The organism is Rhizobium sp. LC145 (assembly GCF_001005825.1).
Classification (GTDB): Bacteria; Pseudomonadota; Alphaproteobacteria; order Rhizobiales; family Rhizobiaceae; genus Neorhizobium.
In genome coordinates, this window is record NZ_LBHV01000004.1 from 110,291 (window position 1) to 165,390 (window position 55,100).

A 55,100-nucleotide genomic window follows, 5' to 3' on the forward strand; every position below is an offset into this window, starting at 1 on the left:
CATGGATCGCATCAAGGCGGCTGCCTATGCCTGGAGCCATACGGCAGCGCCCATGCTGTCCGGCACGCTCGTGACGATCATCGGCCTGATGCCGGTGGGCTTCGCCCGATCGACCGCCGGTGAATACGCCGGCAACATCTTCTGGGTCGTGGGTTTTGCCCTGATCGTATCCTGGATTGTTGCGGTGATCTTTACGCCCTATCTCGGCGTCAAGATGTTACCCGACGTCAAGCCGGTCGAGGGCGGACATCACGCCATCTATGACACCCCGAACTACCGCCGCCTGCGCTCGCTTATCGAGTTTGCCGTGCGCCACAAGTTCGTCACATGCGCGGTGGTCGGCATCGTCATGGCCGTTTCCGTCGTTGGGATGGGAAGCGTAAAACAGCAGTTCTTCCCGACCTCCGATCGTCCCGAAGTGCTGGTCGAAGTCCGTATGCCTGAAGGCACGAGTATCGAGACGACGACGGCCACGGTTGAGAAGCTCGAAGGATGGCTGCAGAAGCAGCCGGAGGCAAAGACCGTCACCAGCTATGTCGGCCAGGGCGCTCCGCGCTTCTTCTTCGCCATGGCCCCGGAACTGCCGGACCCATCCTTTGCAAAGATCGTCGTGTTGACACCGGACGCCGAGGCCCGCGAGGCGTTGAAGCACCGGCTCCGGACGGCTATCTCGGACGGACTCGCTCCTGAAGCCTATGTCCGTGTTACGCAGCTCGTGTTCGGACCGTACACGCCGTTTCCGGTCGAGTTTCGGATCATGGGGCCTGATCCTGAGCAACTGTACCAGATCTCCGAGAAGGCCCTGGACATCATGAAGGGCGTGCCGGATGTGCGCCAGGCAAACCGCGATTGGGGCAACCGTACGCCCGTGCTGCGCTTTGTTCCCGATCAGGATCGGCTCAGCCTGATCGGTCTTTCGCCGGCGGAGGCAGCCCAGCAGATGCAGTTGCTGCTAAGCGGCATCCCCGTTACGCAGGTTCGCGAAAACATCCGCAACGTGCCTGTCATCGCACGCAGCGCCGGCGAAAACCGGCTCGATCCATCGAAACTAGCAGATTTCTCGCTGATGAGCCGAGATGGGCGGCAGGTTCCGCTCGATCAGATCGGTCATTCCGAGATCCGATTTGAGGAACCGATCCTGAAGCGTCGCGATCGAACGCCGGTCATCACGGTTCGATCCGATATCAACGAGGCCACGCAGCCTCCGGAGGTTTCACAGCAGGTGATGAAGGCTCTTCAGCCGCTGATCGCCTCGCTCCCCGTCGGATACCGTATCGAGATGGGCGGAAACATAGAGGAATCCCTCAAGGCCAACACAGCGCTCGTCCAGATATTCCCGGCCATGATTGCCGCCATGCTGATCGTCATCATCCTTCAGGTCCGTAGCCTGTCGACGATGACCATGGTCATGCTGACCGCGCCCCTCGGGCTTGCCGGGGTGGTTCCGGCGTTGCTGCTTTTCAATCAGCCCTTCGGCTTCAATGCCATTCTCGGGTTGATAGGACTGGCTGGAATCCTGATGCGCAATACATTGATCCTGACCGAACAGATCAAGGAGAACCAGGCAGCCGGTCTCGACGATTATCACGCCGTCATAGAGGCGACGGTGCAGCGGACGCGCCCGGTTATATTGACTGCACTTGCAGCCGTCCTTGCCTTCATTCCCCTCACTCATTCGGTGTTCTGGGGATCGATGGCCTATACGCTGATCGGCGGCACGGCGGTCGGCACCGTGATGATCCTGCTCTTCCTGCCCGCGCTCTATGCCGCATGGTTCCGCATCAAGCCGACAGAAAACGAGAGCCACGGGGATTTCCCAAAGGAACTGGAGTTACCAACTGCAATGGCTGCTGAGTAGGGCTCGGTTGTCGGACCCACATTCGAGAAAGGACATTCCATGAAGATCGGAATCATCGGAGCCGGGAACATCGGCGCGACTTTGGCGAGAAAACTTGCCGCCAGCGGCCATGAGGTCAAACTCGCCAATTCGAAGGGGCCGGACAGCATTCGCGATCTTGCCCGCGACGTAGGAGCCACCGCTGTTTCTAAGGAGGACGCCGTGCGGAGCGTGGAGGCGATCATTCTTTCGATCCCGTTCGCGAACTATCCCGATCTTGCCGGGCTCTTCAAGGACGTGCCGACCGACGTCGTCGTGATCGACACCTCCAACTATTACCCGTTCCGCGACGGTGCGATCGCCGAGGTCGACGGAGGCAGGCCTGAAAGCACCTGGGTGAGCGAGCAGATTGGGCGACCCGTCGTCAAAGCATGGAATGCTGTGCTGGCGGAGACGCTGGCCGAGAGAGGACAACCGAATGGGACATCCGGACGGATCGCCATTCCGGTCGCGGGCGACGATCCGAAGGCAAAGGCTACCGCCATGGAACTGGTGGAAGCCACGGGCTTTGACGCACACGACTCTGGAAGTCTCGGTGATTCCTGGCGTCAGCAGCCCGGCACCCCTGCCTATTGCACGGAACTGACGAGGAGCGAGCTGAGATCGGCGCTGCAATCAGCGGATCAATCCCGCGCGGCCGGCAATCGCGAAGCTCTCATCAGGGAATTCGCAGCGGCCGGTGGCAAGCTGACCCACGACGAAATCGTTGCCCGCAACCGGGCCGTGACTGCGTGATTATGGAGCCTTAAGGATAGACGAAAACCACGCCTCCGATAGCCGTCATGCAGTCCGTAGCCGATCCGGCTGCATACGCTTAGCTCTATGACGGCAAGGAAACGGCCTTCCGCCGCTGTTGCAGCATCTCCCCTTAGAGAGGCGGTGTCGGTCCTTGCCAGAAGGGCTTGGAGATCTCGTCTTCGAACTGCCGTCTCGTGAGCCCGATATCGTCCATCAAGTGGGGATCGTCCTTCAGTTTCTGCTCGAGCTCAAAGCGGAAGCGCATCCGCGCGCCCCAGGTGGCGATGATGTTTCGCAGACCCGCAAGGCTATGGCGCCGGCTCGGCGCTTCAGCCTGCTCAGCGTGGGGAATATCGTTCATGGCAACCTCCATAGGGTGTGAGGGTCCGGTGACCCTCGAAAGAGGTTGAATTCTGCGGGATGCGGAGAGCGCCGTAATTAAGCCCTCCCGAATAGTTCCAAAAACTTCCAAACGGGCTATCTTGCAGGCTTGCAAGGCTTGGCGCAGGGTTTGCCCTATCGCAAACCAACTATCCTCTGCCTAGGCACAGAGATTTCATTATCAAGGCTATCAAGAAATGACCGCCGCCTCAGCTCCCTTTCTCGGCCTTCCCGATCACCTCGCCGACAGCCGCATCCCCCATGCTGTGATCTTCGGAGCCGGTCACGGCAGCACCTATCGAGGCAAGGACAGCAGCGGACATGCCCTGGCCGCCGATGCAATCCGCGCTGCGAGCCAGGAGGATGCCGCACTCGTCGAGCACTGGGATTTCGATCTCGGTGGCCCGCTGTTTGACGGCAAGCCGGTCTCCTGCATAGATGCCGGCGATATCCCGACCACCATGCATGACAATGCCGGCAACCGTGCCCGGATCGAGGCGAAGACGCGCAAGATCTTAGCGTTGCCGGCAGCGCCGATCCTGCTCGGCGGCGACTGTTCCGTGACGATTCCCTTCCTCGCCGGCTTTGCGGATCATGGTCCGATTTGGATACTGCAGATCGACGCCCATATCGACTGGCGCGACGAGGTGAATGACGAACGCTACGGCTATTCGAGCCCGATGCGCCGGGCGAGCGAGATGCCGCATATCGCCGGCATCGTGCAGGCCGGCCTCCGCAGCGTCGGTAGTGCCCGCTTCACCGACATCGAAGCAGCGCGGGATTATGGCAGCAGCTTCGTGACCGCCCGCGAGGTTCACTCTAAAGGCATCGAAGCCGCGCTCCGGTATATCCCGGAAGGAGCGCGCGTTGTTGTCACTCTTGATTGCGACAGTATCGATCCTGGTATCATGCCGGGCGTGGCGGCACGCGCCCCTGGCGGCCTCACTTATACGCAGGTGATCGACTTGATCGCAGGCCTCGGCAAGCGGGCCAAGATCGCAGGATTCGACCTTGTTGAACTTTATCCTCCCGCCGACATTGACGGCCTATCGGCCCTGACGGCCGCGCGCCTTCTCGTCAATGTCATCGGCACCATCGTCCGGCAGGCTTGAAGACCCGGCGTCCTCTCGCGCAGGATGCGCCAGACAAGGTTCCATCCGAGCCTTAAAGGTTCTAAAGATGCGCCCATGCAGGGATCGCGCTTCGCCTTTGGTCCGTTCGTACTTGATCCGGATGCGGGAACACTGCTCTGGAACGATGATCCCGTGGCCCTCGGCTATCGCGGGGTGAAGCTGCTCGCGGCGCTGGTCGGCCGGCCCGGCGAGATCCTGAGCAAGGCGGAATTGATGGATGCGGCGTGGCCCGGCATGGCCGTGGAGGAAGGCAACCTCACCGTCCAGATCGCACAGATCAGGAAGCTGCTCGGCCCAGCCGGCGACGCCGCCAATGGGGGCGGTGAATGGATTTCCACGGTGCCGCGCGTCGGCTACCGCTTTCTCGGCACCGTCGAACGGCTCGGCGGAGGCAAGCGAAATCCCCTGCCCCTGCCCGACAAGCCATCGATCGCCGTGCTGCCTTTTGTGAATATCAGCAACGATCCCGAACAGGAAGCCTTTGCGGACGGGCTGACCGAAGACCTGATAACCGATCTCTCCAGGAATTCCGGCCTGTTCGTCATCGCGCGCAATTCCTCCTTTGCCTACAGGGGAAAGGCGATGGACGTGCGCGCTATCGCCGAGGAGCTTGGCGTGCGCTACCTGCTCACGGGAAGCGCAAGACGCGCCGTGGGCCGTGTGCGCATCAATGCGCAACTGGTCGACGCGGCAAGCGGCGATCACCTATGGGCGGAACGCTTCGATCACGGCCTGGACGATATCTTTGCGGTGCAGGACGAGGTGACGGCCAGGATCGTGGAGGCGCTCACCGGCAGGCTCAGCGCTCCGCCGCCGCGCAATCGGCCCAAGAACCTCGAGGCTTACGATCTCTGCGTGCGGGCGCGCAGGCTGATGGACGACACGCCGCAGATGGCGCGGGAAGCGCATCTGATGCTGACGCGCGCGGTTTCGCTCGATCCGGACTATGCCGAGGCCTATCGCTGGCTTGCCATGAACCACTGGATGGGCTGGGTGCATTCCGGCGGCCCGACGGAAGCCGATCGGGACATAGCGCTGGAACTGGCCCGCAAGGCCGTGACGCTCGATCCCGACAGCGCCGGCTCGCGCTGGATCCTCGCCTATCTGCTCGCCTATGAGCGCAGCTTTGCCGAGGCGGATGCGGAGTTCGAAAAGGCGCTCGCGCTCGATCCCAACGAGGCCGACACGTTTGCGGCCCTATCCGACATCGCGATCCTGGCCGGGCGGATAGAGGAGGGACAGGAGCATATCGCCAAAGCGTTCCGGCTGAACCCGTTTCCGGCAAGCTGGTACTATCTGGCGCTCGGCCAGGCGCAATATGCGGCTGGCCGATACGAAGAGGCTGTCGAGACGCTGCGCCGGGACGAAACCTATCGGACAAGCTCCCGCCGCTTCCTGGCGGCGAGCCTCGCCCAGCTTGGCCGGCTCGACGAGGCGCGCGTGGAGGCGGAACTCTTCCTCGTCGGCAACCCGGATTTCACGATCCGCCATTGGGCGGCGACGGAGCCGTTCCGCGACGCCGCGACGCTTCAGCATTTCATCGACGGCTTCCGCAAGGCGGGTCTGCCGGAGTGAGGCGCCCTATTCCTCAAGTCGCTCCGTATTGTCCCGATCGTGCTCGTATCGCCGCTTGAGCGGAAACGGTGGCAGCCAGGTTTCGCGACGGACGGTCCAGAGTTCGTAGGTCGGCGTAAATTGGTTCGGAGCATCGAGCGACCCGAGGTTCATCTCGATTTCGTCTCCTCCGCTGCGGGCGAAAACGGTCGAGCCGCAGCGAGGACAGAAATGCCGCCCGGCATAGTCGCGCGTTTCGCCCTCGATTGTCACCGCGTCCTCAGGGAATATCGCGGAGGCGTGGAAAAGGGCCCCGTGATGCTTGCGGCAGTCGAGACAATGACAAATGCCGACCCGGTATGGGCGGCCCTCCGCCGCAAATCGGACATTGCCGCACAGGCAGCCGCCGGTGAAACGATCCATGCTGTGTCTCCTCCTCCAATATCCAAGCTATGGATATGGCTACAACGTGCAGCGCCGTCATTGCAATTGACCGGAGGACGGAAGGGAAACTCGGGATGGCTGCAGCGCCGGCGCGGCTTACCAAAATTTAACGGAATGGACATGCAACCGTAGTCTCGGGAAGCGCATTGTTTGCCCGTATTCAGGCAAGGCCACCCAAGCCGCGCCTGAAGAGCAAAAGGAACAGGACCATGTGGACCAATACGCGCAAGCTCGTCACCACCGGTCTGGTCGCCTTGACAATTGCGGGCACCACAATTGCCACCGCCTCCCAGGCTGAAGCTCACAACAATTTCGGACGCGGCCTTGCCGCCGGTATCGCGGGCACCATCGTCGGCGGCGCGCTTATCGCCGGAGCTGCCCGCCCCGCCTATGCCGGCCCGGTTTATGAGGCACCTATCTACGAACCGGTCTACCGGGCTTATCCCGCCTGCCGCGTCATCTGGCGTCAGAATGCCTGGGGTGACATGTATCGCGCACGCGTCTGCGACTGATGTTCTATGCCTTGGAAAGCCGGGCGTCGAACCCGGCTTTTCCAATCGAAATGCCTGACCGGTGTATCAGTCGTTGATGGCAATGATCTTCACCGCCATATGCTTTTCGTCCTTTCCGACCTCGGAGAACCACACCTCGCCATCACCGATCATCACGCCCTGCCAGTTGGCAAACAGCGTCGGATAGGTCTGCTTGGCGATGGAAGCCTTCACCTTCGCGGTGACCACCTTGTCGTAGTCGGCAACGAAATGCCTGGCATCCTTGATCTTGACGGCTTTGCCGGCGATGCGCGCCTGGAAGGGATAATCCACCATGTTCGCCACGGTCTCCTTATCGTCGGAGGCGACCGCCTTCTGCAGCTTGGCGAGGAAATCCGCATAGGGCTTGTGATCGCCAAACAGGCTGTCGAGCGATTTGTCCGTATCGGCCGCGGTCTGCGCCATCGCCGGTGCCGACAGCGCCAGGACGCCGGCAAACGCCAGGATCAATGTCTTGTTCATATCGCTACTCCTCGGGTCGAACTCGAAATCGCGTGATTCGGAATGGTAGTGCTGCGGCCGATTTTCCAACCGGCAACATGCCGCTTTGGTTAACGATTTAGACGAAAGCGGTCGCGCTACGGTGACGGGATTGGGTCACTGGCTGTTGCCGAAATATTTCCGTCGCAGGTTTTCCAGCGCGCCCGCCTCCTGCAACGCGAGGATCTGCAGCGTGACCTCGTGGCTGAGCGTGTCACCGTGCCTGAAGCCGAAACCGTATTTGTCGGGGTGGAAGATCGGCCCGACGACGGAGAGCGGTGACGCGGAATGGGTGTGCGCATAATATTCCAGCACCGGCGCATCCCCGATGAGAGCGGAGGAACGGCCGGAGACAAGGCCCGCCACCGCCCCGTCGATATCGGAATATGCGTCCGTCGCAAGCCGCAGCTCGTTCGAATAGCTCTCCGCTACGCTGCCGCCGAGCACGCCCACGGTCTTTCCCGGCAGGTCGGCAAGGGAATTGACCTGATGCGTCAGCGTCAGCGCCGTCATGACGCTGGTGACGGATGAGGTGAGATAGGCGATGACGGCCACGCCGCAGACCATCCAGATCCCGCCCGAAACCCTTCCCAACCAGCCGAGCGCATTGGGGCGCGTGACCTTGCCGGAGGTGGCGACCGACATGACCTCGTAGAAGCTCTCGGCAAGGCCCTCATGCCAGGTTTGCGGGAAGGTCTTGTCGATGCGCCGGTAAAACAGGGCGAGAACGAGCGTGGCGACCACGACGATGAAGGCGAGCCAGGCCATGGCGCGCAGATGGCCGGCGCGCTCCAGCCCGCCGATGACCTGCCAGAACCCCGCATCTTCGCTATCCGCCACCATGATGCGCAAACCGGCATCATACCAGGGCTGGGAAAACGTGATGCGCTCGACCCGCCCCCTGGTGATCGTCAGGTTGGAAACGGCGACATCGGCCTCGCCGCGCTCCGTCGCGGCGATAAGCGCCTCGAAACTCGGATAGTCGCGATAGCTGTAGACGAGGTTCAGCGGCCTTGCCGTCGCCTCCCAAAGCTCGATCGCCATTCCGGAATAGTGTTCCCCATCTTTCATCACGAAAGGCGGGCTCACATAAACCCCGACCGCCAGGGGCCGCGGCGGTGCTGACTGGCTCTGAGCCTGCGCGGGGCGGAAATAGAAGGATGCGGCAATGAATAGGAGAATCAAAATCGATATGCGGCAATATTTCATCGGCCCGTTCCCAATCCCTCTTTTCTCCGGCTTGGCGTTCCTTGCGAGCGCCGACCGCAAGCGGTCTCCCATCCCGATTTAAGACGGCTGCCGATATTGTCGATACGCGCTGAGCATGAACATTGCTGCAGGTAGTGGGCGGCTTCTCCAGGGAACGACCTTCCCCAAGGCGCGTTGGCCTTCGAAAACCCATCGGAGGATGCCATGAACGAGGACAAGAAGGCCCGCGAAGCCGTCGAAAGCGGCAAACCGCTGAAGCCGGCCAAGGAGCCGGCCGGTCCGCATGCCAAGGAACACCTGATTGACCGCGACAAGACGCCCGGTTCCGGCTCGCTGCCGGAGCCCGGCGGCCGGGAGGCGGATGTCGGGCCGGATTGATATAAGGTCTGTCCGGAAGCCCTCCCCCGCTGCGACGCCATGGCGCTTGCCCGGATCGCTCCGGCGGACTACACCCGCAGGGACGATCCGGAAGGCGGCCAGAAGCTCTCATGGCAGGCGAAACCATCACACTCTACGAAGCGATCGGCGGCGATCAGACCGTCCGCGCATTGGTGAAGCGTTTCTACGAACTCATGGACACGCTTCCGGAAGCCGCCCGCTGCCGCGCCATCCACCCGCCGAGCCTCGAAGGCAGCGAAGCGAAACTCTACGATTATCTCACCGGCTATCTCGGCGGGCCTCCGGTCTATGTCGAAAAATACGGACATCCACGTTTGCGATCGCGCCACTTCATGGCCGAGATCGGCCCCGCCGAACGGGACGAATGGATGCTCTGCTTCCGCCGCGCCATGGAAGAGACGATCGAAAACCCAAAGCTGCGCGACATCATCTGGCCGCCGATCGAGCGCCTCGCCTTCCACATGCAGAACCGGGAATAGGCCAATGGAAAGACTCGACAATCTCAGGCCGTTGATTCTGTTTGTGAGCGGGCTCATGGGCGCTGCGGGCGTGGCTCTGGCGGCTGCGGCGAGCCACGGCGGCGACAGGACATTTCTCGGTTCGGCCTCGACCATGTGCCTCGCCCACGCGCCGGTCCTGCTGGGGCTCTATCTCGGCCACAAGGCATTCCGGACCGCGACGCCGGCCGCACTGGTGCTCGGGCTCGGAACGATCATCTTCGCCGGCGACCTGGTGGCGCGGCATTTCCTCGGCGAACGGCTATTCCCCTTGGCCGCGCCGATCGGCGGGTTGGGCATGATGCTCGGCTGGCTGCTCGTGGCGGCGGGGGCAGTTTTCGGGCGCAGAGAGATTTAAGCCCCCTCTGGCCTGCCGGCCATCTCCCCCACAAGGGGGGGAGAAGACTTGTGGCAAGGCATTGCCTCATCCGTGGCCCCTTTCCCTGTGCGATCGCATATGGGACGTGACGCAGTCCGGCATCCCTGACCCTCCCCCTTGTGGGGAGGGTGGCCGGCAGGCGGGAGGGGTTTCCAAGACCGATGCAGACGGGACTTTGCCTACCGCCTGAACGCCAGCACCCGCCCCGCTTGGTCGGGCGGCACATCGGAGTAATGCGATTTCACACCGGCGGGAAAGGCAACGACATTGGTCATGTCGGCCTGCGTCTCGGCGCGTCGCATCAGCAGTTCGTAAAGTTCGGGCACCAGCCCGTCGCCGTTCTGCTGGGCCAGCTTGTGCAGCCCGATGAACAGGCCGGCGTCAGGACGTTCTTCGTTCATCATTGCGTTCCTTCATGGTCTGAAGCGCCCGCTCCAGACTGGATTTCGAGCCGTTGCGCAGCGGAATGAAGGTCTTGCCGAACTTCTTGCAGCCCGTCTTGACCCTCAGACACGCATCGTGGCTGATACAGTCGATGGGGCAGAAGACGCAGTCGACCGAAGGCAGGACGGTATCGATGCGCGAGACCGCTTCCCGCAAGCCGCCGTCGTGGTGGATGAGTTCCGCGCCGTAGGTGCTGGCGATTTCCCGGAGATGCGCCACCTGGCAGTCGCGCCCGCCGACATAGAGAAAACTGCGAATATCCACCGCGTTGCCGGCAGGGCTTTTTTGGCTTTCCGCCGGGCCGCCATTGCCGTTCTTCCGCTTCTGCTTCTTCGCCATGAGGTCCCCATCTGGCAGTCGATTCCGTTTGGATGAGCGGCACCATAGTAAAGTTGATTTTCAGAGTAAAGATTAAAGTGGACTCTTTTTATCATGAATTTTCCGGCGCTCGCTGTGCCCGTTTCGTGCCAAAAATTTACCGTTTGATAAATTTTTAGCCTGTGTTACGCTCTGCCCAATAGTTGTCCATGAATCCACAATAAGGGAACAGAAGATGGAACGACTGGGAAGCGGCTCCGCGCCGGGCATCGAGGCTGGGCGCCTTACGCCGGCGGAGTATGAGACGAATTTCGCCGATCTTCATCCGCGCCTCGACAGGCACGAAGCGCTGGTCGCGGCCGACCGCTGTTATTTCTGTTACGACGCGCCGTGCATGACGGCCTGTCCCACCACGATCGATATCCCGATGTTCATCCGGCAGATATCGACGGGAAATCCGCTTGGCTCGGCGAAAACCATCTTCGATCAGAACATACTGGGCGGCATGTGCGCCCGCGTCTGTCCCACCGAAACGCTCTGCGAAGAGGCCTGTGTGCGCAACACGGCCGAGGACCGGCCGGTCGAGATCGGCAGGCTGCAGCGCTATGCGACGGACATCGCCATGGAGGCCGGCAGGCAGTTCTACACCCGCCCTGCCCCGACCGGTAAGACGGTGGCGGTGGTCGGCGCTGGCCCCGCAGGCCTTGCCGCAGCCCACAGGCTCGCCATGCACGGCCATTCCGTGGTGATCCTGGATGCCCGCGAGAAGGCAGGCGGCCTCAACGAATACGGCATCGCCACCTACAAGGCGGTGGACGAGTTCGCGAGCCGCGAGGTGGAATACGTCACCGCCATCGGCGGCATCGAGATCCGAAACGGCCAAGCGCTCGGCCGCGATTTCTCGCTCTCCGATCTAACTGCGCAATATGATGCGGTCTTCCTTGCCATGGGACTTGCCGGCGTCAACGGCCTCGGCATCGAGGGCGAGGATCTTGCCGGCGTGGACGATGCGGTGGATTTCATCGCGGCACTCCGCCAGGCCAAGGACAAGGCGACCGTACCGATCGGCCGTCGCATCGTCGTGCTCGGCGGCGGCATGACCGCCATCGACGCGGCAATCCAGGCAAAACTGCTCGGCGCCGAGGAAGTGACCATCTGCTATCGCCGCGGCAAGGAGCACATGAACGCCTCGGGCTACGAGCAGGATCTGGCCACCGCCAACGGCGTCATCATCCGCCACTGGCTGGCGCCGAAGCGCATTCTCGGCAAGGACGGCAGCGTCGCCGGCATCGAGGTCGAATATACCGCGATGCGTGACGGCAAGCTCGTCCCCACCGACGAGACGGGGGTGATCGCCGCCGATCAGATCATGAAGGCGATCGGTCAGAGCTTCCTCGCCTCCGGGCTCGGAGCACTTGCCATGGAACGTGGCAGAATAGCGGTGGATGCGGAAAGCCGCACCTCGGTCGAGCGCGTCTGGGCCGGCGGAGATTGCGTCGGCGTCGGCGAAGACCTCACCGTCTCGGCAGTCGCACAAGGCCGCGACGCTGCCGAAAGCATCAACCGCGTGCTCGCAGCCGGCATCCAGCCGGCTACGGCCGTAGCCTGAGCGGGAGGACGAACCATGGCTGATATCCGCAACAATTTCGTCGGCATAAAGTCTCCGAACCCCTTCTGGCTCGCCTCCGCGCCGCCGACCGACAAGGCCTATAACGTGGAGCGCGCCTTCAAGGCAGGCTGGGGCGGCGTCGTCTGGAAGACGCTCGGTGAGGAAGGCCCGCCGGTCGTCAACGTCAACGGCCCGCGCTACGGCGCGATCTGGGGCGCAGACCGCCGGCTTCTCGGCCTCAACAATATCGAACTCATCACCGACCGCGACCTCTACACCAATCTTCGCGAAATGAAGCAGGTGAAGAAGAACTGGCCGGACCGGGCGATCATCGCTTCGATCATGGTGCCCTGCACCGAGGAGGCCTGGAAGGCGATCCTGCCGCTGGTGGAAGAGACCGAGGTGGACGGCATCGAGCTGAATTTCGGCTGTCCGCACGGCATGTCCGAGCGCGGCATGGGCGCCGCCGTCGGCCAGGTGCCGGAATATATCGAGATGGTGGTGCGCTGGTGCAAGCAATATACCCGCATGCCAGTGATCACCAAGCTGACGCCGAACGTCACCGACATCCGCAAGCCGGCCCGCGCCGCGAAAGCCGGCGGCACTGACGCCGTCAGCCTGATCAACACGATCAACTCGATCGTCTCCGTCGATCTCGACAATTTCGCGCCGAATCCTACCGTCGGCGGCAAGGGTTCGCATGGCGGCTATTGCGGCCCGGCGGTGAAGCCGATCGCGCTCAACATGGTGGCCGAGATCGCCCGCGATCCCGAGACATACGGCCTGCCCATCTCCGGCATCGGCGGCATCACCACCTGGCGGGATGCGGCTGAATTCCTGGCACTCGGCGCCGGCAACGTGCAGGTCTGCACCGCGGCCATGACCTACGGCTTCAAGATCGTGCAGGAGATGATTACCGGCCTATCCGACTGGATGGACGCCAAGGGGCACCAATCGCTGGACGATATTATCGGTCGCGCCGTGCCTAACGTCACCGACTGGCAGTATCTCAACCTCAACTACATCGCCAAGGCGCATATCGATCAGGATGCCTGCATCAAATGCGGCCGCTGTCACATCGCCTGCGAGGACACTTCGCACCAGGCGATCACGCAATTCGTCGACGGTGTCCGCCATTTCGAGGTGATGGAAGAGGAATGCGTCGGCTGCAATCTCTGCGTCAACGTCTGTCCCGTCGAGAACTGCATCACCATGGAAGCGCTTCCGGCGGGCGAACTCGACAAGCGCACCGGCAAGGTGGTCGATCCCGTCTATGCCAACTGGACGACCCATCCGAACAATCCGATGGCCCGGCAGGCCGCGGAGTAGCTTGCCCTGGTTCCTGATGGGTGTAATATGTTTTGTATTACCTCGGAGATGAACCATGGCAAGTTTGATGAGTTTCCGAATTGACGAGCACTTGAAGGATCAGTTCGCGGAAGCGGCCCAGACCAGGCATCTCACTCAGAGCGAAGCGATCCGCGAGGCGTTGACGCTATACGTTCGCCGGGTTCGGAACGAACAGCTGCGGGATGCGGCAACCCGAATTAGACGGCATGAGGAAGAAGAGGCCGACGTGATGCGCTGGCTCTCATCGATGAGCGAGCCGATCGATGAAGATTGAGCGCGGTCGAATTTATCTGATGGCCGAGCGTGGTGACTATACGGGCAAGCCGAGACCGGTCGTGGTAATGCAAAACCCGAACGTTCAGTTGGAAAGCGTGATTGTCGTTCCCCTCACCTCTTACGATGCCGATGGTTCACCGATCCGCGTGGAGATCGAGCCGACCTTGGAGAACGGCTTGCAGAAGCGATCTTTCGCCATGTGCGACAAGATTACGACGCTTCCGAAAGCAAAACTCGGCATTTCCATCGGGACTATGGATATCGGGAGGCTGTCGGAGATAAAGCAGGTTATCGTTGACTTGGTGGATGAAGGCGAGGCGCTGGACGAAACCGCTTGATAAGGCTTCTCCAACACTTCACGCACCGAACGATCGCCGATACGCGCTCGGGCTGGTCCCCAACTGTTTGCGGAAGTGATGCCGCATCGTCGCCGGCGTGCCGAAGCCGCTGGCAACGGCAATATCCTCAAGCGAGGTCTCGTCATTCTCCAGCAATCCGCGCGCATGCCGAAGGCGCTCCTTCAGGAGCCACGCGCCGACGCTTACGCCCGTCGTCTGCTCGAACCGCCGCTGGAACGTGCGCATGCTCATGCCCGCCTTCTTGGCGAGCACGCTGATGGGCTGCTCGGCATCGAGGTTCTGGCGCATCCATTCGAGCAGCGGCCCCAGCCGCACGCCCTCGCGCTCGACGGGAACGGGCGCATGGATGAATTGCGCCTGCCCGCCTTCCCGGTGCGGCGGCAGCACGAGACGCCGGGCGACGCTGTTGGCGGCCTCCGCGCCGAAATCGCCGCGAACCACATGCAGGCAGAGATCGATGCCCGCGGCACTTCCCGCAGCGGTCAGGATGCTGCCCTCGTCCATGTAGAGAACGCTCACATCGAAGGCGATGTCCGAATAGCGCTCCGCGAGCGAGGCGACATAGCGCCAATGCGTCGTCGCCCTGCGATTGCGAAGAAGGCCGGAAGCGGCAAGCACCGCGGCGCCCGAACACAGCGACATGATGCGCGCTCCGCGCTCATGGGCGGACCGCAAGGCTGCGATCAGGGTCTCGGGAACCTCCGCGTCGATCGCCCGCCAGCCCGGAACGATGATCAGATCCGCTTCGGCCATCGCTTCAAGCCCATGATCGACCAGAACGCTGAGCCCGCCCGCGGCCCTCAACGGGCCCGGTTCGATGCCGCAGACGGAATAGCGATACCAGCCCCCTCCCATTTCCGGACGCGGCAGGCCGAAGACTTCGTAGGCGATGCCGAACTCGAAGGTGCAGAGCCCGTCATAGGCGAGCACCGCTACACGGGGGCCGGAAAGAATTGAAGCTTTTGGCATGATCTTTACGATAATCGTCATTACGGCCAATTTCGCTTCGAACTAACATGAGGCACGGTCACGGGCAACATCAAACCGGAAAGGAAACACCGATGCCGAGCCCCGTCGCCGAGATATTCGCCTCCCCCGAAGCCGTTGCCGAACATTACGCAAGAAAGCTCGCCTTCGAGACGGATTGTTGGGACGTTCACGCATCCCTGCAGGCCGGCCATTCGGATTTCGTGCTCCTCGACGTCCGTTCGCCGGCGCTGTTTGCAGCCTCTCACATTCCGGGGGCCCTCAACCTGCCGCACGGGAAGATGACTGCGCACCGCATGTCGGAATGGCCGGCCGATACGCTCTTCATCGTTTATTGCGCAGGCCCTCATTGCAACGGCACCGACAAGGCGGCCCTGCGGCTCGCACGTCTCGGCCTGTCGGTGAAGGTCATGATCGGCGGCATGACCGGCTGGGCCGACGAAGGCTTCGCCTTCGAAAGCGCAGCCGTTGCCGCCGAATGACGATCTCCGCTCCCGCCGGCCAAACGGCGGGAGCGGTTGTCTACCCTCAGAACTCGATCACGATCTTGCCGAAGGCGCCGCGATCGAGATGCGCGAAGGCCTCACGCGCCTCCTCGAAGCGATAGCGCCTGTCGATCACCGGCTTGAGCCCGATCGCATCGACGGCACGAACAAAATCTTCCAGTGCCCGACGATGCCCGACGGAGATTCCCTGAACCGTGGGAGACTTGAGAATGAGCGGCACCGTCGGAGCGGAGATTTCGAGCCCTTCCAGCACGCCGATCACCGATATCCGCCCGCCGACGGCAACAGCGTCCAGCGAATGCGCAAACGCCGGACCGCCGGCGATTTCGAGAATATGGTCGGCGCCGTGATCGCCCGTCAGGTCGAGGACGCGCTCCACCCAGCCCTCGCGGGGAAGAAGATGATCCGCATCCAGCTTGCGGGCGCGCTCCAGCTTCTCGGCGCTCGACGAGGTGATGAAGACTTCAGCACCATGCGCCTTGGCGATCTGCAGGCCGAACAGCGCGACGCCTCCAGTGCCCTGGACCACGACCCTGTCGCCAGCCTTCAGCTTGCCTTGTTCGATCAGGGCAAACCATGCCGTCAGGCCGGCGCAGGGCAACGTGCTCGCCTCGGCCGCGTCAAGCGAGCTGGGCGCGGCGACGAACCAATCCTGCGGAAACGTGACATATTCCGAAAGCACGCCGGGATAATAGCCGCCCAGTGATTTATAGGGTGGATTGCGGGCGTCGCCTATCTCTTTGCCCGCGATACGTCCCGGCGAAAAGGTGGAAATGACCCGATCCCCCGGCTTGAAACGGGTGACGCCCGGCCCCACGGCCTCCCCCACACCCGCCAGGTCCGAGGCCGGCACGAACGGAAATGTCAGCGGCAGGCCCATGCCTGTTTCCAGCATGAGCTTGTCACGGTAGTTCAGCGATACGGCTTGCGCCCGCACCAGGATTTCGCCGCTCGAAGGTTCGGCAATTTCCGCCTCCCGGATGCGGAAATCTTCCGGCCCGACCGCTGCGATACTCCATTGTCTTGCTGTTCTCATCTTGTCGCTCCTTGAGAGAAAATCGATGAGGGCAGCATATCGTTGAACATCAGTCCGCAGTTGCGATATGATTTCTCCAGTTTGGTTCCTCATTGGATACAACATGGAACAGTTGAAGGGCATTTCTGTCTTCGTGGAAACGGTCGAGGCAGGTGGCTTCTCCGCCGCCGCCAAGAAGCTGAACCTGACGCGTTCGGCGGTCGGCAAGACGATCGCCCGGCTGGAGGAACGGCTTGGGGTGCGGCTCTTCCACCGCACCACGCGCAGCCAGAGCCTGACGGAGGAGGGCCGCTTCTTCTATGAGCGCTGCCTGCGCGCGGTGGAGGAGATCCGGCTTGGCGAGGCCCTGCTGGAATCCGGCCGGCGCGAGGTACGCGGCAGACTGCGCATCACCATGCCGGTGCTCTTCGGTCGCCATTGCGCTGCCCCCGCCCTCACGCCGCTCCTCGACGAGCATCCCGGTCTCGAACTCGATCTCTCCTTCAACGACCGCATTGTCGATCTCCTCGAGGATGGTTTCGATCTCGCCATTCGCAACGGACCATTGAAGGACAATCCGGACCTGACGGCACGCGTGATCGCCCGTCAACGCATGACCGTCTGCGCCTCACCCGCCTACTTGGAAAAGCACGGCATTCCGCAAACCCTGAAAGATCTGGCCAGTCACGAAGCGATCGTCTACCGGCGCGGCAACCAGGACAGGCCATGGATTTTTCCAACCGAAGACGGTTCGCCGCGCGAGATATTTCCAAGTACCCGGCTGCGCCTCGATGATCTCGCATCGATTGCCGATGCTGCTGTCGAGGGTCGCGGGCTCGCCTGGCTGACATGCTGGCTAGCTCGGGATCGGGTTGCTTCCGGCGAATTGGTGCGCGTGCTCACGGACATTCCCGCGACAGTTTTCGAAGCTTACGCCGTATGGCCGAAATCCCCGGTCATCTTGCCGAAGGTGCGGCTGGCGATCGATACGCTCGCAAGGGAATTGCCGCCCCTCATGGAGTGAGGCGGACTAACTTGCTTTCTCTTCCGGCTCGCTCAGGAGCTCCAGCATGGCCTGCAAGGCGCGCGTGACGTGCCGCTCCGCGTGATAAAGCGCCGAGAACTCGCGGGACGGCATGGGGAAATCCGCCACATGCAACTTGCCGGCCAGCGAATGGAACTGGGTCGCGCGGCTGGAAAGAACCGTGGCGCTGAGGCCCGCCTCCACCGCGGCGATCGCCGCCTCGTTGGAAGGCATTTCCAGAACCACCGAAAGCTCGGAGGGATCGATGCCCAGCATCGAAAGCTCCGCCTCGAAGGCGGCGCGCGTGCCGGAGCCCTTTTCGCGCATGATCCAGCTCGTTTCGGCGAGGTCGCCGGAGGCAATCCGGCGGCCGTCCGCCCAGGGGTGACGATCGCCGACCACCAGCACCAGCCGATCCTCCGCCACCTTGCGGCGCTTGAGCCCCGCCAGAAACACCTCGCCCTCCACCACGGCAAGTTCGGCCTCGCCCGACAGAACGGCCTGCGCCGCGCTCTGGGTATTACCGACGGTAAGCCGCACGTCCACGCGCGGAAACCGCTCGTGATAGGTGACGAGGCGTGAGGGCAGCCAATAGCTCGCGACCGTCTGGCTGGCATAGACCCTCAAAAGCCCGGAGGCCGAGCCGCCGAGATCGGCCAGCAGGCCCTCGGCCGCACGCGCACGCTCCAGGATGGCTTTGGCTTCTGGTACGAAGAGCTTGCCCGTTTCCGTCAGCTCGATCCTCCGCCCGATCCGGTCGAAGAGGGTCACCGCATGGCGCACCTCCAGCGCCGAAATCGCCGCGCTGACCGCCGATTGCGTGAGATTGAGGGCCTGCGCCGCCTTGGTGACATGTTGGCGATCCGCGACTTCCAAGAAAATGCGCAATTGCTCCAGCGTCATGCAACACCTCAATCGTTCGTTAGAATCGAACAATATCAGAAAACATATGAATTGGATTTATCGTTCTGAAAAATGGAGGATGATTTTCGACAGATCAAGCATTTCAAAGAACGATCATGACGCATATCGCCCCGCCGGCAGAAAAAGCCCAAGCTAGACCGTCTTCGCTATTCAGTGAACTTCTCCCCGGCCTAGCACTCACGGCCTTCATCGCGGTGACGGCTGTCGCTGCCCGCGGCCTGACGGGCTGGGCAGCACTTAGCCCGCTCATCCTCTCGATCATCCTTGGGATGGCCGCCCGCAATCTCTTCACCGTATCCGCTGTTCTGGAGCCGGGGATCGCGTTTTCGCTGCGCCGCCTGCTGCGGCTCGGCATCGTTCTTCTCGGCCTTCAGGTGACGGTCGGCCAGGTGCTTTCGCTCGGGGGCGCGGGTCTCGCAATGGTGGCCATCACGCTCGCCGTCACCTTCGTCGCGATTCGCGCGGCCGGGCGCCTGCTGGGCGTGGAGCAGGAGCTTGCCGATCTGATCGCTGCCGGCACCTCGGTCTGCGGCGCTTCCGCGGTGATCGCCACCAATACCGTCGTGCGCGGGCGCCAGGAACATGTCGCCTATGCGATTGCCTGCGTCACGCTGTTCGGCTGTCTTTCGATGTTCATCTATCCGCTGCTCGCAGCGCCGCTGGCGCTCGATGCGCGCAGCTTCGGGCTCTGGAGCGGCGCGACCATCCACGAGGTGGCGCAGGTGGTGGCGGCTTCCTTCCAGGCCGGAGACACGGCCGGTACGTTCGGCACGATATCAAAGCTCGCGCGGGTCGCCATGCTGGCGCCGCTCGTCATGCTTCTCGCCGTCGCCGTGCGGGCGCGTCAAGGCGGCGCGTCCAAGGCGTCTGCTCCCATGCCCTGGTTCGTGCTCGGCTTCATCGCCATGATGCTGGTCAACAGCGCAATCGACATTCCGAAAGAACTCAACGCCACGCTCGCGTTCGCGAACACCTTCCTGCTGTCGATGGCGCTCGCCGCCATGGGGCTGCAGACCGATATCCGCAAGCTGAAAGCGGAAGGCTGGCGGCCGTTGGCGCTCGGCGCCTTCGGCTGGCTCTTCATCTCGGTCTTCGGTTTCGCGATGCTGCGGCTGTTCGGCTTTTGAGCGGCCTTACCACCTCTCCATCCGAAGCCCGACCACGCGCTGAAACTCCCTGACATTGTGCGTTACCAGCGTGAGGTCACGGGCTCGTGCCTGACCGGCGATCAGGACATCATAGGGCCCGATCGGCAGCCCCGCCTTGGCAAGCTGCCCGCGGATTTCACCTGCGGAGCGCGCATCCTCGCGGTCGAATTCGATGGTTTCGAAACGCAGTTCTTCGACGCGCTCCAGGTTCGCGGCCACGTGTTGGCTCTTGAACGCCCCATAGAACAATTCATGGAGGACGATTGCCGAGAGGCCGAAATCCTCCGGCAGATGCTCTTTCAGTCGGGCGACGAAGTTTTGGTCGCCCTTGAGAAGGGCGATCACGGCATTCGTGTCGAGCAGGAACTTCACTCGAAAACATCCAGGCCGGAACGCTCCTGCTCTGCCGGCCGCTCGGTCGCAGCCTCGGCGAAATCGCTGTCGACATCGCTCACGACCTTGTCCAGCCAGTTCCAGTCGTTCTCGATCGGCTCGAGGATGACCGTATTGCCGTGGCGGCGAATGCGGACTTCGTCGGTTTCGAACCGGAAATCCTTCGGCAGGCGAACGGCCTGCGATCGTCCGGACCAGAAGATCTTTGCTGTATTCATGCCGGCCTCCTAAGGTATATATCAAAAGTATATACCGATGGCCCACATTCTTCAAGCGGCGGTGTCCGCCTGCCTCGGCCGCAACCCGTTCATGAAAAGCTGCTCCAGAAACCGGGCGGCGTCCTCGAAGCGCCCTTCGCCCGCATGGTTCTGGCCGAGCACGGCGCGTACCTGCACGTCGAAATCGGCATAGTGCTGGGTCGTCGCCCAGATCGAGAAGATCAGGTGGTAGGGATCGCATTTGGCGATCTTGCCAGTGCGTACCCAGGCGCGGATCACCTCTGCCTTCTCGTCCACCAGCTCTTTCAGCGGCCCTTTCAACTCATCCTCGATATGCGGCGCGCCCTGAAGGATTTCATTGGCGAAGAGCCGGCTCTCGCGGGGGAAATCCCGCGCCATTTCCAGCTTGCGGCGGATATAGGAGCGGATCTCCGCTTCCGGGTTACCCTCCGCGTCGAAGGCGCGCAGCGGCTCGAGCCAGGTGAACAGAACCCGGTCGATCAGCGCCCGGTGGATCGCTTCCTTGGTGCGGAAGTAATAGAGAAGGTTCGGCTTCGACATGCCCGCGGCTTCCGCGATCTGGTCGATGGTCGAACCGCGAAAACCGGCGGCGGAAAAAACATCGAGCGCCGCTTCCAGGATGCGCTCTTCCTTTTCCTCCTGGATGCGTGTGCGCCTCAAGGTTTTCGCCGCCCTCGGGATGGTCATTTCCGCTCCCCTGCCCTTCCTGCAACCATTTCACGCCCGTAGCATATGGCCCGCCGATAACCACGGCATATGCCTGAATTTTCAGCGTGCATTTTTCGCGTTTTACGTCTTGAGTGGCGGCACGGAAATTGTAATGTTTTACCAATCGGTCAAATTATCGGCGACAAGCACAACAAAGGCAATGCCGATCTTCAAACGCCGCAGGCGCCTGGGGAACCGACGGGAACAAATATAGCGCCCGAAAACGGGGCGCCTTGAAACGGTGAGGACATTTTCATGGTGGCAGCACCCGGCGAGAACTTGCGCATCAATGGCGACCGCCTTTGGGATACCCTGATGGAAATGGCGAAGATCGGCCCCGGCATTGCCGGCGGCAACAATCGCCAGACGCTGACCGATGCCGACAAGCAAGGCCGCGAACTCTTCAAGAGCTGGTGCGATGCAGCCGGCCTCGAAATGGGCGTCGACAAGATGGGTACCATGTTCGCGACCCGTAAGGGCACCGATCCGGACGCCCTGCCCGTCTATGTCGGCAGCCATCTCGACACCCAGCCGACCGGCGGCAAATATGACGGCGTGCTCGGCGTCTTGAGCGGGCTTGAGGTCGTGCGCACCTTGAACGACCTCGGCATCAAGACGAAGCACCCGATCGTCGTCACCAACTGGACGAATGAGGAAGGCGCGCGCTTCGCACCGGCCATGCTCGCCTCCGGCGTCTTCGCCGGCGTGCATGACCTCGATTATGCCTATGCCCGCAAAGACCCGGAAGGAAAGACCTTCGGCGACGAACTGAAGCGCATCGGCTGGGTGGGCGAGGAGGAAGTCGGCGCCAGGCAGATGCACGCCTATTTCGAATATCATATCGAGCAAGGGCCGATCCTCGAGGCCGAAGACAAGCAGATCGGCGTCGTCACTCACTGTCAGGGCCTGTGGTGGCTGGAATTCACGCTGACGGGCCGCGAGGCCCATACCGGCTCGACGCCGATGAACATGCGCGTCAATGCCGGGCTCGCCATGAGCCGCATCTTCGAAATGGTGCAGGACGTGGCGATGAGCGAGCAGCCGGGCGCCGTCGGCGGCGTCGGCCAGGTGTTTTTCTCGCCGAATTCCCGCAACGTGCTGCCGGGCACCGTGACCTTTACCGTCGATATCCGCACGCCCTCGCAGGAGAAACTCGACCGCATGCGAGCGAAGATCGAAGCCGAAGCGGCGAAGATCTGCGAGGCGCTCGGCGTCGGCTGCTCGGTGGAGGCCGTCGGCCATTTCGATCCGATCACCTTCGATCCGGTGCTCGTCGGACGCGTACGCGAAGCCGCCGAAAAGCTTGGCTACAGCCACATGAACATCATTTCCGGCGCCGGCCATGACGCCTGCTGGGCGGCGAAGGTCGCACCCGCGACGATGGTCATGTGCCCCTGCGTCGGCGGGCTTTCCCACAACGAGGCGGAGGATATTTCCAAGGAATGGGCCGCCGCCGGAGCCGACGTGCTCTTCCATGCCGTGCTGGAGACCGCCGAGATCGTGGAGTAGGCCGATGGCCATATCGGGTGAACAGTCTCTTGAAGACGATCCTTGCAGCATTGAGCGGCGCTATGGTCGAACGCTGCGAGGTCGCTCGCTTTTATCCATCGCTTCTCACCGACATTGACAAGACAGGGGAACAACAATGACCACAGTCATCAAGGGTGGAACCATCGTCACCGCCGACCTGACCTACAAGGCGGACGTCAAGATCGATGGCGGCAGGATCATCGAGATCGGCCCCAACCTCTCGGGCGACGAGGTGCTGGATGCCGAAGGATGCTACGTAATGCCGGGCGGCATCGATCCGCATGTGCATCTCGAAATGCCCTTCATGGGCACCTATTCCTCCGACGATTTCGAAAGCGGCACGCGGGCGGCACTTGCCGGCGGCACGACGATGGTGGTCGATTTCTGCCTGCCCGATCCCGGCCAATCGCTACTCGATGCGTTGAAGCGCTGGGACAACAAATCGACGCGCGCCAATTGCGACTATTCCTTCCACATGTCCGTCACCTGGTGGGGCGAACAGGTCTTCAACGACATGAAGGCGGTCGTGCAGGAAAAGGGCATCAACACCTTCAAGCACTTCATGGCCTACAAGGGCGCGCTGATGGTGAACGATGACGAGATGTTCGCCTCCTTCTCGCGCTGCGCCGAACTCGGCGCGCTGCCGCTCGTCCATGCCGAAAATGGCGACGTCGTCGCCGCCATGCAGCAGAAGCTGATGGATGAGGGCAATAACGGCCCCGAAGCGCACGCCTATTCCCGCCCCGCCTCCGTCGAGGGCGAGGCGACCAACCGCGCCATCATCATCGCCGACATGGCGGGCGTGCCGCTCTACGTGGTGCACACCTCCTGCGAACAGGCGCACGAGGCGATCCGGCGTGCACGCCAGAATGGCATGCGCGTCTACGGCGAGCCGCTGATCCAGCACCTGACGCTCGACGAGAGCGAATATTTCAACAAGGACTGGGATCACGCCGCCCGCCGGGTCATGTCCCCGCCCTTCCGCAACAAGCAGCATCAGGACAGCCTCTGGGCCGGCCTCGCCTCCGGCTCGCTGCAGGTGGTGGCGACAGACCACTGCGCCTTCACCACCGACCAGAAGCGCACCGGTCTCGGCGATTTCCGAAAAATTCCGAACGGCACCGGCGGGCTCGAGGACCGCATGCCGATGCTGTGGACCTATGGCGTGGCGACCGGCCGCATCACCATGAACGAATTCGTGGCGGTGACCTCAACAAACATCGCCAAGATATTGAACGTCTATCCGAAAAAGGGCGCGATCCTGGTCGGCGCCGATGCCGATATCGTCGTATGGGACCCGAAGCGCTCCAAGACGATTTCGGCAAAAAGCCAGCAGTCGGCGATCGACTACAACGTCTTCGAAGGCAAGCGGGTGACCGGCCTGCCCCGCTTCACGCTGACCCGTGGCGTCGTGGCGATCGAGGAGTCGACCGTGAAGACCCGCGAGGGGCATGGCGAATTCGTGAGGCGCGAGCCGTTCCAAGCGGTGAACAAGGCGCTGTCGACCTGGAAGGAACTGACCGCGCCGCGCAAGGTGGAACGCACCGGCATTCCGGCAAGCGGGGTGTGATGGGCGCGCCATACCGTCATCAGGTTTGGGCATTCCCCTCCCCAACCCCTCCCCACAAGGGGGAGGGACTTAACCTGCCGCACCGCCGTCGATATTCATTTCAGTGTGCGCATGGTCGAGGAGGTTCCGCGACTCCTCTCCCCCCTTGTGGTGGGGTCCGAAGGACGGGTCGAGACGAGTGGATCGACCCAAAAAGCCGGCAGGCCAGAGGGGGAATTCAATACCATCCTCCAGTCGGCAGGCCGGTGCGGAAAAACGGCAAAGCCTCACGTCTTCACCAACCCGTCCAGCTCCGGCAGAAGCACGACGCTCTCCTGCTCGTTGGGATCTGTCCGGGCGATGATCGCCGTGCAGGGCGTGTTGGAAAGGTTCGCCGGCAGGTGCGGAACGCCCGCCGGGATGTAGAACAGCTCGCCCGCGTGGACGACCACATGCTCCTGCAGCCGGTCACCATACCAGGTATGTGCCGAACCGGAGAGCATGTAGATCGCCGTCTCGTGGTTCTCGTGCAGATGCGCCTTGGCGCGGGTGCCGGGCTGCATGGTGAGCAGATGCATGCAGATGCCCTTCGAGCCGACCGTCTCGGCGGCGACGCCCTGGAAATAGCTGAGCCCCTGCTTGCCGTCATAGGTGGCGCTGGGCTTCACCAGCCGGCAGGTGGGTTTCGATGACGCATCCATGGTCTTTCTCCTCCGTCGAAGACCCAAGACGCCTGCAACGGCGCCGATTGCCGATATCATACCACGCCCGCCCTGCTTCGTATCCCTCGAACATGCGATGACCCCATGACCGCTTCCTCGTCCTCCGTCGTCTCCGCCAGGAAGCTAGGGCTCACCTTCGAGACCAATGACGGACCTGTGCATGCGCTTTCCGACGTCGATCTGGAGGTGAGGAAGGGTGATTTCATCTCCTTCATCGGCCCTTCGGGCTGCGGCAAGACGACGTTTTTGCGGGTGATCGCCGATCTTGAGAAGCCGACCTCCGGAGAGATTTCCGTCAACGGCATGACGCCGGAGGAAGCGCGCAAATCCCGCTCCTACGGCTATGTCTTCCAGGCGCCGGCGCTCTATCCCTGGCGCACGATCGAGAAGAACATCGCCCTGCCGCTGGAGATCATGGGGCATTCGACGGCCGAGCGGGCAAGCCGCATCGAGCGCACGCTCGACCTCGTCAACCTCACCGGCTTCGGCAAGAAATACCCGTGGCAGCTCTCCGGCGGCATGCAGCAGCGCGCCTCGATCGCCCGGGCGCTCGCCTTCGATGCGGACCTGCTGCTGATGGACGAGCCCTTCGGCGCGTTGGACGAGATCGTCCGCGACCACCTGAACGCGCAGCTTCTGAAACTCTGGGCCCGGACGGAAAAGACCATCTGTTTCGTCACCCATTCGATCCCGGAGGCGGTCTATCTCTCCACCAGGATCGTCGTCATGTCGCCCCGGCCTGGAAGGGTGACGGATGTGATCGAGTCGACCCTGCCGGCCGAGCGGCCGCTCGAAATCCGCGAGACGCCGGAATTCCTGGAAATCGCCCACCGGGTGCGCGAGGGCTTGAGAGCGGGGCATAGCTATGAGGAGTGAGTTTCGCTTTCAAACCCCTCCCCAACCCCTCCCCACAAGGGGGAGGGGCTTAACCCGCTGCACCGCCTCCAGCATGGAAAGTAGGCGTTGCCGCGAGTCCTCTCCCCCCTTGTGGGGGAGATGGCCGGCAGGCCAGAGGGGGAAAATGATACTTGGAATCCTCTCCTCTACGGGGAGGGGTTGGGAAGGCGTTTGCATGCCACATTCCAATATCGATCCTAAGACGAGAGATCGCGCTAAGCGCCTGCGTCGCGAGCTGACCAAGGCCGAAGCAGCTATGTGGGACATGCTGCGCGATCTACGCCCTTTCGGCGCCCGCTTTCGCCGGGAAACACCCATTGGTCCATACATCGCGGATTTTGCTTGGTTGTCCGCCCGTATCGTCGTCGAAGTGGACGGTGACACCCACGAAACGGATCGTGGTCGCCGACACGACGAAAGACGCGACGCGTTTCTCACCAAGCAAGGGTTTGTCGTGCTCCGTTTCGACAATGTCCAGGTTCTGGACGGACCGGACTACGTTTTCGAAACTATCAAGAAGCACCTTTCTCCGTTCTTGGGGGGCCTCGACGGATGACCTCCCTCCGCCACCACACCCTCCCCGTCCTCAGCATCCTCGTGGCCATCGTGGTGATCTGGTATGTCGCGGCCGTGTTCATGAACGCGCCCTTCCAGCACGATCTCGACCGGCGTGCCAGCGTCACGCGCACCACGACGGAGTTCGTAGGCGCCACGCTTTCGCAGCCGAAGCCGGTGCTGCCGGCGCCACATCAGGTGGCGAGCAACGTCTACGAGAACACGTTCCTCCGCCGCGTTACCTCAAACCGCAGCCTCGTCTACCATTCCTGGGTGACGCTCTCCTCGACGGCCGTCGGCTTCACGCTCGGAACGCTCACCGGCATCCTGATCGCCGTCGGCATCGTGCATGTGAAGGCGCTCGACCGCAGCCTCATGCCCTGGATCATCGCGTCTCAGACGGTGCCGATCCTGGCGATCGCGCCCATGGTGGTGGTGGTGCTCGCCGCGATCAACGTCACGGGCCTCATCCCGAAGGCGCTGATCTCCACCTATCTCTCCTTCTTTCCGGTGGCGGTGGGCATGGTGAAGGGCCTGCGCTCGCCGGAATCGATCCAACTCGACCTGATGCGCACCTATAATGCAAGCCGCGCCCAGACCTTCTGGAAGCTCAGAGTGCCGGCTTCCATTCCCTTCCTCTTCACCTCCATGAAGGTGGCGATCGCCGCAAGCCTCGTCGGCGCGATCGTCGGCGAACTGCCGACAGGGGCTGTTGCCGGCATCGGCTCCAAACTGCTCGCGGGCTCCTATTATAGCCAGACGATCGACATCTGGGCGGCGCTGATCGCCGGCTCGGTGCTTGCCGCGATCCTCGTGACTATCGTCGGTGTGGCCGGCAAGATCGTGGAACGCTCGATGGGCGGGAGGCCGGCATGAAGCAATTGCAGCGCAATTGGCAGCCTCTCCTCGCCGGCGTGATCACCGCCATTGCCGCCGCCAGGCTGCCGCTTACCCTGCCCGAAGCCGCAAACCCCGTTCAAGGCGGCATGACGATCGCGCTCGTGCTGCTTGCGGCCGTCACGCTGATGCTGACGCTGGAAGGCCCGATACCGCGCGCCGCCGTCCTCTTCGTCGGCGCGCACCTTCCCGCCGCCCTTCTGCTTGCCGGCCTCGGCGGAAACGAGGGGCAGATGTCGGCCGCCTTTTTCCTGATGATCGCGGCAAGCTGGCTTCTCGCCTGGGCCTGTGTCTCGGAACTCTCGCAAATCGAGCCCAGATCCACAGCCGCCGGCTGGTTCCTGCGGCTCCTCATTCCGGCAATCTTCGGTGCCTGGATCCTCGTCATCTGGGAAGCGGCCACGCGGGGCGCCGGCATCCCCTTCATCCTGCTGCCGCCGCCCTCGGCCATCGCGGCGCGCATCGCGGGCTCTCTCCCGATCCTCTGGGCGGACGTGCGGCAGACCATCTTCAAGGCCGTGCTGATCGGCTATGTGATCGGCTGCGCGGCGGGCTTCGCGGTTGCGATCCTCGCCGACCGCTTCGCCTTTCTGCGCCGGGGCCTCATCCCGGTCGGCAACATGGTCTCGGCGCTGCCGATCATCGGGGTCGCGCCCATCATGGTCATGTGGTTCGGCTTCGACTGGCAGTCCAAGGCGGCCGTTGTCATCATCATGACCTTCTTCCCTATGCTGGTGAACACCGTGGCCGGGCTTTCCGCCGCAGGAGCCATGGAGCGCGACCTGATGCGTTCCTATGCCTCCGACTACTGGCAGACGCTCGTGAAATTGCGCCTGCCGGCCGCCATGCCCTTCATCTTCAACGCGCTGAAGATCAACTCGACTCTTGCGCTGATCGGCGCGATCGTGGCGGAATTCTTCGGCACGCCGATCGTCGGCATGGGCTTCCGCATCTCCACCGAGATCGGCCGCATGAACGTCGATATGGTCTGGGCGGAAATCGCGGTTGCGGCCGTTGCCGGTTCGGTTTTCTATGGTGTCGTGGCGCTTGCGGAAAGAGCGACGACCTTCTGGCATCCGTCTATCCGTGGTGGTTAGGCGCATCAGCTTCCGCAACCCGGAAGCGGTCAAAAAAGAAGAGGGAACAGCGATGAAGAAGATGATGATGGCATTGATGGCCGGCGCCATGTCGCTGGCCGCGGTTCAGGCCATGGCCGCCGAGAAGGTTACCCTGCAGCTCAAATGGGTGGCTCAGGGCCAGTTCGGCGGCTATTACGTCGCCAAGGACAAGGGTTTCTACGAAGAGGAAGACCTCGATGTCGAGATCAAGCCGGGCGGCCCGGATATCGCCCCGGAACAGGTGATCGCCGGCGGCGGCGCGGATGTCGTGGTGACCTGGATGGCGGCCGCCATGGTCGCCCGCGAAAAGGGCGTGCCGCTCGTCAACATCGCCCAGCCATTCCAGAAATCCGGCCTTCAGCTGATTTGTCCGAAGGACGGGCCGGTGAAGAGCGAAGCCGATTTCAAGGGCCATACGCTGGGCGTCTGGTTCTTCGGCAACGAATATCCGTTCTTCGCCTGGATGAACAAGCTCGGCCTCTCCACCGAAGGCGGCGCGGACGGTGTCACCGTTCTGAAGCAGAGCTTCGACGTGCAGCCGCTCGTCCAGAAGCAGGCGGACTGTATCTCGGTCATGACCTATAACGAATACTGGCAGGCGATCGACGCAGGCTTCAAGCCGGAAGACCTGATCGTCTTCAACTATACCGAAATGGGCAACGACCTGCTGGAAGACGGTCTCTACGTCTTGGAGGACAAGTTGAAGGACCCCGCCTTCAAGGAAACCATGGTGAAGTTCGTCCGCGCCTCCATGAAGGGCTGGAAATACGCCATCGAGAACCCGGAGGAAGCAGCCGAGATCGTCATGGACAATGGCGGCCAGGACGAGAACCACCAGAAACGCATGATGGGCGAGGTCGCCAAGCTGATCGGCGACGGATCGGGCGTATTGAAGCCGGAACTATACGAGCGCACCACCAAGGCGCTCCTCGACCAGAAGATCATCACCAAGGAGCCGCAGGGCGCCTTTACCGCGGAGATCACCGAGGCGGCGGCGAAACAATAATCTCCCGGAAGGTCGATAAATGGAACGCGCGACCATGGGTCGCGCGTTTCTCAAAAGATACTTACGTAAAACATAACCAAAAGTCATTCCTTCGATAGCCGGCATGGATTGATTTGTGCAGCGCAAATCCTTAAAAGGGCAAGCCGATGAACTTTGCTCATGAGGGCTTGTAACCATTATTTCCGGTTACCACCTCAGGCAGGGTGTCAACGCGCGAGGGGCGCGGTGCCGTGCCGAAATGACAGCGGAAGTGGCGCCCCCTTTGCCCAGACGGAAAAGATCGCATGCTTCGCAAGTCTTCGAACGTTGCCGGCGTCTTTCCGGCTCTCTTAGTGGCGCTCGTCGCCAGCTCTCCGCTTGCGCAGGAGCCTGCCGCTCCCGCCACCGCTGAACCCAAACTGCCGGCCATCGTCGTGACCGAGACGGTCACCAGGGCGCTCACCGATCGCGTCATCGCGACCGGCACCATTCGCCCGGTCGAGGAAGTCTTCATCCAGCCCTTAGTGGACGGCCTGTCGATCCGCGCCCTCAACGTCGACATCGGCGACGAGGTGAAGGCGAACAGCGTGCTCGCGACCCTCAACGACGACGCGCTTCTCTTGCAGAAGAGCCAGCTCGAGGCGAACAAGGCCAAGGCCGAAGCCTCCCTCGCGCAATACAAGGCGCAGGTCATCGAGGCGCAGGCTAACCTGGATGACGCGACCCGCCAGCGGGATCGCACCAAGCGGCTTAGTCAGAGCGGAACGAGCACGATCTCGCAGCTCGAGCAAGCGGAAGCCCTCGTCGAGGTGCGCCAGGCGCAGTTGAATGCCTCCAACCAGTCGGTCGCCGTCGGGCAATCCGACATCAAGGTCGTCGAAGCCCAGATCGAGGACATCGATCTTAGGCTTGCCCGCACCGGCGTCAAGACGCCCGTGGACGGCGTGGTTTCCGCCAAGAACGCCAAAATCGGCGCGATCGCCAACGGAAGCGGCGAACCGCTTTTCTCCGTCATCAAGGATGGCGCGATAGAACTCGTTGCCGATCTTTCGGAAACCGACATCCAGAAGATCGAGGCAGGCCAGAAGGCGCTCGTCACCATCGCCGGCGGCAGGACGACGATCGAAGGCAGGGTGCGGCTCGTTTCGCCGACCGTCGATCCCACCACCCGTCTCGGCCTGGTGCACATCATCATCGACGACGAGAGCGGCGCACGCGCCGGCATGTATGCCAAGGCCGACATCATCGTCAGCGAGGCCAATGCCCTCGCCTTGCCGCTTTCGGCGGTTATCACCAATCGCGACGGCTCCTCCGCCCGCAAGGTCGAGAACAACGTCGTCAAGCAGGTGAAGATCGAGACCGGCATCCAGGACAACGGTTTCGTCCAGGTCGTCAGCGGGCTCGAAGCCGGTGACATGGTTGTTTCCAAGGCCGGCGCGTTCGTGCGCGACGGCGACAAGATCGCCCCGGTTGCGGACGAATCCGCAGCCTCGAACTAACCGAGGTCGTGCCATGAACTTCTCCGCCTGGTCGATCCGCAATCCGATCGCCCCGCTGCTTGGTTTTGCGCTGCTGCTCTATCTCGGCATGCAGTCGTTCTTTTCGCTGCCGATCACCCGTTTCCCGAATATCGACGTTCCCGTCGTCTCGATCACCGTTACCCAGAGCGGTGCCTCGCCCGCCGAACTCGAAGCGCAGGTGACCAAGGAGGTCGAGGACGCGGTCGCCTCGATCAGCGGCATCGACGAAATCCAGTCGACGGTGACCGACGGACAGTCGCAGACCGTCGTGCTGTTCCGCATCGAAAAGCCCACCGAAGAGGCCGTGCAGGACACCAAGGACGCGATCGACAAGATCCGCAGCGACCTGCCGGCTGGCATCGAGGAGCCCGTCGTCACCAAGGTGGATGTCGAGGGTCAGGCGATCCAGACCTTCGCAGTCTCCTCCCCGAACATGACGCTGGAGGAGCTCTCCTGGTTCGTTGACGACACCATCAAGCGCGCCCTACAGGGCCAGCCCGGCATTGGCCGTATCGACCGTTACGGCGGCGCCGATCGCGAAATCCGCGTCGCGCTCAACCCGGCCAAGCTCGATGCCTACGGCATCACCGCGGCGGAAGTGAACCAGCAGCTTCGCGGCACCAACGTCAATCTCGGCTCCGGGCGCGGCCAGGTGGCCGGCAACGAGCAGACGATCCGCACGCTCGGCGATGCGGGCGATGTGGCGCAGCTTACCGACACCACGATCGCGTTGCCGAACGGCCGCTTCGTGAGACTCTCGCAGCTCGGCACGATCACCGACACCTATGAGGAGCCGAAGTCATTCTCGCGCTTCAACGGCACGCCCTCGGTCACCTTCGCGGTGTTCCGCGCCAAGGGCGCCAGCGAAGTTTCGGTCGCTGACACCGTGGCGGAAAGCCTCGTCGAGGTACGCAAGGCGAACCCGAACGTCACGATCGAGATGGTCGACGATTCGGTCTATTACACCCATGGCAACTACGAGGCGGCGCTTCACACGCTGATGGAAGGCTCGATCCTCGCCATCATCGTCGTGCTGCTCTTCCTGCGCAACTGGCGAGCGACGCTGATCGCGGCGGTCGCTCTGCCGCTTTCCGCCATCCCGACCTTCTGGATCATGGATATCATGGGGTTCTCGCTGAACCTCGTGAGCTTCCTGGCGCTGACGCTCGCGACCGGTATCCTGGTGGACGATGCGATCGTCGAGATCGAGAACATCGCCCGGCATATCAAGATGGGCAAGACGCCTTACCGGGCGGCTCTCGAAGCCGCCGACGAAATCGGTCTGGCGGTCATCGCGACCAGCTTCACCATCATCGCGGTCTTCGTGCCGGTCTCCTTCATGCCGGGCATTCCCGGCCAGTATTTCATCCAGTTCGGCCTGACTGTCGCCTTCTCGGTGTTCTTCTCATTGATGGTGGCGCGCCTCATCACTCCGCTGATGGCCGCCTATCTGATGCGCGCCGAAGACGCGATGGAAGACCATCACGACAACGACAGCCGTCTGATGAAGGCCTATACCCGGCTCGTGAGCGGCACGACCCGCAAATGGTACTGGCGCTATACGACGCTGCTGGCGGCGATCGGCTTCCTGATCGGCTCGGTGATGCTGCTCGCCCAGGTTCCGGGCAGCTTCATACCGCCGGAAGATTCCTCGCGCATCGTGCTTTCCGTGGAACTGCCGCCGAATGCCACGCTCGAGGAGACCGAGGTCAAGACCAAGGAGATCTACGATACCATCAGCAATGTCGATGGCATCGAAAGCATCTTCGTGCTCGGCGGCGCGTCTCCCAAGGGCGACCTCGAACTGCGCCGCGCCACAGTGCGCGTCATTCTCAGCAATATCGAACACTCGCTCCTGAAAACCCTCGTCAACAAGGGCCTCGGCTCTATCCCGCTCATCGGCGATTACCTGCCGAAGATGGAGGTCCACGGCCGCACGCGTCCGCAATGGGATATCGAGAAGGAAATCCTGGCAAAGGTGCAGCCTATCGCCGACGTCCGCATCGCCAAGCTCAACGACCGGGCCGAGCGCGATCTCTCGTTCAACTTCCTCTCGACCAACGAGGCGGACCTGAACGAGGCGGTGAGCCTGCTTGAATCGCGCCTACGCGCCTCGCCGATCCTCGTCAACGTAAGCTCCGAGGGCGCCCTGCCCCGGCCCGAACTGCAAATCCGCCCGCGCATGGACCAGGCCTCGCGGCTCGGCATCACGCCGCAGCAGATATCGGAGACCATCCGCGTCGCCACCATCGGCGACATCGACGCCAACCTCGCGAAGATCTCGCTGGACGACCGGCAGATCCCGATCCGCGTGCAGACGTCGCTCGACATGCGCCGCGATCTCGCAGCGATCCGCGCGCTGAAGGTCAAGACCGCCGCCGGCCAGAGCGTGCCGCTCTACAGCGTGGCCGATATCGACTACGCGGAAGGTCCGAGCTCGATCAAGCGCAACGACCGCAGCCGCGTGGTTTCGATCGGTTCCGACGTGCCCTTCGGTACGGCACTCGATACGTCGAGCGCCGAGTTCAAGCGCATCGTGGAGGCGACCGAACTGCCCTCCACCGTGCGGCTGGCCGAAAGCGGCGACGCCAAGATCCAGGCGGAGATGACCCAGAGCTTCGCTAACGCGATGCTGCTCGGTCTGATGCTGGTGCTGGTGGTGCTGATCCTGCTCTTCAAGGACGTGATCCAGCCCTTCACCATCCTGTTCTCGCTGCCGCTGGCCATCGGCGGTGTGGCCGTGGCGCTGATCGCAACGCAGAACGCCATGTCCATGCCGGTCCTCATCGGCATCCTGATGCTGATGGGCATCGTGACGAAGAACGCCATCCTGCTGGTGGATTTCGCCATCGAGATGCGCCGCCACGGCATGGAGCGCGTCCACGCCATGGTCGAGGCCGGCCGCAAGCGGGCGCGCCCGATCATCATGACGTCGATCGCCATGTCGGCAGGCATGCTGCCTTCCGCGCTCGGCATCGGCGAAGGCGGCTCCTTCCGTGCGCCGATGGCGATCGCCGTGATCGGCGGCATCATTGTCTCGACGGTGCTGTCACTGGTGGTCGTTCCCTCCTTTTTCCTGATCATGGACGATCTCTCCCGCCTGCTCGCCAAGATCTTTGGTCGCATGGTGGGCAAGAAGGACGTGGAAGATGTTCCCCTTTCGACCGAGGAACTCGACAAGGTTGCCCGGAAGAACGCAGCCTCCATTACCGCGATCGAGGAAAGGCTTGCCCATATCGAGCGGCAGCAGACCAGCGCCAACGACGACCGTTCGCCCGGAGGCCAGGGCAGCAATGTGCTGCGCCTGCCGCCGCTCGCGGCGGAATGATCGGCCGCACTATAAAAAAACGCCGGGCTCGCCCGGCGTTTTCGTATCTGGATGACAGAATACGGTAAGGATCAAAGCCCGCCGTTTTCCCGCAAAAAGCGGACGATGTGATCGACGCCCTCGCCGCGCTTCAAATCCGTGAAGACATGCGGTTTCGCCTCCCGCATGCGGCTCGCATCGCGGTCCATCACGTCGAGATCGGCCCCGACATAGGGGGCGAGGTCCTTCTTGTTGATGACGAGGAGATCGGAGCGGGTGATGCCCGGTCCGCCCTTGCGTGGGATTTCCTCGCCCTGACAGGTGGAGATCACATAGATGGTGATATCGGCGAGATCGGGCGAGAAGGTCGCCGCAAGGTTATCGCCGCCGGATTCGATGAACACCACATCGAGATCGGGAAACCGCTCTGTCAGCCCGGCGATCGCCTGCAGATTGATCGTCGCGTCCTCGCGGATGGCGGTGTGCGGGCAGCCGCCCGTTTCCACGCCGACGATGCGGTCGGAGGAAAGCGCCTGCATCCGCACCAGCGCCTCGGCATCCTCCTTGGTGTAGATGTCGTTGGTGACGACCGCGACGGAATACTCTTCCCGCATCGCCTTGCAGAGCTTTTCGGTGAGCGCGGTCTTGCCCGAACCCACCGGTCCGCCGATGCCCACCCGCAGGGGTCCGTTCGCCGATTTCATCGTGTGCTTCCTTTCAAAATCGTTCGCGTAATTCTAACCCGTCTAGGAACGGAACAGCCGCGAATGCTGCCTCTCATGCCGGAGCGAGGCGATATCCGCCTGCACGGCAGCGCTTCCGAAATCATCGAGCATCGAACCGCTCGCGCGCTCCGCCACCTCCCCGATCTGCGCCTCCAGGCGGGCGATCACCGCCACCCCCTCGCTTTGGCCGCAGACGCCGAGCCGGATCGCCGCCGAGACCGATTGCGACACGGCCGCATGCAGATAGGCTGCCAGTGCCTTTTCAGCCGGCACGCCATGCGCGGCGGCGACCGATCCGACTGCGACCGGAAACGGCACGTCGGCGGGCAACAGCTCGAATACCCCGGCCGGCCAGGCCGATGCCGCCGTGACGAAAGCCCGGCCAAGCGCCAGCGTCTCGGCATGCCGCTCCGCCGATCCGGCAAGCGCCAGCCCCAGTTCCGACGCTTCCCTTAAACCCGCGCCGTTCCCGAATTGCCCGAAGGCTTCCCGGAACAGCACGGCATCGTTCCACAGGCCGCCGTGGCTCATAAGCGTGGCAAGCCAATCGGAAAGATCATCCGCGGTTCTGACAAGGCCATCATGCACCGCCCTTTCCAACCCGCCAGACCAGGCAAAGCCGCCGATCGGAAAGGCCGGAGAAAGCCAGGCCATCAACCGAAGCAGGGCCTGCGTATCGAGCCCGCCGCTCATTTCGCGTCAGTCATGATGATGATGGTCATGACCATGCGAATGCCCATGGGAATGACTGCCGTGCGAATGATAGGCCCCGCGCGCCGGCTGGAACGGCTCCTCGACCTCGGTAACCGTTGCGCCGAGCCCCTCGAGCATGTTGCGGATGACATGATCACGCAGGATCAGAATGCGCCCCTCCTCGATCTGCGCCGAAAGGTGCCGGTTGCCGAGATGCCAGGCGAGTTCGATGAGATGAAGCGTATCGCGCGCCTTCACCTCGAACAGCTTTTCGGGTGCGGCCTGCACTTCGACAGTATCGCCGCTTTCCAGCACCAGCCGATCGCCATGATGGAAGAGCACCGCCTCCTTGAGATCGAGCATCACCATGTCGCCGTTCGAAAGGTGCAGGAGCTTGCGGCGGAGATGTCGGAGATCATGCGGAAGGGTGACGGTGTCGATCGGCGGATCGGTGACCTCGCCGGCCGGGCGGTAGGAATGGATATGCTGCATCAAAAACTCCGATCAATTGAAAAGCTCGAGCGAGAGCGTAAGCGTCTGCGGCAGCGGATTCCAGAGCCCGGTGCGCAATCCGGCAGTACGAAGTGCGGCGGCCGTCCAGGTATTGCAACCGAGGAAGGCGTTGAAATAGCCTTTCGCCTCGAAGAACCGGTCATACGCTCCATAACCGGTGTCTCCAACCGCAACGACTTCGCCGGCTTCGCCCATGAAACTCGCCTGAATGAAGGCGGAAAGCTGCTGAAACTGCCCCGAATCGAGATCGAAGGCGGAGACCGCAGGATGGTTTTCATCAAGCTCGCCAGCAACGTCCACATGCAGGACCGAGCTGTCTACCGTCAGCGCGCGGAGAACCGGCAGCGCCTTGAGGTCCGCCCATGTCGGCGTTTCGATGTAGAAGGCGCGGCCTCCCCAACCGACCACCAACCATTGTGCCGCCGGATCAGCAACCGGGACACCAAAGCGCTCCAGAAAACCGAAAGCGGCGCGGGTGTCTTCAGTTAGAGAGATAACGATATCGCTATGGATCGGATTGGACAGCACGAGGATACGTCTTCGTTCCGCCAAATCCTCCGAGCGGGCGGGAGCAAACAAGGGACGCGGGATGAAAGTTCCCGCCGCGACGGCAAGCACGATCACCAGAATGGCGGCAAAGAGCCGGCGCAATGCCTTTTTCATTCTCGCTCCAAAGCGCCGTACCTCAGCGTCGTGGCTCAGCGGCTGGAAAGCGCCATGGAGCCGCCGGAAGCAACGAGAACACCGCCGACCAGCCGGTTGAGATGGACGAAGATGCGTTCCGAACGGAGCGCCTTGCGCAGCAGCACGCCGGCCAGCACGTAAACCGCCACCGCGCCCACTTCGAGCAGGAGAAACACGATCCCCATCTCCGCAAGCTGGCTCCAGGCAGGTTGCGAAGGATCGATGAACTGCGGGAAGAATGCCGTGAAGATGGCGATCGCCTTGGGATTGCTGATGGCGAGCGTGAAATCCCGACGCATCAGCGCTTTTACGCTGGCATCGGCCGAGCGCATCGAGGCGAGTTCCCGAGCCTTCCGCCAGAACTGGATGCCGACATAAATGAGGTAGATGGCGCCCGCAAACTTGATGATCGTGAAGGCAACGGAGGACGCCGCCAGCACCGCGCCGAGGCCGAGAATGGTGATCAATATGAGGAAGGCGAAGGCCGGCATCCGCCCGAGACCGCCGAGCAGGGCCGGTGCCGCGCCAAGCCTCGCCGCATTGGAAAACGCCAGCATGTTGTTCGGGCCCGGCGCGCAATTGAGCGCGAAGCAGGCGGGAACGAATATCGACCATGCGATCATGACGAACTCCCCTTGAAGTTGGCGCAGCCGTCCGGCCCGCTCGCATAACGTTAGAACAGAAAGTATCGCTGCGCCATCGGCAACACGGTGGCCGGTTCGCAGGTCAAGAGTTCACCATCGGCGCGCACCTCGTAGGTTTCGGGATCGACCTCCACATGCGGCGTCGCCGAATTGTGGATCATCGAGGCCTTGGAGATGCCACCGCGCACATTCTTCACCGCCACCAGCTTCTTGGCGACGCCGAGACGCTGCGCAAGCCCGGCATCCAGCGAAGCCTGCGAGACGAAGGTGACGGAGGAGTTCGTCCGGAGTTTGCCGTAGGCTGCGAACATCGGCCGATAATGCATCGGCTGCGGTGTCGGGATGGAGGCATTCGGATCGCCCATCGGGGCTGCAGCGATCGAGCCGCCGAGCAGCACCATTTCCGGCTTCACGCCGAAGAAGGCCGGGTTCCAGAGCACGAGGTCGGCGCGTTTTCCCACTTCGACCGAGCCGATCTCGTGGGAGACGCCGTGCGCGATCGCCGGATTGATCGTGTATTTGGCGATATAGCGGCGGACACGGAAATTGTCGTTGTCGCCGGTCTCTTCCTTCAACTGCCCGCGCTGCCGCTTCATCTTGTCGGCCGTCTGCCAGGTGCGAATCGCCACTTCGCCGACGCGGCCCATGGCCTGGCTGTCCGACGAGATGATCGAGAACGCGCCGATATCGTGCAGGATGTCTTCGGCCGCGATCGTTTCCTTGCGGATACGGCTTTCGGCGAATGCGATGTCCTCGGGGATCGACGGAGACAGGTGATGGCAGACCATCAGCATGTCGAGATGCTCGGCGAGCGTGTTGACCGTATAGGGCCGCGTCGGGTTGGTGGAGGACGGGATGACGTTCGGCTGCCCGCAGACCTTGATGATGTCCGGCGCATGGCCTCCGCCCGCCCCTTCCGTATGGAAGGCATGGATGGTGCGGCCCTTGATCGCCGCGACGGTATCCTCCACGAAGCCGCTCTCGTTCAGCGTGTCGGTGTGGATCATCACCTGCACGTCGTACTGATCGGCGACGGTGAGGCAGTTGTCGATCGCGGCCGGCGTCGTGCCCCAATCCTCGTGCAGCTTGAGGCTGGAAGCGCCGGCGAGGATCATTTCTTCGATCGGCGCGGGAAGCGAGGCATTGCCCTTGCCGGCAAGGGCGAGATTCATCGGGAAGGCATCGAAGCTCTCGATCATCCGCTCGATATGCCATGCGCCGGTGCAGGTGGTGGCAAGCGTGCCATGCGCCGGGCCCGAGCCCCCGCCGAGCATGGTCGTGACGCCGCTCATCAGCGCTTCCTCGATCTGCTGCGGGCAGATGAAGTGGATATGCGCATCCATGCCGCCGGCCGTCAGGATCTTGCCTTCGCCGGCAATCGCCTCCGTCGACGGCCCGACGATGATCGTCACGCCGGGCTGCGTATCCGGATTGCCCGCCTTGCCGATCGCATGGATGCGGCCGTTCTTCAGGCCGACATCGGCCTTGTAGATGCCGGAATGGTCGACGATCACCGCGTTGGTGATGACGGTATCTACCGCCCCTTCCGCGCGCGTGGCCTGGCTCTGGCCCATGCCGTCGCGGATTACCTTGCCGCCGCCGAACTTCACTTCCTCGCCATAGGTGGTGAAATCCTTCTCCACCTCGATGAAGAGCTCGGTATCGGCAAGCCGGACCTTGTCGCCCACGGTCGGGCCGAACATGCTGGCATAGGCGGCGCGGGGCATCTTGTAGGGCATGGCTCTATCTCACCTGCTTCGTCATCCTCGGACTTGTCCCGAGGATCTACAACGGAAAAACGTGGGGCGGTACGCTTGTGTGTCTGTCACGACTGATGGAACTATTTCTTCTTCTTATGGCAGATCCTCGGCACAAGCCCGAGGATGACGGTTGTGGGCATGCCATCACAGCGCGCCCATGACCTTCTGCTGGAAACCGTAGACCGTGCGCTTGCCCGAAAGCGGGATCAGCGTCACAGCCCTCATCTGGCCGGGCTCGAAGCGAACGGCCGTTCCGGCGGGAATGTCGAGCCGCATGCCGCGCGCCTTTTCGCGGTCGAAGGAGAGACCGTTATTCGTCTCGAAGAAATGATAATGGCTGCCGACCTGTATCGGCCGGTCGCCGGTATTGGAGACTTCTATCGTCACCGTCGGCGCGCCGGCATTGAGCTCGATTTCGCCTTTGGCGGCAATCACTTCGCCCGGAATCATGAATCAATCTCCCACGGTCTTAACGTATCGGTTCATGCACGGTGACGAGCTTGGTGCCGTCCGGGAACGTCGCTTCCACCTGCACGTCGTGGATCATCTCCGCGATACCTTCCATCACCTGCTCGCGGGTGATGACATGCGCACCGGCTTCCATGAGGTCGGCGACGGAACGGCCGTCGCGGGCCCCTTCCACCACGAAATCGGTGATCAGCGCGATCGCTTCCGGATAGTTGAGCTTCACCCCACGCTCCAGCCGTCGGCGCGCGACGATCGCCGCCATGGCGATCAGCAGTTTGTCTTTTTCTCTCGGCGTCAGGTTCATGGGCGTCCCGCGATCAAATTCCGATATGGGAAATTCGGATGTGGCAAATCAGATGTTCCAGACTTTTGGCACCGCCGCGCCGTTTCGCAATACGGTAATTGCCGGTACCAGAACTTTTCTCAACTCGAACCCGCTCGGCGCGGTCAGCCTCGCCACGAGCTTGCCGTTCCAATGGCTGACGCCGCCCGTCGCCCCCTCCAGGCACTGGTGCAATTTCGGAAGGAAAGCCTCCGCAAGTGGCCCGGAATAGAAGAGCGTGGCATAGGCGATCTGGCCGGAAAGGACGGCCGACTGCCGCACCGTGCGCTCTATCTCGCCCTCGAAGCGCGCTTCTTCCGCATGGATCAGCCTGCCCTCGCGGCGCACCCGCCAGCGATCGCGGAAGAAGCCTTGCCCAACCGCCTCACCCATCGCCTGACGGCCGAAGATGACGGCTTCGACGGCCAGGAATTCCGCGCTTTCATGAAGATCGACCTCAAGCCGCCTGGTCAGCGAAGCGCGGTTAAACAGGATCGTTTCCTGCGGCAGCCAGTGAACCGAGGCGTTCTCCCCGACCGAAATGCGCGTGGTAAGCGATGCCGTGTCGGCGGCTGCCTTGTAGATCTTCTCATTGGCCTGGGTGGTGATGGAAAGATTGGTGGAGGCTGCCGCGGTAACGGACCATTCGACGACATCGCCGCCCGTCAGCCCTCCGGAAGTATTGATGAGGATCGCCTCCATCTCGGGCGAAAACGTCTCGGGAAGGCGAATTTTTGCGCAGCCTTCCTGATAGAACTCGGCGAGCCGGGTGCGGCCCGCGAACGCCTTGGTTACAAGGCGCCCCGCCCCTCTTGCACGCTGTGGCGCATATCCACTGTCCGGCTGCTGCTGCACGTCGTCCCCTGAAGTTCGGCTCCTGTCGCGCAATCCGATGCAACAGCCGTGCCAGACTTGCTCTTGGCCGGCGCAGCGGTGGCGATGACGTCCGTGCTGTCGGCCTTGCGGAAGAACTCCCACATTCTCGACGCAGGATCAATATTGGGATCGAAGCTCGGCTTCTTGGCGGACGAGACCTTGACGACGCCCGCCTCCACCTCCGCGGCAGCGGCGATCACCTTCTCGGTCGCGCTCGGCTTCGGCCAGTCGTGCGTACCGTTCGCGAAGACATAGGAAGCAATCCGCGCGCCCGCCTTGCAGGTATCGTGAAGGCTGTAGGTGATGCCGCCGATCGTTTCGGTCTTGCCGTTGCCGGTGCAGCCGTCAAGCTCCGTCCAGCGCTTCACCGCCGCCTTGAAACCATATTGCCAATAGGTCTTTCCGCCGCCGGCATAGGGATTGGCACTATCCTTCTCGCCGGCGAACGCCATGATCGAGACCGGCTTTGCCGGCTTGCAGCCTTCCGTATCCGGGGCCCACTTTCCTTCGATCTGGATCGGGCGCCCTGCCCGGAGCGAATGCACGAAACCGGCCGCCGCGAAATCGTCATTGCCGCCGCAGATATAGGCCGAGAGCATGCGCCCGCCGCCGGAATAACCCGAGGCGTAGATGCGAGACGGATCGACGCAGAATTCCTGCTTGACCTGGCCGAGGGTCGCCTTGATGAAGCCTACCTCGTCGAGCCCGCCGGGCTGGGTCGTGACATAGGGCACGTTCCAGGCATAGGTGCCCGGCATATTGCCGGTAAGGCTTCCCTGAAGGGCGACCACGATGAAGCCCTCGCGCTCGGCCATCTTGTCCCAGGAACTGCGGGCAAGCTGGCCATTCGGATTGCTGTTGCTGCCGTGGAAATCGAACACCACCGGCACCTTCTGGGCGCCGGTATAGGAAGACGGGACGAAATAGACGCCGGACCGCACCGCATCCGTCGAGCGGATCGTCATGGGGTGTCGCCCCGGCTCCATCGGCTGGCCGCACCCCGCCAGAGCCTGCACCGTACTCGCGCCCAATAAAAAAGCCCCTACTGCGACGACGCGAGCAAGAGCGGGCCTGGAAAAGGTACCGGGAACGCGAGCAAAATCCATCAGCGCCTCATCATGAGTGCACGAGCAGTGTCGACAATGTGCGGGGCTGCCCTAAACGCCGCCTTGGTAACACATATTAGACCCTGGTGAAATGCACGAAATACTGCGCCGGGATATAAACCTTCATCCGTGAAATACTGGGTTCATACGGTGAGATGCCGCCTTGCTTCCGGCATATCCAGCGTCTCGGCCGGACCTTCGTGAACGATCTCACCGCGATCCATGATGTAGACCTGATCGGCAAGCTCCCGGCAGAAATCGAGATATTGTTCGACCAGCAGGATGGCCATGCCGGTCGAATCCCGCAGATAGCGGATCGCCCGGCCGATATCCTTGATAATCGAGGGCTGGATACCTTCGGTCGGCTCGTCCAGCACCAGGATCTTCGGCCGCGTGACCATGGCGCGGCCGATCGCCAACTGCTGTTGCTGCCCCCCGGACAAGTCTCCGCCGCGACGGCCGAGCATGGATTTCAGCACCGGGAACAGGTCGAATATCTCGTCCGGAACGAACCGCTCCTTGCGGGCAAGCGGCGCATAGCCGCTTTCGAGGTTTTCCTGGACGGTGAGCAGCGGGAAGATTTCCCGCCCCTGCGGCACATAGCCGATGCCGTGCTTGGCGCGCGCATAGGGAGCGAGACCGTTCAGCACCTCGCCCTGGAAGCTGATGACGCCGCCACTCACCGCATGCTGGCCGGTAACGGCGCGGAGAAGAGAGCTCTTCCCCACGCCGTTCCGCCCCAGCACACAGGTGATCTTGCCCATCTCGGCGGTGATCGACACACCACGCAGCGCCTGCGCCGCGCCGTAATGGAGATTGACGTTGTTGACTGTCAGCATAAGGATCTCCGCAGAGTCAGCGCCAAATAACTCCCCCTCTGGCCTGCCGGCCATCTCCCCCACAAGGGGGGAAAAGACTCGTGGCACCTTGTTGCCTCAAGCGAAAGCGCCGAGCAGGGCGTTGAAGCCCCTCCCCCTTGTGGGGAGGGGTTGGGGAGGGGACTTTCTTCAACATGTGGCACAGCGTTCACCTCACCGCCCCAGATAATTCTCGATCACCTTCGGATCGTTCGAGACGAAATCGATCGAACCTTCCGCCAGCACCGAACCTTCCGCCAGACACGTCACCTTCACTCCAAGCTCACGGATGAAACCCATGTCATGCTCGACCACTACGACAGAGCGCGTCTTGGCGATCTCCTTCAGGAGCACGGCCGTCTCCGCCGTTTCCGCATCCGTCATGCCCGCGACCGGCTCGTCCACCAGAAGGAGTTTCGGTTCCTGCGCCAGCAGCATGCCGATCTCCAGCCACTGCTTCTGGCCATGCGAAAGGTTTGCGGCCAGTTCGTCCTTCCGGTGCGTCATGCGGATCGTCTCGAGGATTTCCTCGATGCGCGCCTTGTCTTCCGGCGAGAGCTTGTAAAACAGCGTTGCGAAGACACCGCGCAAGCGGTTCAGCGCCAGCTCCAGATTGTCCCAGACCGTATGGCTTTCGAAGACTGTCGGCTTCTGAAACTTCCGGCCGATGCCGAGCTGGGCGATGTCGGCCTCGTCCTTTTTCGTAAGGTCGACGGTGTCTTCGAATAGCACTGTGCCGGTGTCGGGCCGCGTCTTGCCGGTGATGATGTCCATCATTGTCGTCTTGCCGGCCCCGTTCGGGCCGATGATGGCGCGAAGCTCACCCGGCTCCACCACGAAGGAGAGCGAATTCAGCGCCTTGAACCCGTCGAACGAGACGGAAACACCATCGAGGTAAAGCAGGCTCTTGGCTCTGGTTTCGGCAATCGTGTTCATCGTCTCACTCCGCTGCCTGTGCCATCGGGGTTTGGGCGTCCCTGCCCTTTTCCGCCTCGCGAGCGGCCTTCATGGCCTTGCGGGAGCTGAAGCCGTGTTGGATCGTCCCGACGATACCCTTCGGCAGGAAGAGCGTGACGGCGATGAAGAGGCCGCCCAGCGCGTAAAGCCAGAATTCCGGGAAGGCGCCGGTGAAGAAGCTTTTCCCGGAATTGACCAGAACCGCGCCGATGATCGGCCCGATCAGCGTGCCGCGCCCGCCGACCGCCGTCCACACCACCACTTCGATGGAGTTGGCAGGCGCGAATTCACCGGGGTTGATGATGCCGACCTGCGGCACGAAGAGCGCGCCGGCAATGCCGGCCATCATGGCGGAGACGACGAAGGTGAAGAGCTTGATATGCTCGACTCGGAAGCCGAGGAAGCGCACCCGGCTTTCGGCATCGCGCACGCCGACCAGCACCTTGCCGAACTTGGAGCGAACAATGCCGGAGGCGATCAGCAGGCAGAGCGCCAGCATCACCGCCGACATGGCGAAGAGCACGGCGCGCGTGCCGTCCGCCTGGACCGAGAAGCCAAGGATATCCTTGTAGTCCGTCAACCCGTTATTACCGCCGAAGCCCATGTCGTTGCGGAAGAAGGCGAGCATCAGCGCATAGGTCATCGCCTGGGTGATGATTGAGAGATAGACGCCGTTGACGCGGGAGCGGAAAGCGAACCAGCCGAACACGAAGGCGAGCAGGCCCGGCACGACAAGCACCATCAGCATGGCGAACCAGAACATGTCGAACCCGTGCCAGAACCAGGGAAGCTCCTGCCAGTTGAGGAACACCATGAAATCCGGCAGTTCGGGATTGCCGTAGACGCCGCGGCTGCCGATCTGCCGCATCAGATACATGCCCATGGCATAGCCGCCGAGCGCGAAGAAGGCGCCGTGGCCGAGCGAAAGGATGCCGCAATAGCCCCAGACGAGATCGAGCGCCAGCGCCAGCAGCGCGTAGCAGAGATACTTGCCCATCAGCGCCATGGCATAGGTGGGGATATGGAAGGCGCTATCCGGTGGGGTGAGCAGGTTGAGCGCCGGCACGAGGATGGCAACGCCGAGCAATATGGCAATGGCGACGATGATCTTGCCGTCGAGCGCGCGCAGAATGAAGCCCGTAATCATGCTTCCACCGCCCTTCCCTTGAGCGCGAAGAGGCCGCGCGGACGTTTCTGGATGAAGAGGATGATGAGCACCAGCACGAGGATCTTGCCGAGTACCGCGCCAACCGAAGGTTCAAGGAACTTGTTGAGGATGCCGAGCGACATGGCGCCCACCAGCGTGCCCCAGAGATTGCCCACACCGCCGAAGACCACCACCATGAAACTGTCGATGATGTAGCTCTGGCCGAGGTTCGGCGAGACGTTGTCGATCTGGGAAAGCGCCACGCCCGCAATCCCTGCAATGCCGGAACCGAGCGCGAAGGTGAAGGCGTCGATCCAGGGCGTGCGGATGCCCATGGACGACGCCATGCGGCGGTTCTGGGTGACGGCGCGCATCTGAAGACCGAAAGCCGAGCGCTTCAGAAGCACCAGTAGCGCGAAAAAGATCGTCAGCGAGAAGACGATGATCCAGAGCCGGTTCCAGGTGACCGTCATGCCGCCCAAACCGAAGGAACCGGACATCCAGGAAGGATTGCCAACTTCACGGTTGGTGGGGCCGAAGATCGAGCGGATCGCCTGTTGCAGGATCAGCGAGACGCCCCAGGTGGCGAGCAGGGTTTCGAGCGGCCGGCCGTAAAGGAAACGGATGACGCCGCGCTCCAGCACGAGACCGACGGCGCCGGTCACGATGAACGCGACGGGCAGCGCGATCGCCAGCGACCAGTCGAACAGGCCCGGCGCGTTGGCGCGGATCAGCTCCTGCACGACAAAGGTGGAATAGGCGCCGAGCATGACCATCTCGCCATGCGCCATGTTGATGATGCCCATCACGCCGAAGGTGATCGCAAGGCCGATCGCCGCAAGCAGCAGGACCGAGCCGAGCGACAGCCCATACCAGACGTTCTGCGCCATGTCCCACAGCGCCAGATCGCCTTCGATCGAAGCGACGGCGGCGTCGATCTCCGTCTGCAGGCTGGCATCGGCCGAGCCATAGGCGGCGCGCAGGATGCCGATCGCGTCACGACCGCCATAGTTGCGGATGGTCTCTATCGCGGCGCGCTTCTCCTCGACGGAGCGATCGGAGGAGAGCAGCGAAACGGCGCGCGCCTCTTCCATCCGGGTCTTCACCTCCGCATCGGTTTCCTTGGCGAGCGCGGCTTCCACGAGTTCGAGGTTTTCCGGGCTCGGAGAGCGCAACACGGCATCGGCTGCCGAGAGCCGCACGGCGCGGTCGGGGCTGAGCAGAGTGAGACCGCCGAGGGCGGAGCGGATGACACGGCGGAGATTGTTATTGACGCGGATCTTGGTAACGGCAGCCTTCGGCGCGTCGCCCGCGCTTTCACCGGTGAGGGCATCGGTCAGCGCGACATTCGAACCGGCAGCCTTGGCGATGAAGACCGCCTTGTCGGACTTGCGGAAATAGAGATCGCCTTCGGCAAAGGCTTCGAGAGCGGAAACCACGCGCGGATCGCCGGTCGCAGCGATCTGGCTGATCAGTTCCTCGGCCCGATTGAAATTGGCGTCCGCCAGCTGATTGAACAGCGGCTTCGGATCGGCACCCTGCGCGAAGGCGGGTGCGGCGAGGGCAGAAAGAATAAGAATTAGAAACGTTTGAAGAAGTTTTTTGGGGTTCACGACATCACCCTTTTCGATGACGGTTGCTGGCGCGATTGGCGGTCCGGCAACCGCTCACCCTCCCCTTAAGGGGGAGGGTCGAACCGAAGGTTCGGGGTGGGGTGACTTTTGCCTGTTCACCCCAACCCATCGCTTCGCGATGACCTCCCCCCTCAAGGGGGAGGTAAAAGATCAGCTACCCTTGCCGCCGCATTTTCCCGTGGCGACGTTGAAGTTGCCGCACTCCATGGGCTTGCGCCAATCGGCGATCAGGTCCTTCGAGTCCGGCAGGTAATCGGACCATTCGTCGCCGACGACCGGCGGCGTTTCCTGGACGACTTCGAACTGGCCGTCCGCCTGGATTTCACCGATCAGCACCGGCTTGGTGATGTGGTGGTTCGGCATGACGGTGGAGGTGCCGCCCGAAAGGTTCGGAACGGAAACGCCGATGATCGAGTCAAGCACGGCATCCGTATCGGTGGTGCCGGCGGCTTCGACCGCCTTCACCCAGGCGTTGAAGCCGATATAGGCTGCTTCCATCGGGTCATTGGTGACGCGCTTGTCGTTCTTGGTGAAGGCATGCCACTGTTCGATGAACTGGGCATTCGCCTCGCTTTCGACCGACTGGAAATAGTTCCAGGCGGCGAGATGGCCGACGAGCGGGGCGGTATCGAGACCGGCAAGTTCCTCTTCGCCGACCGAGAAGGCGACGACCGGGATATCTTCAGCCTTTACGCCCTGGTTGGCCAGTTCCTTGTAGAAGGGAACGTTGGCATCGCCATTGATGGTGGAGACGACGGCGGTCTTCTTGCCGGCGGAGCCGAAGTTCTTGATGTCGGTCACGATCGTCTGCCAGTCGGAATGACCGAACGGCGTGTAGTTGATCATGATATCCTCTTCGGCGACGCCCTTGGACATCAGATAGGCCTTGAGGATCTTGTTGGTCGTCTGCGGATAGACGTAGTCGGTGCCGGCCAGCACCCAGCGCTCGACGCCCTCGGTCTCGGCAAGGTAATCGACCGCCGGAATGGCCTGCTGGTTCGGAGCGGCGCCGGTATAGAAGATGTTGCGCGAGGATTCCTCACCCTCGTACTGAACCGGATAGAAGAGGATCGAGTTCAGCTCCTCGAAGACCGGCAGCACGGACTTGCGCGACGAAGAGGTCCAGCAGCCGAAGACGGCGGCGACCTTGTCCTGGGAAATCAGCTGGCGGGCCTTTTCGGCAAACAGCGGCCAGTCGGAAGCCGGATCGACGACGACGGCCTCAAGCTTCTTGCCGAGTACGCCGCCCTTCTTGTTCTGCTCTTCGACGAGCATCAGCATGGCGTCTTTCAGCGTCGTCTCGGAAATCGCCATCGTGCCCGAAAGAGAATGCAGGACGCCGATCTTGATCGTGTCTTCCTGTGCGAATGCGCCATGGAAGGCGGTCGTGGACAGGGCGGCGGCGAGCAATGCGCCACCGAGCTTTGCCTTGAAATTCATTGGTTCGAACCCCTCTTCTTGTTCGTCGGCAACGGGCTCAAGCAGGTTTGGACCGTCGCTGCGAGAACTATCGGGTGCTGCAGCGCGAAACCACATACGTCATATGACGTACCGGCAGGGGAGAAACGGGAAGCCTTCGGTGAGGTCGGGAATTATGACCTCCAAGGTAATCGACCTGACGACCGGCGAGGCTTACTTCACGTCCATCGCCCATGAACGTCGCAAGGAGAGTGCCATGCCGGTCACCTATCTCATCAAGTTCGATATCCGCCCCGAGCAGCGCGAAAGATTCATGGCGCTGCTGGGCAGCGTGCTCGACGCCATGCGGCATGAGCCCATGTTCCACGAAGCCGTTCTCCACGCGGATCCGGAAAACGAAAACCGCATGATGCTCTACGAGACCTGGGAGGATCATCGGGACGTTCTGGAGGTGCAGGTGAAGCGCCCCTATCGCAACGAATGGCAGGCCGCGCTGCCGGAGCTACTCGCAAATCCGCGCGACATCTCCGTTTGGCATCCGCTGCGGAGCGATCGGGCAAGCGGTCGCGATTGACACTTCCGAACGCCTGCGAAAGATAGGCGGCGGATGAGGAGCGCCGCCATGAACGTCACCACGATCGGGTTCACGAAGACGACAGCGCAAGGCTTCTTCGGCCGCCTGAAGGAAGCCGGCGTCAAGCGGCTGATCGACGTGCGCCTCCACAACAGCTCGCAACTCGCCGGCTTCGCCAAGGCGGAAGACCTTCCTTACTTCCTCAAGGAGCTCTGCGGCGCGGATTATGTCCACGAGCCGCTGCTGGCGCCGACCGAAGAGATCATGGGCGCGTTCAAGAAAGAGAAGGGACCTTGGGATGTTTTCCAGCGGGACTTTCTCGGCCTGATGGCCGAACGGAAGATCGAGACGCGGCTGAAGCCGGAAATGTTCAGAAATGCCTGCCTGCTCTGCTCGGAGGATACGCCGCATCATTGCCACCGGCGGCTGGTCTGCGAATACCTGAACGACAAATGGGACGGCAAGCTGCAAGTCCACCATCTGTAGTCGGAGCCACCGCATCAATGGGATGCGATGGCCGGTGCTGCTGCAAATCAGCCGTCGATGGTGAGCGTGACGCCGGACGGGCCGTATTCGACACTTGCCTTGTGGCCTTCGATCTCGACGGCGCCGAACGTGCCAGAAACAGAACTCGCCTTGATCAGCTCGATCTTCTCGCCCGCCTTCGGCGCATAATCTTCCGGCAGGTTGACGACCAATCGCCCGGCGAGCTTGGCCGAACCCTTGACGATCAGGTGCCCGGCCGTACCCTCGCCGAGGGTGACCGCCAGGCTGCCCTTGTCTTCCTGGCTGAAATCCCCATCGATCAGCAGAGCGTCAGACGCCGCGACCACGAGATTGCCGTTGCCGACCGAGAGAGAGCCCGTTCCGACAGCCGACGGAGATCCGGCGACCAGCGCTCCCTCTTCCACCCTGGTTTCACCGGCATAGGTATTGATTCCGGCGAGAGCAAGCGTGCCTTCACCGCGCTTCACTAGTCCGCCACGGCCGCCGATATCGTTTCGCCAGGTATCGAGCGCATTAAAGCCGCCTTTGGCCGCATCCATCGCGACCGTCACATCCTGATCGAACGCGCCATATCCATCAGCGGCGGCGAAAATATTGAGGCGACCGTATCCTTCCGCATCGTCAAGCAGCGGATAGCCGGAAGCGATCGCCGTCGTCCTCAGGACTTCGCGGCGCTGCTCGGCATCGAGATAGGGCAGACGGGTCTCGAGCAGCACTTCCGCCCCCTTCGGCACCCGGGCAGGCTGATCCACCGCATGGATCGGCTGGAAGCCATAGCTTAGGCGATCGCGCACATAGGCCTGGTTTGCATCATGCTCGGCGAAGCGATCCTCTTCGGGTGATGCCGAATGGGCCAGCACGAAGAGTTCGTCTGTATCCTGGACGCCGGTCTTCGTGGCGAGCCAGGCTTGCGTTTGCGCATAGGCGTCGCGCTTCAGGTCCGCATTTCCCGGCTTGTTGAGATTGTACGCCACCTGTGCGGTCGCCAGCACCCGGCCGCCCATCACGTCGAGCGGCGAGTGCATGCCCGCCAGAATACGGCTGTCGCCCATTTCGGTGGCGCGGGCCAGCATCTCCTGGAAACGCTGCGGCACCAGATAGGCCATGGCGAGCGCATCGCGCCAGCCTTCGGCCGTGTGCCCGCTCGGAAAGCCGCCATCCTCGGCGGGCTTGCCGCTCTTGGCCGGTTCCAGCGTCGGCAGCACCGCGACATGCTCGCTCCAGCGATAGGGACGCGCATACTTGAAATAGCGCTTGGCCGGCTCGGTGGATGCCTCCTCACTTGCTGCCTTGATGAAATCGACCGCCAATCCCATGTCGGGATTGGCCTCCGTCTTGGCCTCCAGGTCCGCCTTGCTGCCGGCGCCGCGATTGTTGCCCTTGTCCTCATACTTCACGGTGATCGCGTCAGCAGCGACCTCGGTGATCGTCGTCGTCTGTTTGGACCCGGCCTTCCAGGCATCCGTCAGCGGACCGAGCCCATCAACGATGCTGGCGTTCTTGCCCCGCCGGTCGTCGAGATAGACCGCAAGGTCCTGCTCGGCCATACGCACCCGCGTGACCTTCACCACATAAGCGATATTGGCGTCGTGAACGGCCTGGTTGACGATTCGGCCATCGGTGGGGCTGAACGGAATGCCGTCCCAATCCGTCTTGGCGACCGCCGGGCAATCGCCATTCGCCGGAGCCTCGACGCCGGCATCCACGAAAGGCGTGCGCGGCGTCCATATTTCCAGGAAACCTGAGAGAAGATGTACCGCCGCATTGGTGTTTTCCGTCGAAAAACACGCATCGCCCCGCTTGTTGGTGGCGCCGGCCTCCGCATAAGGCAGCTTGCCGGCGGTCTCCGCTCCGGCCATTGAAGGCACGAGAGAAAGCAGCGTCACCAGAGCAACAGTGGAACGGAAGTGACCCAAAGCAGACATGTAAGCTCCCTATCGTGAAAGAATGCGCCAGCGTTTAGAAGGCATGTGTAACAGTCGCATTTCAAAAAGATGACAGGTTTTCTCTTCTTCCGGCAGATGATGGCGAATTACCCACAGCAGCCCCTTGCTTTTCCAGGTCGCCGCCGACAAACTGCCTAAATCTTAAACTTTCCTCAAAAAGAGCCAGAATTTAAGCAATGGCAGCGCGGCAACGCATCATTCCCGTCCGGCGAGAATACAATCGGTGGGTCGCCAACCAGACGCTGGAAGACTATGCGCTGCGCTTTACGGCCAAGAGCGCCCGGCGTTTTTCCTCTGAGCGTATTTCGCAGACGGCGATTGGCGCGATCTCCTTCCTTGCACTTGAAGCGATCGGCGGGGCGATCACGCTCTCCTACGGCACGACGAACGCCTTCTTCGCCATCGTCGCCGCTGCCGTCGTCATGCTGTTGGTCGGCCTGCCGATCAGCCGCTACGCGATCCGCCACGGGGTGGATATCGATCTTCTGACGCGCGGCGCGAGCTTCGGCTACATCGGCTCCACCGTCACCTCGCTCATCTATGCGGGCTTCACCTTCATGCTGTTTGCGATCGAAGCATCGATCATGACCGGCGCGCTCTACCTCGCCTTCGGCATTCCGCCCTGGATCGGCTACATGATCAGCGCCGTGGTGGTGATCCCGCTCGTTATCTACGGCGTGCAGATGATCTCGCGCTTCCAGCTCATCACCCAGCCTTTCTGGATCGTGCTGAACATCCTGCCCTTTATCTTCATCGCTTTCCTCGATTGGGAAAAATTCGATCTCTGGCGGGCCTTCGCCGGCATCAACCATTCCAATGCCGAGGTCGGCGGCGCCGCACCCTTCGATCTCTTCGAATTCGGCGCGGCATCCGCCGTTATCCTCGCGCTGATGCCGCAGATCGGCGAGCAGGTGGACTTCCTCCGCTTCCTGCCGCCGGAAGGATTGCGCAAGTTCCGCCACAGGATAGCGGTATTTCTTGCCGGCTCCGGCTGGGTCGTGGTCGGCGTTCCGAAGCTGCTGGCCGGCTCCTTCCTGGCGGTGCTGACGCTTTCGACGGGCGTGCCGGTGCGCGAAGCCGCCGATCCTGCGCATATGTATCTCGCCGCTTTCGGCTACATGATCCCCAACGAGACGGCGGCACTCCTGCTGATGGCCGCCTTCGTGGCGGTCTCGCAGCTCAAGATCAACGTGATGAACGCCTATGCGGGCTCGCTCGCCTGGTCTAACTTCTTCTCGCGCCTGACCCATAGCCATCCGGGCCGTGTGGTCTGGCTGGTCTTCAACGTGGCGATCGCCCTGCTTTTGATGGAACTCGGCATATACCGGCTGCTGGAGGCGACGCTCGGCATCTTCTCCATCATCGCCATGTCTTGGCTCTGCACCATTTCGGCGGACCTGTTCATCAACAAGAAGCTCGGGCTCTCGCCGCCCGGCGTCGAATTCAAGCGCGCCCATCTTTATGATCTCAATCCGGTGGGGCTCGGCGCCATGTTCGGCTCGGCGGGCGTGGCGCTTGCCGCCCATTTCGGGCTGTTCGGCAGCCTCATGGCGTCGATGTCCACCTATGTCACGCTGATCGCCTTCGTTATTTCACCGGCGATCGCCTTCGCCACTCGCGGAAAATTCTATCTGGCCCGGAAGCCGCGACAAAGCTGGAAGAGTCTTGGTTCGATCACCTGCTCCATCTGCGAACATCCTTTCGAGCCGGAGGACATGGCCTGGTGCCCGGCCTATGCCGCACCGATCTGCTCGCTCTGCTGCTCGCTCGACAGCCGCTGCCATGACATGTGCAAGCCACAGGCGAGAATGAATGCGCAGGTGGGCGCGGTGGCGCGCGCGGTGCTTCCCGAAACGATCGTAGAGCGGCTACGCTCGCGGCTCGGCCGCTATTCCATCACCGCCGCTGTCGCGATCTCTCTGATCGGCGCGATCCTCGCCATGATTGCTTACCAGATAGGTCAGGCCTATCCCGCCAATGCTGAAATCGTCTACGGCGCCATTCTGATCGTCTTCTTCGTCTTCGCGCTGATCGCCGGCATCGTCTCGTGGTTCTATGTGCTGGCCCATGACAGCCGCATGGTGGCCGAGGAGGAATCCTCCCGCCAGAACACGCTGCTTCTCAAGGAAATATCGGCCCACAAGAAGACGGACGCGGCGCTTCAGGACGCCAAGGAGACCGCCGAGGCCGCCAACCGCGCCAAGAGCCGCTATGTCGTGGGGCTTTCCCACGAACTGCGCACGCCGCTGAATGCCGTGCTCGGCTATGCGCAGATCCTCGAGCGCGACGAGACGATACCTCCTCCCCGGCATTCCGCGATCAAGGTGATCAAGCGCTCCGCCGACCATCTTTCCGGGCTGATCGACGGACTTCTCGATATTTCCAAGATCGAGGCCGGCCGGCTGCAGGTCTATTCGAACGAGATCAACATCCAGGATTTCCTCGACCAGATCGTCGAGATGTTCTCCCTGCAGGCTCATGCCAAGGGACTTGCCTTCGAGCACGAACGCGCCCGCTCCCTCCCCCAATATGTCCGCACCGACGAGAAGCGGCTGCGCCAGATCCTCGTCAACCTGCTGTCGAACGCGATCAAGTTCACCGACCGGGGCAAGGTGCGTTTCGATGTCGCCTATCGCAGCCAGGTGGCGACCTTCACGGTTTCCGATACCGGCCGGGGCATAGCCGAGAAGGATCTCGGCCGCATCTACGAGCCCTTCCAGCGCGGCGAGGCCGACAGCATTAAGCCCATGCCGGGTCTCGGCCTCGGGCTCACCATCACCCAGCTTCTCACCAATACGCTCGGCGGCGAGATCAAGGTGGAAAGCGTGAAGGACGAAGGCTCCACCTTCCGGGTGCGGCTGATGCTGTCCGCCGTCGACCGTCCCAATACCGCGCCGGCGGCGGAAAAGAAGATCGTTTCCTATACGGGCCCGCGCCGCACCATCGTCGTCGTGGACGATAACGAGGACCACCGCGACCTGATGCGGGAAGTGCTGGTGCCGATGGATTTCGTGGTGCTGACTGCAAACAGCGGCCCGGACTGCCTGACCCTGATCGAGGGCGTGAAGCCGGACCTCTTCCTGATCGACATCCTAATGCCCGGCATGAACGGCTGGCAATTGCTCGCCAAGCTCAGGGAAATCGGCCAGACGGCCCCAATCGTCATGCTGTCCGCCAATATCAATGACGGGGTCGCGGCCAATCTCGGAGACGAGGGCCCGAACGACACCATCCCGAAGCCCGTCGATATCCGCCGCTTGAGCGACCGGTTGGCGGCGCATCTCGGCCTCGAATGGGTCTATGAAGGCGATCCCGCCTTCTCCCCCCCGCCGATGGCGAAGGCGCCGGTCAGGAGCCCGGGAAAAAACCATGTGCAGGACCTTTTGCGCCTTGGCGAAATAGGCTACGTCCGCGGCATCGAAACCAAGCTCGCCGATATCGCCCGGATGGAGGAAAACCGGCCATTCGCCGAAGAGCTCGGCACCTATCTGCAAGCTTTCGACATGGCCGGATACATGACTTTCCTCAATCGCTTCGGCGAAGACGAGCGCTTCGGCGAAGAAAGGGCCATCGATGGCTGAGACGGCCCTGCCCCGCGATATCGTGCTCCTGGTGGACGACAGTCCCGAGGCGCTCGGCTTCCTGACCGAAGCGCTCGAGCAATCCGGCTTTTCGGTGCTGATCGCCACCTCCGGCCAGTCGGCGCTCAATATCGTAGAGCGCATCACACCGGACCTCATCCTGCTCGATGCGGTCATGCCGAACATGGACGGTTTCGCCACCTGCCGGATGCTGAAGACCAATGCGGCCGTGGCGCAAGTCCCGGTGATCTTCATGACCGGGCTGACGGAGACCGAGCACGTGGTGCATGCGCTCGATTCCGGCGGCGTCGATTACCTCACCAAGCCGATCAACATCGATGAGCTGCGCGCCCGCATCCGGGTGCATCTTTCCAATGCCCGCTCCGCCCAGAGCGCCCGCGTGGCGCTCGATGCCGCCGGCCGGCACCTGCTGGCCGTGAGAGGCGACGGCGGCCTCCATTGGTCGACGCCGCAGGCAACGCGGCTTATCAGGACCGCCACCGGCACCGACGACGGACTCGATCTCGCCGCCCGCCATATCGCGGGCTGGCTTGCGGAGCGCGACAAGCCCGGCTTTGCCCGCGACGCCACGTTCTCCCTGCCCCGGAGCGGCCAGACGAACCTGCAGTTCGCCTATCTCGGCGC

At 62.3% G+C, this 55,100-nt stretch carries 57 protein-coding genes (2 of these 57 running past the window's edge); 28 read left to right on the top strand and 29 right to left on the bottom strand.

The annotated features are described in order from the left end of the window. On the top strand, positions 1–1,858 hold the 3' portion of the coding sequence (locus tag YH62_RS12015) for an efflux RND transporter permease subunit (RefSeq protein ID WP_046794466.1). It extends 1,253 nt beyond the left edge of the window; only the last 1,858 of its 3,111 coding nucleotides appear in the window; its start codon lies beyond the left edge, outside the window; the stop codon is at positions 1,856–1,858. Positions 1,859–1,897: 39 nt separating this feature from the next. Further along, a complete protein-coding gene (locus tag YH62_RS12020; RefSeq protein ID WP_046794467.1) occupies positions 1,898–2,632 on the top strand; it encodes an NAD(P)-binding domain-containing protein in 735 nt (244 codons plus the stop codon). A gap of 133 nt (positions 2,633–2,765) precedes the next feature. Here the strand turns inward: YH62_RS12020 and YH62_RS12025 are convergent, their stop codons facing one another. Beyond that, complete coding sequence (locus tag YH62_RS12025; RefSeq protein ID WP_046794468.1) at positions 2,766–2,996, bottom strand: DUF1127 domain-containing protein; 231 nt, start codon at positions 2,994–2,996, stop codon at positions 2,766–2,768. A 217-nt stretch (positions 2,997–3,213) separates the two neighbouring features. Between YH62_RS12025 and YH62_RS12030 the strand changes: the two genes are divergently transcribed. Next, entirely contained in the window at positions 3,214–4,128 is a 915-nt protein-coding gene (locus YH62_RS12030) for an agmatinase (protein ID WP_046794469.1), read from the top strand. A 75-nt stretch (positions 4,129–4,203) separates the two neighbouring features. Beyond that, entirely contained in the window at positions 4,204–5,724 is a 1,521-nt protein-coding gene (locus tag YH62_RS12035) for a winged helix-turn-helix domain-containing tetratricopeptide repeat protein (RefSeq protein ID WP_046794470.1), read from the top strand. A 6-nt stretch (positions 5,725–5,730) separates the two neighbouring features. Here YH62_RS12035 and YH62_RS12040 read toward each other — a convergent pair whose 3' ends face one another. Beyond that, complete coding sequence (locus YH62_RS12040) at positions 5,731–6,126, bottom strand: GFA family protein (protein WP_046794471.1); 396 nt, start codon at positions 6,124–6,126, stop codon at positions 5,731–5,733. Between the two features lie 230 nt (positions 6,127–6,356). Here YH62_RS12040 and YH62_RS12045 point away from each other — a divergent pair, with 230 nt between their 5' ends. Further along, positions 6,357–6,659, top strand: coding sequence for a hypothetical protein (locus tag YH62_RS12045; RefSeq protein ID WP_046794472.1), 303 nt, complete (start codon positions 6,357–6,359; stop codon positions 6,657–6,659). A 66-nt stretch (positions 6,660–6,725) separates the two neighbouring features. Here YH62_RS12045 and YH62_RS12050 read toward each other — a convergent pair whose 3' ends face one another. Both YH62_RS12050 and YH62_RS12055 read right to left on the bottom strand, forming a co-directional pair. Beyond that, the gene (locus YH62_RS12050) at positions 6,726–7,160 is read right to left on the bottom strand and encodes a hypothetical protein (protein ID WP_046794473.1); all 435 of its coding nucleotides are present in this window, start codon (positions 7,158–7,160) and stop codon (positions 6,726–6,728) included. Between the two features lie 135 nt (positions 7,161–7,295). Beyond that, positions 7,296–8,387, bottom strand: a complete 1,092-nt coding sequence (locus YH62_RS12055) for a transporter substrate-binding domain-containing protein (RefSeq protein ID WP_046794474.1) — start codon at positions 8,385–8,387, stop codon at positions 7,296–7,298. Between the two features lie 204 nt (positions 8,388–8,591). Between YH62_RS12055 and YH62_RS30490 the strand changes: the two genes are divergently transcribed. The 3 genes from YH62_RS30490 to YH62_RS12065 all read left to right on the top strand — a co-directional run bounded on the left by YH62_RS30490 (position 8,592) and on the right by YH62_RS12065 (position 9,641). Further along, entirely contained in the window at positions 8,592–8,765 is a 174-nt protein-coding gene (locus tag YH62_RS30490) for a hypothetical protein (RefSeq protein WP_170986365.1), read from the top strand. Positions 8,766–8,875: 110 nt separating this feature from the next. Next, on the top strand, positions 8,876–9,265 hold the full coding sequence (locus tag YH62_RS12060; protein ID WP_046794475.1) for a group II truncated hemoglobin: 390 nt from the start codon (positions 8,876–8,878) through the stop codon (positions 9,263–9,265). Positions 9,266–9,269: 4 nt separating this feature from the next. Further along, the gene (locus YH62_RS12065; protein ID WP_046794476.1) at positions 9,270–9,641 is read left to right on the top strand and encodes a DUF423 domain-containing protein; all 372 of its coding nucleotides are present in this window, start codon (positions 9,270–9,272) and stop codon (positions 9,639–9,641) included. Positions 9,642–9,841: 200 nt separating this feature from the next. On the opposite strand, the gene YH62_RS12070 is transcribed toward YH62_RS12065, so the two are convergent. After that, a complete protein-coding gene (locus tag YH62_RS12070) occupies positions 9,842–10,063 on the bottom strand; it encodes a hypothetical protein (protein ID WP_046794477.1) in 222 nt (73 codons plus the stop codon). After that, a complete protein-coding gene (locus tag YH62_RS12075) occupies positions 10,044–10,445 on the bottom strand; it encodes a DUF2325 domain-containing protein (protein WP_046794478.1) in 402 nt (133 codons plus the stop codon). The genes YH62_RS12070 and YH62_RS12075 overlap by 20 nt, the downstream gene beginning before the upstream one ends. 214 nt (positions 10,446–10,659) lie before the next feature. Here YH62_RS12075 and YH62_RS12080 point away from each other — a divergent pair, with 214 nt between their 5' ends. The 4 genes from YH62_RS12080 to YH62_RS12095 are packed head-to-tail and all read left to right on the top strand — an operon-like array spanning position 10,660 to position 13,997. Beyond that, positions 10,660–12,033, top strand: coding sequence for an NAD(P)-dependent oxidoreductase (locus tag YH62_RS12080; protein WP_046794479.1), 1,374 nt, complete (start codon positions 10,660–10,662; stop codon positions 12,031–12,033). A gap of 15 nt (positions 12,034–12,048) precedes the next feature. Further along, positions 12,049–13,362, top strand: coding sequence for an NAD-dependent dihydropyrimidine dehydrogenase subunit PreA (gene preA / locus YH62_RS12085; RefSeq protein WP_046794480.1), 1,314 nt, complete (start codon positions 12,049–12,051; stop codon positions 13,360–13,362). 55 nt (positions 13,363–13,417) lie between these two features. After that, positions 13,418–13,657 carry a ribbon-helix-helix protein, CopG family gene (locus YH62_RS12090; protein ID WP_046794481.1) on the top strand — a complete coding sequence of 80 codons (240 nt, stop codon included), beginning with the start codon at positions 13,418–13,420 and terminating at the stop codon, positions 13,655–13,657. Beyond that, complete coding sequence (locus tag YH62_RS12095; protein WP_082118331.1) at positions 13,647–13,997, top strand: type II toxin-antitoxin system PemK/MazF family toxin; 351 nt, start codon at positions 13,647–13,649, stop codon at positions 13,995–13,997. The genes YH62_RS12090 and YH62_RS12095 overlap by 11 nt, the downstream gene beginning before the upstream one ends. 18 nt (positions 13,998–14,015) lie before the next feature. Here YH62_RS12095 and ftrA read toward each other — a convergent pair whose 3' ends face one another. Next, entirely contained in the window at positions 14,016–15,008 is a 993-nt protein-coding gene (ftrA, locus tag YH62_RS12100; RefSeq protein ID WP_046794482.1) for a transcriptional regulator FtrA, read from the bottom strand. A 71-nt stretch (positions 15,009–15,079) separates the two neighbouring features. Here ftrA and YH62_RS12105 point away from each other — a divergent pair, with 71 nt between their 5' ends. Beyond that, the gene (locus YH62_RS12105; RefSeq protein WP_046794483.1) at positions 15,080–15,487 is read left to right on the top strand and encodes a rhodanese-like domain-containing protein; all 408 of its coding nucleotides are present in this window, start codon (positions 15,080–15,082) and stop codon (positions 15,485–15,487) included. A 46-nt stretch (positions 15,488–15,533) separates the two neighbouring features. On the opposite strand, the gene YH62_RS12110 is transcribed toward YH62_RS12105, so the two are convergent. Then, entirely contained in the window at positions 15,534–16,547 is a 1,014-nt protein-coding gene (locus tag YH62_RS12110; RefSeq protein ID WP_046794484.1) for an NAD(P)-dependent alcohol dehydrogenase, read from the bottom strand. Positions 16,548–16,650: 103 nt separating this feature from the next. On the opposite strand from YH62_RS12110, the gene YH62_RS12115 reads away from it, so the two are divergent. After that, on the top strand, positions 16,651–17,550 hold the full coding sequence (locus YH62_RS12115) for a LysR family transcriptional regulator (protein ID WP_046794485.1): 900 nt from the start codon (positions 16,651–16,653) through the stop codon (positions 17,548–17,550). Positions 17,551–17,556: 6 nt separating this feature from the next. Here YH62_RS12115 and YH62_RS12120 read toward each other — a convergent pair whose 3' ends face one another. Next, complete coding sequence (locus YH62_RS12120) at positions 17,557–18,453, bottom strand: LysR family transcriptional regulator (RefSeq protein WP_046794486.1); 897 nt, start codon at positions 18,451–18,453, stop codon at positions 17,557–17,559. Between the two features lie 116 nt (positions 18,454–18,569). Between YH62_RS12120 and YH62_RS12125 the strand changes: the two genes are divergently transcribed. Next, positions 18,570–19,601, top strand: coding sequence for a YeiH family protein (locus YH62_RS12125; protein WP_046794487.1), 1,032 nt, complete (start codon positions 18,570–18,572; stop codon positions 19,599–19,601). Positions 19,602–19,607: 6 nt separating this feature from the next. Here the strand turns inward: YH62_RS12125 and YH62_RS12130 are convergent, their stop codons facing one another. The 3 genes from YH62_RS12130 to YH62_RS12140 are packed head-to-tail and all read right to left on the bottom strand — an operon-like array spanning position 19,608 to position 20,941. Further along, positions 19,608–19,994: a type II toxin-antitoxin system VapC family toxin gene (locus YH62_RS12130; RefSeq protein ID WP_046794488.1), complete on the bottom strand. Its 387-nt coding sequence runs from the start codon at positions 19,992–19,994 to the stop codon at positions 19,608–19,610. Continuing rightward, positions 19,991–20,233, bottom strand: a complete 243-nt coding sequence (gene vapB, locus YH62_RS12135) for a type II toxin-antitoxin system VapB family antitoxin (RefSeq protein WP_046794489.1) — start codon at positions 20,231–20,233, stop codon at positions 19,991–19,993. Before vapB ends, YH62_RS12130 begins: the two co-directional genes overlap by 4 nt. A 51-nt stretch (positions 20,234–20,284) precedes the next feature. After that, positions 20,285–20,941 (bottom strand): TetR family transcriptional regulator C-terminal domain-containing protein, encoded by a 657-nt coding sequence (locus tag YH62_RS12140; RefSeq protein ID WP_046794490.1) that lies wholly within the window; start codon positions 20,939–20,941, stop codon positions 20,285–20,287. Positions 20,942–21,217: 276 nt separating this feature from the next. Here YH62_RS12140 and YH62_RS12145 point away from each other — a divergent pair, with 276 nt between their 5' ends. Together YH62_RS12145 and hydA are read left to right on the top strand one after the other, a co-directional pair. After that, positions 21,218–22,471: a Zn-dependent hydrolase gene (locus tag YH62_RS12145; protein ID WP_046794491.1), complete on the top strand. Its 1,254-nt coding sequence runs from the start codon at positions 21,218–21,220 to the stop codon at positions 22,469–22,471. A gap of 136 nt (positions 22,472–22,607) precedes the next feature. Beyond that, positions 22,608–24,062, top strand: coding sequence for a dihydropyrimidinase (gene hydA, locus YH62_RS12150; protein ID WP_046794492.1), 1,455 nt, complete (start codon positions 22,608–22,610; stop codon positions 24,060–24,062). 266 nt (positions 24,063–24,328) lie between these two features. On the opposite strand, the gene YH62_RS12155 is transcribed toward hydA, so the two are convergent. Further along, positions 24,329–24,742 carry a cupin domain-containing protein gene (locus YH62_RS12155; protein ID WP_046794493.1) on the bottom strand — a complete coding sequence of 138 codons (414 nt, stop codon included), beginning with the start codon at positions 24,740–24,742 and terminating at the stop codon, positions 24,329–24,331. Between the two features lie 105 nt (positions 24,743–24,847). Between YH62_RS12155 and YH62_RS12160 the strand changes: the two genes are divergently transcribed. From YH62_RS12160 to YH62_RS12195, 7 genes are all read left to right on the top strand, one after another. Next, positions 24,848–25,639: an ABC transporter ATP-binding protein gene (locus tag YH62_RS12160; protein WP_046794494.1), complete on the top strand. Its 792-nt coding sequence runs from the start codon at positions 24,848–24,850 to the stop codon at positions 25,637–25,639. 196 nt (positions 25,640–25,835) lie between these two features. After that, positions 25,836–26,216, top strand: coding sequence for a DUF559 domain-containing protein (locus YH62_RS12170; protein ID WP_046794496.1), 381 nt, complete (start codon positions 25,836–25,838; stop codon positions 26,214–26,216). Next, complete coding sequence (locus YH62_RS12175) at positions 26,213–27,091, top strand: ABC transporter permease (protein ID WP_046794497.1); 879 nt, start codon at positions 26,213–26,215, stop codon at positions 27,089–27,091. Before YH62_RS12170 ends, YH62_RS12175 begins: the two co-directional genes overlap by 4 nt. Beyond that, positions 27,088–28,209, top strand: coding sequence for an ABC transporter permease (locus tag YH62_RS12180; protein WP_046794498.1), 1,122 nt, complete (start codon positions 27,088–27,090; stop codon positions 28,207–28,209). The genes YH62_RS12175 and YH62_RS12180 overlap by 4 nt, the downstream gene beginning before the upstream one ends. 52 nt (positions 28,210–28,261) lie before the next feature. Next, a complete protein-coding gene (locus tag YH62_RS12185) occupies positions 28,262–29,236 on the top strand; it encodes an ABC transporter substrate-binding protein (protein ID WP_046795059.1) in 975 nt (324 codons plus the stop codon). Positions 29,237–29,520: 284 nt separating this feature from the next. After that, entirely contained in the window at positions 29,521–30,714 is a 1,194-nt protein-coding gene (locus YH62_RS12190; protein ID WP_046794499.1) for an efflux RND transporter periplasmic adaptor subunit, read from the top strand. Between the two features lie 13 nt (positions 30,715–30,727). Next, complete coding sequence (locus tag YH62_RS12195; RefSeq protein WP_046794500.1) at positions 30,728–34,063, top strand: efflux RND transporter permease subunit; 3,336 nt, start codon at positions 30,728–30,730, stop codon at positions 34,061–34,063. Between the two features lie 71 nt (positions 34,064–34,134). Here the strand turns inward: YH62_RS12195 and ureG are convergent, their stop codons facing one another. The 15 genes from ureG to urtA all read right to left on the bottom strand — a co-directional run bounded on the left by ureG (position 34,135) and on the right by urtA (position 47,868). Then, positions 34,135–34,746, bottom strand: coding sequence for an urease accessory protein UreG (ureG, locus tag YH62_RS12200; RefSeq protein WP_046794501.1), 612 nt, complete (start codon positions 34,744–34,746; stop codon positions 34,135–34,137). 42 nt (positions 34,747–34,788) lie between these two features. Further along, positions 34,789–35,460: an urease accessory protein UreF gene (locus tag YH62_RS12205; RefSeq protein WP_046794502.1), complete on the bottom strand. Its 672-nt coding sequence runs from the start codon at positions 35,458–35,460 to the stop codon at positions 34,789–34,791. 6 nt (positions 35,461–35,466) lie between these two features. Beyond that, the gene (gene ureE / locus YH62_RS30080) at positions 35,467–35,952 is read right to left on the bottom strand and encodes an urease accessory protein UreE (protein WP_046794503.1); all 486 of its coding nucleotides are present in this window, start codon (positions 35,950–35,952) and stop codon (positions 35,467–35,469) included. 12 nt (positions 35,953–35,964) lie between these two features. Continuing rightward, on the bottom strand, positions 35,965–36,636 hold the full coding sequence (locus YH62_RS30085) for a TIGR02117 family protein (protein WP_046794504.1): 672 nt from the start codon (positions 36,634–36,636) through the stop codon (positions 35,965–35,967). Positions 36,637–36,671: 35 nt separating this feature from the next. Further along, on the bottom strand, positions 36,672–37,280 hold the full coding sequence (locus YH62_RS12220; RefSeq protein ID WP_046794505.1) for a LysE family translocator: 609 nt from the start codon (positions 37,278–37,280) through the stop codon (positions 36,672–36,674). Positions 37,281–37,330: 50 nt separating this feature from the next. Further along, positions 37,331–39,040, bottom strand: coding sequence for an urease subunit alpha (ureC, locus tag YH62_RS12225; RefSeq protein ID WP_046794506.1), 1,710 nt, complete (start codon positions 39,038–39,040; stop codon positions 37,331–37,333). A 165-nt stretch (positions 39,041–39,205) separates the two neighbouring features. Further along, the gene (locus YH62_RS12230) at positions 39,206–39,511 is read right to left on the bottom strand and encodes an urease subunit beta (RefSeq protein WP_046794507.1); all 306 of its coding nucleotides are present in this window, start codon (positions 39,509–39,511) and stop codon (positions 39,206–39,208) included. A 19-nt stretch (positions 39,512–39,530) separates the two neighbouring features. Further along, positions 39,531–39,833: an urease subunit gamma gene (locus YH62_RS12235; RefSeq protein WP_046794508.1), complete on the bottom strand. Its 303-nt coding sequence runs from the start codon at positions 39,831–39,833 to the stop codon at positions 39,531–39,533. A 48-nt stretch (positions 39,834–39,881) separates the two neighbouring features. Next, positions 39,882–40,706, bottom strand: a complete 825-nt coding sequence (locus YH62_RS12240; RefSeq protein ID WP_046794509.1) for an urease accessory protein UreD — start codon at positions 40,704–40,706, stop codon at positions 39,882–39,884. Continuing rightward, complete coding sequence (locus YH62_RS12245; protein ID WP_052760396.1) at positions 40,643–41,692, bottom strand: PHB depolymerase family esterase; 1,050 nt, start codon at positions 41,690–41,692, stop codon at positions 40,643–40,645. The genes YH62_RS12240 and YH62_RS12245 overlap by 64 nt, the downstream gene beginning before the upstream one ends. Positions 41,693–41,976: 284 nt before the next feature. Beyond that, positions 41,977–42,672, bottom strand: a complete 696-nt coding sequence (gene urtE, locus YH62_RS12250) for an urea ABC transporter ATP-binding subunit UrtE (RefSeq protein WP_046794510.1) — start codon at positions 42,670–42,672, stop codon at positions 41,977–41,979. Positions 42,673–42,864: 192 nt separating this feature from the next. Continuing rightward, positions 42,865–43,626, bottom strand: a complete 762-nt coding sequence (urtD, locus tag YH62_RS12255; RefSeq protein ID WP_046794511.1) for an urea ABC transporter ATP-binding protein UrtD — start codon at positions 43,624–43,626, stop codon at positions 42,865–42,867. 4 nt (positions 43,627–43,630) lie between these two features. After that, positions 43,631–44,794, bottom strand: a complete 1,164-nt coding sequence (gene urtC / locus YH62_RS12260) for an urea ABC transporter permease subunit UrtC (protein WP_046794512.1) — start codon at positions 44,792–44,794, stop codon at positions 43,631–43,633. Next, positions 44,791–46,407, bottom strand: a complete 1,617-nt coding sequence (gene urtB, locus YH62_RS12265; RefSeq protein ID WP_046794513.1) for an urea ABC transporter permease subunit UrtB — start codon at positions 46,405–46,407, stop codon at positions 44,791–44,793. Before urtB ends, urtC begins: the two co-directional genes overlap by 4 nt. 171 nt (positions 46,408–46,578) lie before the next feature. Next, entirely contained in the window at positions 46,579–47,868 is a 1,290-nt protein-coding gene (gene urtA / locus YH62_RS12270) for an urea ABC transporter substrate-binding protein (protein WP_046794514.1), read from the bottom strand. A gap of 235 nt (positions 47,869–48,103) precedes the next feature. Here urtA and YH62_RS12275 point away from each other — a divergent pair, with 235 nt between their 5' ends. Continuing rightward, on the top strand, positions 48,104–48,421 hold the full coding sequence (locus YH62_RS12275) for a putative quinol monooxygenase (RefSeq protein ID WP_046795061.1): 318 nt from the start codon (positions 48,104–48,106) through the stop codon (positions 48,419–48,421). Between the two features lie 48 nt (positions 48,422–48,469). Then, positions 48,470–48,907, top strand: a complete 438-nt coding sequence (locus YH62_RS12280; RefSeq protein ID WP_046794515.1) for a DUF488 domain-containing protein — start codon at positions 48,470–48,472, stop codon at positions 48,905–48,907. Positions 48,908–48,954: 47 nt separating this feature from the next. Here YH62_RS12280 and YH62_RS12285 read toward each other — a convergent pair whose 3' ends face one another. Continuing rightward, positions 48,955–50,853: a phosphatase PAP2 family protein gene (locus YH62_RS12285; RefSeq protein ID WP_046794516.1), complete on the bottom strand. Its 1,899-nt coding sequence runs from the start codon at positions 50,851–50,853 to the stop codon at positions 48,955–48,957. Positions 50,854–51,050: 197 nt separating this feature from the next. Between YH62_RS12285 and YH62_RS12290 the strand changes: the two genes are divergently transcribed. Further along, the gene (locus YH62_RS12290; RefSeq protein ID WP_046794517.1) at positions 51,051–54,455 is read left to right on the top strand and encodes an ATP-binding protein; all 3,405 of its coding nucleotides are present in this window, start codon (positions 51,051–51,053) and stop codon (positions 54,453–54,455) included. Further along, positions 54,448–55,100, top strand: the 5' portion of a protein-coding gene (locus YH62_RS12295; RefSeq protein ID WP_046794518.1) for a response regulator transcription factor. It continues 283 nt past the right edge of the window; the window shows 653 of its 936 coding nt (coding positions 1–653); its start codon is at positions 54,448–54,450; the stop codon falls past the right edge of the window. The genes YH62_RS12290 and YH62_RS12295 overlap by 8 nt, the downstream gene beginning before the upstream one ends.

What these genes read in the sequence shown, in the direction of transcription:
- YH62_RS12110 (WP_046794484.1), bottom strand. Translation starts at nt 16,547, where the DNA reads ATGAGAACAGCAAGACAATGGAGTATCGCAGCGGTCGGGCCGGAAGAT.
- YH62_RS12175 (WP_046794497.1), top strand. Translation starts at nt 26,213, where the DNA reads ATGACCTCCCTCCGCCACCACACCCTCCCCGTCCTCAGCATCCTCGTG.
- urtE (WP_046794510.1), bottom strand. Translation starts at nt 42,672, where the DNA reads ATGCTGACAGTCAACAACGTCAATCTCCATTACGGCGCGGCGCAGGCG.
- YH62_RS12235 (WP_046794508.1), bottom strand. Translation starts at nt 39,833, where the DNA reads ATGAACCTGACGCCGAGAGAAAAAGACAAACTGCTGATCGCCATGGCG.
- YH62_RS30490 (WP_170986365.1), top strand. Translation starts at nt 8,592, where the DNA reads ATGAACGAGGACAAGAAGGCCCGCGAAGCCGTCGAAAGCGGCAAACCG.
- YH62_RS12140 (WP_046794490.1), bottom strand. Translation starts at nt 20,941, where the DNA reads ATGACCATCCCGAGGGCGGCGAAAACCTTGAGGCGCACACGCATCCAG.
- YH62_RS12040 (WP_046794471.1), bottom strand. Translation starts at nt 6,126, where the DNA reads ATGGATCGTTTCACCGGCGGCTGCCTGTGCGGCAATGTCCGATTTGCG.
- YH62_RS12145 (WP_046794491.1), top strand. Translation starts at nt 21,218, where the DNA reads ATGGTGGCAGCACCCGGCGAGAACTTGCGCATCAATGGCGACCGCCTT.
- YH62_RS12030 (WP_046794469.1), top strand. Translation starts at nt 3,214, where the DNA reads ATGACCGCCGCCTCAGCTCCCTTTCTCGGCCTTCCCGATCACCTCGCC.
- ureG (WP_046794501.1), bottom strand. Translation starts at nt 34,746, where the DNA reads ATGAAATCGGCGAACGGACCCCTGCGGGTGGGCATCGGCGGACCGGTG.
- YH62_RS12180 (WP_046794498.1), top strand. Translation starts at nt 27,088, where the DNA reads ATGAAGCAATTGCAGCGCAATTGGCAGCCTCTCCTCGCCGGCGTGATC.
- YH62_RS12120 (WP_046794486.1), bottom strand. Translation starts at nt 18,453, where the DNA reads ATGACGCTGGAGCAATTGCGCATTTTCTTGGAAGTCGCGGATCGCCAA.
- YH62_RS12115 (WP_046794485.1), top strand. Translation starts at nt 16,651, where the DNA reads ATGGAACAGTTGAAGGGCATTTCTGTCTTCGTGGAAACGGTCGAGGCA.
- ureC (WP_046794506.1), bottom strand. Translation starts at nt 39,040, where the DNA reads ATGCCCTACAAGATGCCCCGCGCCGCCTATGCCAGCATGTTCGGCCCG.
- YH62_RS12275 (WP_046795061.1), top strand. Translation starts at nt 48,104, where the DNA reads ATGCCGGTCACCTATCTCATCAAGTTCGATATCCGCCCCGAGCAGCGC.
- YH62_RS12025 (WP_046794468.1), bottom strand. Translation starts at nt 2,996, where the DNA reads ATGAACGATATTCCCCACGCTGAGCAGGCTGAAGCGCCGAGCCGGCGC.
- YH62_RS12075 (WP_046794478.1), bottom strand. Translation starts at nt 10,445, where the DNA reads ATGGCGAAGAAGCAGAAGCGGAAGAACGGCAATGGCGGCCCGGCGGAA.
- YH62_RS12160 (WP_046794494.1), top strand. Translation starts at nt 24,848, where the DNA reads ATGACCGCTTCCTCGTCCTCCGTCGTCTCCGCCAGGAAGCTAGGGCTC.
- YH62_RS12195 (WP_046794500.1), top strand. Translation starts at nt 30,728, where the DNA reads ATGAACTTCTCCGCCTGGTCGATCCGCAATCCGATCGCCCCGCTGCTT.
- YH62_RS12035 (WP_046794470.1), top strand. Translation starts at nt 4,204, where the DNA reads ATGCAGGGATCGCGCTTCGCCTTTGGTCCGTTCGTACTTGATCCGGAT.
- preA (WP_046794480.1), top strand. Translation starts at nt 12,049, where the DNA reads ATGGCTGATATCCGCAACAATTTCGTCGGCATAAAGTCTCCGAACCCC.
- ureE (WP_046794503.1), bottom strand. Translation starts at nt 35,952, where the DNA reads ATGCAGCATATCCATTCCTACCGCCCGGCCGGCGAGGTCACCGATCCG.
- urtC (WP_046794512.1), bottom strand. Translation starts at nt 44,794, where the DNA reads ATGATTACGGGCTTCATTCTGCGCGCGCTCGACGGCAAGATCATCGTC.
- YH62_RS12190 (WP_046794499.1), top strand. Translation starts at nt 29,521, where the DNA reads ATGCTTCGCAAGTCTTCGAACGTTGCCGGCGTCTTTCCGGCTCTCTTA.
- YH62_RS30085 (WP_046794504.1), bottom strand. Translation starts at nt 36,636, where the DNA reads ATGAAAAAGGCATTGCGCCGGCTCTTTGCCGCCATTCTGGTGATCGTG.
- hydA (WP_046794492.1), top strand. Translation starts at nt 22,608, where the DNA reads ATGACCACAGTCATCAAGGGTGGAACCATCGTCACCGCCGACCTGACC.
- YH62_RS12070 (WP_046794477.1), bottom strand. Translation starts at nt 10,063, where the DNA reads ATGAACGAAGAACGTCCTGACGCCGGCCTGTTCATCGGGCTGCACAAG.
- YH62_RS12080 (WP_046794479.1), top strand. Translation starts at nt 10,660, where the DNA reads ATGGAACGACTGGGAAGCGGCTCCGCGCCGGGCATCGAGGCTGGGCGC.
- vapB (WP_046794489.1), bottom strand. Translation starts at nt 20,233, where the DNA reads ATGAATACAGCAAAGATCTTCTGGTCCGGACGATCGCAGGCCGTTCGC.
- YH62_RS12285 (WP_046794516.1), bottom strand. Translation starts at nt 50,853, where the DNA reads ATGTCTGCTTTGGGTCACTTCCGTTCCACTGTTGCTCTGGTGACGCTG.
- YH62_RS12230 (WP_046794507.1), bottom strand. Translation starts at nt 39,511, where the DNA reads ATGATTCCGGGCGAAGTGATTGCCGCCAAAGGCGAAATCGAGCTCAAT.
- urtD (WP_046794511.1), bottom strand. Translation starts at nt 43,626, where the DNA reads ATGAACACGATTGCCGAAACCAGAGCCAAGAGCCTGCTTTACCTCGAT.
- urtA (WP_046794514.1), bottom strand. Translation starts at nt 47,868, where the DNA reads ATGAATTTCAAGGCAAAGCTCGGTGGCGCATTGCTCGCCGCCGCCCTG.
- YH62_RS12020 (WP_046794467.1), top strand. Translation starts at nt 1,898, where the DNA reads ATGAAGATCGGAATCATCGGAGCCGGGAACATCGGCGCGACTTTGGCG.
- YH62_RS12095 (WP_082118331.1), top strand. Translation starts at nt 13,647, where the DNA reads ATGAAGATTGAGCGCGGTCGAATTTATCTGATGGCCGAGCGTGGTGAC.
- YH62_RS12245 (WP_052760396.1), bottom strand. Translation starts at nt 41,692, where the DNA reads ATGACGATCCGCTCGACGGATGCGGTGCGGTCCGGCGTCTATTTCGTC.
- YH62_RS12220 (WP_046794505.1), bottom strand. Translation starts at nt 37,280, where the DNA reads ATGATCGCATGGTCGATATTCGTTCCCGCCTGCTTCGCGCTCAATTGC.
- YH62_RS12105 (WP_046794483.1), top strand. Translation starts at nt 15,080, where the DNA reads ATGCCGAGCCCCGTCGCCGAGATATTCGCCTCCCCCGAAGCCGTTGCC.
- YH62_RS12050 (WP_046794473.1), bottom strand. Translation starts at nt 7,160, where the DNA reads ATGAACAAGACATTGATCCTGGCGTTTGCCGGCGTCCTGGCGCTGTCG.
- YH62_RS12090 (WP_046794481.1), top strand. Translation starts at nt 13,418, where the DNA reads ATGGCAAGTTTGATGAGTTTCCGAATTGACGAGCACTTGAAGGATCAG.
- YH62_RS12170 (WP_046794496.1), top strand. Translation starts at nt 25,836, where the DNA reads ATGCCACATTCCAATATCGATCCTAAGACGAGAGATCGCGCTAAGCGC.
- YH62_RS12205 (WP_046794502.1), bottom strand. Translation starts at nt 35,460, where the DNA reads ATGAGCGGCGGGCTCGATACGCAGGCCCTGCTTCGGTTGATGGCCTGG.
- YH62_RS12055 (WP_046794474.1), bottom strand. Translation starts at nt 8,387, where the DNA reads ATGAAATATTGCCGCATATCGATTTTGATTCTCCTATTCATTGCCGCA.
- YH62_RS12060 (WP_046794475.1), top strand. Translation starts at nt 8,876, where the DNA reads ATGGCAGGCGAAACCATCACACTCTACGAAGCGATCGGCGGCGATCAG.
- YH62_RS12045 (WP_046794472.1), top strand. Translation starts at nt 6,357, where the DNA reads ATGTGGACCAATACGCGCAAGCTCGTCACCACCGGTCTGGTCGCCTTG.
- YH62_RS12280 (WP_046794515.1), top strand. Translation starts at nt 48,470, where the DNA reads ATGAACGTCACCACGATCGGGTTCACGAAGACGACAGCGCAAGGCTTC.
- YH62_RS12185 (WP_046795059.1), top strand. Translation starts at nt 28,262, where the DNA reads ATGAAGAAGATGATGATGGCATTGATGGCCGGCGCCATGTCGCTGGCC.
- YH62_RS12125 (WP_046794487.1), top strand. Translation starts at nt 18,570, where the DNA reads ATGACGCATATCGCCCCGCCGGCAGAAAAAGCCCAAGCTAGACCGTCT.
- ftrA (WP_046794482.1), bottom strand. Translation starts at nt 15,008, where the DNA reads ATGACGATTATCGTAAAGATCATGCCAAAAGCTTCAATTCTTTCCGGC.
- YH62_RS12290 (WP_046794517.1), top strand. Translation starts at nt 51,051, where the DNA reads ATGGCAGCGCGGCAACGCATCATTCCCGTCCGGCGAGAATACAATCGG.
- YH62_RS12155 (WP_046794493.1), bottom strand. Translation starts at nt 24,742, where the DNA reads ATGGATGCGTCATCGAAACCCACCTGCCGGCTGGTGAAGCCCAGCGCC.
- YH62_RS12065 (WP_046794476.1), top strand. Translation starts at nt 9,270, where the DNA reads ATGGAAAGACTCGACAATCTCAGGCCGTTGATTCTGTTTGTGAGCGGG.